We start from the raw sequence: 56,944 nt of genomic DNA on the forward strand, positions 1-56,944 counted from the left end.
GTCTCCCGCAGCGTCGAACCGTCGATGTCGCGAACCAGCGGTGTTGCCGACTCGATCGCGTCGGACAGTTCGTAGGGCAGCTCCACCCGCTCCGGCGGAATCGGTGCCGAGCCGAGCTCGCCGTCACCGTGCGAGGTGAGCATCACGTAGTGACCGCCGATCGGTGTCAACAACTTCACCGTGACGGTCGACGCATCGCCGACGAAAACATCGGAGCGAACGCTGAATTCGACGTCGACATGCGCACCGGCCAGCTCGACCGAGCGCACCGACCCGACCGCGATACCGGCGATCCTCACTTCGTCGCCCGGCTTCACCCCGGCTGCCGAGCCGAACTCCGCGGTGTAGGTCCGCTCGCCGAACGGAATCGTGTACAACGCCGCCGCGATCAGGAGCAGGACCAGAGAGGCCGCGACACCGACCGCGCCCCAGAAGAAGTGGGCTTTGTTCTCCGATTGCTCGTCACGAACGCCCTTGCGTAGTACGCGGCTCATCGGCACACCACCAAATTCTGTCCGCCGAGCACGATCTGCCCGATCCCAGGGATGTCCTGCTGTCCGCGACTGCAAGAGTACGTCTGTGCGCCCGGCTCCGGAATGCTCGCATTGAGTCCGGTCAGCAATCCCGGCGCGAGTGCCAACATCTCGGTCACCTGTTCGGTCTGCGGAAGCATTCGACGCAGTGCCCCGTCGACCGGCGCGTAGCTGTTGTCGTACGCCCGCTCGAGACCCTCCATCAGTCCCACGAACGGTCGCAGCCCGTAATTGGCCTGATCCAGCGACGCGAGCACGCCGTCCATCTGGGTGCTGAGCTTGGAGACCAGACCGTGCAGTTGCTCGAGAAGGTCTGCGACCGAGGCGGATTGGCCGCCGATCGAGTCCGAGATCTGGCCGAGGTTCTCGATCAGCAGCCCGATGATCGATTCACGCTGTACTGCGAATTGGGTGATGCGATCCACGTCGCGCAGGACCGGACCGAGTCCGGACCCATCACCCTGAACCATCCGGAGAATGTTCTCGGTGAACTGATTGAGCTGTGCGGTGTCGAGGGTGTCGAAGATCGGCTCGAAACCGTTGAACAGCTTCGAGATGTCGAAGGACGGAATCGTTCGATCCTTGGAGATGGTTGCCCCGACCGCCAACGGGGCTCCGGTCGCCGAATCCTTCTGCACGAGTTCGACGTACCGCTGCCCCAGAAGATTTTGATACCGAACCGCAGCCTGGGTGTTGGCGAAAATCGGCCGTCGGTCTTCGATCTCGAACTCGACCCGCGCGAGGGCACCGTCGAGTTCGACCGACGACACCTTGCCGATCTGCACCCCGGACATGCGCACGTCGTCGCCCACGTACAAGCCCGACACGTCGTCGAACTCCGCGCCGTAGGACGACAGCGGTCCGCCGACCGGGGTGCGAAGAGCAGCGACGATGATCACCGCACACACCGCGGTCACCGTGAAGAAGACGAGCAGTTTGACCGCGGGGCCCGCTACCTTCTTCATCCGTTCGCCTCCTCTAGTGCGGCAACGGCTCCGGCCAGATTGGGCATGGTTTCGACTATCAGGTCGAGTTGCAGCTGAGGCTTCCCGTCGACGACGGGAAATGCGTCGGAGATACCGTCGAGCACCTGCGGCACTCGGTCGTAGCTGGGTGCCAATGTGCCGATCGACGCGGTGATGGGCACCAGCAGGTCCAGCACGGTGGACAGCAGCTTGGACAGGTTCGGATTGTTCGCCTTCAGCAAGTCGCCCACCGGAATCATCAGCTGATCGCTCAGACCGTCGTTGGCGGCGATGGTTCGCGCTCGGTCGGCGGGTGCCTCGACGTACACGCTCTTGTCCACCACTCCCACCACCAGATCGAGCAAGGGCGGAACCAGGTTGCCGATTCCTTCGCCCAGTTCGGCACCGCGATGCAGCTTCCAGGCCAGCGGGTCGATCTGGTTGTTCGCCATCATCTGAGCAGTCTCGAAGTACGGCTTCAGGTTTCGACTCACCTCGACGGAAGTGTTCGCGATGAGGTCCAAGAGGTGGTCCACCTGCTCGGTGTCGAGAACCTCGGTGAGGTCGGCGACTCGCCGGAAGACTCCGGTCACCGTTGCGCCTCGCAGGTCTTTCGACACTTCGAGGGTCGAGTTGTCGGCCAGGGGTGCACCCGTGCCGTCGGAGACCAGTTCTATTGCAGTGGAACCGAATACGTTGGACGACGAGAATTGAGCCTGCATGGTGTCGGTGAGCTCGCCCGCCTGGCTCGGATCGATCTCCAGTTGCAGCCGCTGCCGTCCGAAACCGACGGTCTCGATGTCGTCGACCGTGCCGATGGACAGACCACGGAACTTCACCTCCGAACCGGGCGTCAGACCGTCCCCGACCGATGCTGCGTCGAGTGTCAGCTCGAAGGGCGAATCGAAGGCCCCGCGTGCGTAGGCGGTGAGGCCGCCCGCGAACACTGCCATGGCAACGGCCACCGCCAGCCCGCGCAGGCGTAGCGTGGCCGGCCCGGCCGATCGTCCCGTCAGATCGTCGAAAACCGCCATCTCTACCCCGAAATCCTTATGCCCGAGTCGAATCCCCACAGGACGAGCGTCATGATCATGTCCAGTACCACCACGGCAACGAGGCTGGCCCTGATGGCGCGGCCCGAGGCGCGCCCGACTCCCTCCGGGCCGCCCGAGGCGTAGTAACCCTGATAGCCGTGGATCAGGATGATCGTCACGACGAACACCGCGGCCTTCAGGAGCGAGAACAGCACGTCGACCGGCTGCAGAAAGGCACTGAAGTAGTGGTCGTAGGTGCCCGAGGACTGTCCGCCGACAACGCGAACCACCACGGCACACGACAGGTAGCTCAGAATGAGGGTCAGCAGGTAGAGCGGCACGATCGTGACGATTCCCGCGATCACCCTGGTGGTCACGACGAAGGGCATCGACTGAATCCCTTGAGCTTCGAGGGCGTCGATCTCTTCCGAGATGCGCATCGCCCCGATCTCGGCCGTCATCCGACAGCCCGCCTGCGTCGCGAATCCGATGGCCGCGATCATCGGGGCCAGCTCGCGGGTGCTCGCGTACGCGGAGATGAATCCGGTCAACGGCTCCATTCCCACCATGCCGAGGGAGTTGAATCCTTCGATCCCGACGGACGCACCCACCGCAACCCCCAGCACGACCAGGACCGACACGGTTCCGCCACCGACGATCAATCTTCCACTGCCCCAGGTGATGTCGCTGAGGATGAGCAGCATCTGACGCCGATAGGAGCGGACGGTATGGGGTATCGCGGCGAGAACCTTGACGCAGAACGTCAGTTGATGGCCCAGCATTTCGAGTACGTCGAACGGCCTGCGCCCGAGGTATCTCGCACCACGGGTGAGGTGAGCGGTGCCGTGCACGGTGTACCGCGAGGGAGTTGCCATCTCAGCCCAACTTCTGCGGCATGAACATCGCAACCAACTGCGTGATCACGACGTTGACGGTGAATGCGGACACCACACCGAGCACGACGGACGCGTTGACCGCGTTGGCTACCCCGCGCGGTCCGTGGGCGGCGGACAACCCTCGCTGGCAGGCCACGATGATGACGATGACCCCGAATATCTCGGTCTTCACCAGGGCGACGACCAGATCCGTCACCGAGGCGAAGGACGCGAACGAGCTGATGTAGCTACCGGGCGTCCCACTCTGAAAACCGACGTTGATCGCATAGCCCGCGGCCAGTCCCATGAAGATGATGAGGATGCACAAAAACGGTGCCACCAGGAGGATGGCGGCCAGCCGTGGTGTGACCAGCCGGCGAACCGGGTCGATTCCCATGGTCGACATCGCGTCGATCTCGTCCCGGATGGTGCGCGCACCCAGATCGTCTGCCACTGCTGCGCCTGCTGCACCGCCCAACAGCAGTGCCGCGACGATCGGTGCGCCCTGGCGGATTACCCCGAGGCCACCCGCGGCTCCGGCGATGGACGTCGCACCGATCTGATCGGTGAGACTGCCGACCTGAACGGACACGATGACGCCGAACGGAATGGATACCAGTATTGCCGGCACCACCGTGACGGTGACGACGAACCAGGCCTGATCGATGGTGTCGCGCCAGGGATGTCGCAGTGTGAGGATGTCGCGGACGAGGTGGACGAAGGCCAGTACGCCCAGCTCCAGAGTTCGCCCGAAAGTCCGGAATCCACCGGCAACTCCGTCGCTGACGCGTGCGAGCGTCGATGTCGGCGACGACAATTCCCCACCCCCCGGCTTCCTGTTCAGCGCGACTCCCCCGCGCAGGAACGGAAATTACCAGCCGACCGTCGACCAAGTGACGTTTCTTCACTTACCGAGCTATGACAAGTCACAGACTTCGCCAGGCCGCGTGAAGGTTCAGAGAAGCGACCGGGCCGAGGGGCACCGACGACAACGGCGGCGACCACCGAAGTGGTCGCCGCCGTTGGTTCTCGAGGTGAAGATCAGAAGTTGATCATGTGCCCTGCGAGGCCGTGGATCGCTTCCTGCAGTGCCTCCGACAGCGTCGGGTGCGTGTGGACGTTGCGGGCCAGTTCGTTGACCGTGAGGTCCCACTTCTGGGCCAGGGTCAGCTCGGGCAGCAGCTCGGAGACGTCCGGTCCGATGAGGTGTCCGCCGAGCAGTTCGCCGTGCTCGGTGTCGGCGATGAGCTTGACGAAGCCGGTGGCGTCGCCCAGTCCGTGTGCCTTGCCGTTGGCGGCGAACGGGAAGTTCGCGACCTTGATGTCGGAACCGCGGGCCTGCGCCTCTTCGCGGGCCTGGTCCTCGGTGAGTCCGAAGCTCGCGACCTGCGGCTGACAGAACGTCGCACGCGGCATCATGCGGTAGTCGTCGATCGGCAATGTCTCTGCGCCGCCGATGGTTTCGGCCGCGACGACAGCCTGCGCCTCGGCCACGTGGGCGAGCTGGAGCTTGGCCGTGACGTCGCCGATGGCGTAGATGTGCGGGACGTTGGTCTGCATGGTGTTCGTGATGCCGATGGCACCGCGATCGGTGAGCTCCACGCCGGTCTTCTCGAGGCCGAATCCTTCGACGCGGGGCGCGAATCCGACGGACTGCATCACCTTGTCGACGGTGAAGGTCTCGCTCTCACCGGACTTGTTGTGCTTGATCGCGACGGTGACCTTGGAGCCGTCGTCGTCGATGCTCTGCACGCCCGCGCCGGTGATGACCTTGACGCCGAGCTTCTTGTACTGCTTCTCGATTTCCTTCGAGACGTCCTTGTCCTCGTTGGGCAGCGCGCGATCGAGGAACTCGACGATGGTGACGTCGACGCCGTAGTTCTTGAGCACGTACCCGAACTCCATGCCGATCGCACCGGCACCGACGATGAGGATCGAACCCGGCAGATCCTTGGTCATGATCTGCTCTTCGTACGTGACGACGTTCTTGCTCAGTTCGGTTCCCGGGAGCAGCTTGGTGGTGCTGCCGGTCGCGATGATCGCGTTGTCGAACGTGATCGTCTCGGTGCCACCCTTGGTCAGCTCGACCTCGATGGTGTTGGCATCGGTGAACGTGCCCTTGCCGTCGTACTCGGGGATCTTGTTCTTCTTCATCAGGAAGTGAATGCCCTTGACGCGGCCGTCGGCGACCTTGCGGCTGCGATCGAACGCTGCGCCGAAGTCGAAGGACGCTTCACCCGAAATACCGAACAGCTTCGCCTCTTTGGTGAAGAGGTGCGCCAGCTCGGCGTTACGGAGAAGTGCCTTCGAGGGGATGCAGCCCACGTTCAGGCACACACCGCCCCAGTACTTCTTCTCGATGATGGCAGTGCTGAGTCCGAGTTGTGCCGCGCGGATAGCAGCGACGTACCCACCGGGACCGGCTCCGAGGACAACGACGTCATAGTGTGAGGTCACGAGTCCCCAGCGTAGTCGTGACCTCCGACGCTGTCTCGACCTGGTCTTCGTTACCAGCCGGTAGCCACGCGAGCGCCGACCGACCCGACGGCGCATCTGCTGCTAGAACTGTGGAATGGCAATCTCGGACGACCCGTACCTCTGGCTCGAAGACGTCACCGGCGAGGAGGCCCTCGATTGGGTTCGCACCCGCAACGGAGTGACCGTCGAGGAACTGGCCGGAGACGAGTTCGATGCCACCGAGTCCCGCATCCGCGAGGTACTCGACACCGACGCCCGCATTCCGTACGCCCGTCGTCGTGGGCAGTTCCTGTACAACTTCTGGCGCGACGCCGAACACGTCCGCGGCCTGTGGCGTCGAACGACGATGGACGAGTACCGAACCGAGAATCCGGTGTGGGACGTGCTGCTCGATCTCGATGCGCTGGCCGGCAGCGAGGACGAGAACTGGGTGTGGGGTGGCGCGCAGGTGCTGCGTCCCGACCAACGACTGGCACTGGTGACGCTCTCCCGCGGCGGGGCCGACGCGACGGTGGTCCGTGAGTTCGATCTCGACTCCCGCACCTTTCGCGCCCCGGAGGACGGCGGATTCGCCCTACCGGAGGCCAAGACCGACATCGGTTGGATCGACGCCGACACCGTCTTCGTCGGAACGGATTTCGGGCCCGGTTCACTGACCGAATCGGGCTATCCGCGTATCACCAAGCGGTGGCATCGCGGCACCCCGCTCGCCGACGCCGAGACCGTGTACGAGGGTGCAGCACAGGACATCTCGATCTCCGCCTGGCACGACCGGACCCCCGGCTTCGAGCGCGACTTCGTCCAGCGTGCCACCGACTTCTACAACTCCGAGACCTACGTGCTGGACGGTTCGGCCCTCACCCGGATCCTGACGCCGACGGACGCGTCGACCTCGGTCCACGAGAACTGGTTGCTGATCCGCACGATGACGCCGTGGACGGTCCGCGACCGAACCTATCCGGCCGGCGCGCTGCTCGCTGCGGATTTCGACGAGTTCGTCTCCGGCACAATCGCTCTCACGGTTCTCTTCGCCCCGGACGCGCACACGTCACTGCACCAGTACGCGTGGACCGAGAATCACCTGCTGCTGGTGACGCTGCAGGACGTACGGACGAAATTGCACGTGCTGACCCCCGGCGCGAAGGAGTGGGACGTCAGCACGATCGACGGGCTGTCGGACCTGACGTCCACCGAGATCGTCGGCACCGACGCCGAGGAGAACGGTGACGAGTACTTCCTCTCGTCGTCCGGCTACCTGACACCGGCGACACTGCTGGTCGGCACGGTGGGCGGCGAGCTCGAAGTCCTCAAACAGGCTCCGGCGTTCTTCGACGCCGACGGCCTGACGGTGGAGCAGTTCTTCGCCCGGTCCGACGACGGTACCGACATCCCGTACTTCGTCGTCCGACGCGCGGATTCCGGACCCGGACCGACATTGCTCTACGGTTACGGCGGCTTCGAGATCTCGATGACGCCCGGCTACAGCGGTGCAACCGGACGCGCGTGGCTCGAACGTGGTGGCACCTACGTCGTTGCCAACATCCGCGGCGGCGGCGAGTACGGACCGTCGTGGCACACCCAGGTACTGCGCGCCGGACGCCATCTGGTGCACGAGGACTTCGCCGCTGTCGCACGCGACCTCGTCACCCGAGGCATCACCACCACCGAACAGTTGGCCGCTCAGGGCGGCAGCAACGGCGGCCTGTTGATGGGCATCATGGTGACGAAGTACCCGGAACTGTTCGGCGCGTTGGTATGTCAGGTCCCACTGCTGGACATGAAGCGGTACCACCTGCTGCTCACGGGCGCGTCCTGGGTGGCCGAGTACGGCAACCCCGACGACCCGGACGAGTGGGAGTTCATCTCGCAGTACTCCCCGTACCAGAACGTGGTCGCCGCATCCGAGCGTCGGTATCCGCCGATTCTGATCGCCACGTCCACCCGCGACGATCGCGTCCATCCGGGACACGCACGCAAGATGGCCGCTCGGTTGGCCGAACTCGGTCAGGACGTGAGCTACTACGAGAACATCGAAGGTGGGCACGGCGGGGCGTCGGACAATGCGCAGTTGGCGTTCAAGACGGCATTGACCTACGAATTTCTGTGGCGGCACCTCGCTCGCAGCTGATGCTCAGCCGGCGAGCGCGTCCTCGAACATCGGCCAGGAATCGTGCAGGTCGTCCTGCCAGTAGCCCCACGAGTGGGTGCCGCGCTCACGCAACTCGAAGTGGGCCGGGATGTCGAGCTGTTCGAGGGCCGTCTTCAGCCTTCGAGTGCAGTCTCCGGTCGCCACCTCGATGGCACCGCCCACAACCATCTGGTTGAGCAACACGAAGCCGGGCCCGTTGGGATTGGTGCCGTCGAGGGTGTCCGATGCCCCGGCCAGTCCGCTGCCGTTGGAGACGTACAGCGCTGTGCCACGCAGCTTTTCGGCGTTGACCACCGCATCGTTGCGTACCCAGTCCTGATGGTCGTCCGGCCCCCACATGTTCGTCACGTTCGCGCCGAGCGCCATGGACACGACGGTCTTGACGTATGCCCGCCCCAACGGGTCGGTGGTCGACGCGCATCCGCTGTAGGAACCGACGGCTCGATACAGCCCCTGGTGGTGAGCGGCGAGGTTCAGGACCGAGGTCGCAGCCATCGAGATACCTGCAATCGCGTTGCGGCCGTTGGTATCCAACAGATCGTCGACGAGCGGCGGCAGTTCGGCTGTGAGGAACGTTTCCCACTGATTGCGTCCGAGCCTCGGATCGTCGTGCTGCCAGTCCGTGTAGTAGGAGTAGGCCCCGCCGACGGGAGTCACCACGTTGACGTTCTTGTCGGCGAAGAACGACACGACGTCGGTCTGGGTGTACCAGTCCATTCCGTCGAGTCCGCCGCCCGCGCCGTTGAGCAGGTACAGAGTGGGGCTCGGAGTCGTCCGATCAGGAGATCGCAGGATCTTGAGTGGGATCGTTCGGTTCATCGCGGCGGAGTGGACGAACGCCGTCATGGCGGTGTCGTCGGCCACCTCGGTGCGCACCACGTACGACTCCGTCGGACCGGCCCCCGAGTCGGCCGGGGCCGCGGAGGCGTGTGGGTGCGCTACTGCCGCGACGCATGCCACCACGCACAGGACGACGACTCTGCGCAGCGCACGCGATCGGCGACACAGCTCCCCACCACCGATTCGACCTACCGAATCCCCCTGGCCGTTCATAGTCGTGCTCACTATCGTCGTCGAACAATTGCTGGTTCAAAAACTTCCTACACCAAAACGAACCGAAAGTAGGTAGAAATGACGAATAGCGTGTGAAACGACCAAAAGTTGGTTCGTGCGAATTACCTGTGCATCCACTCCGCAACGAGGTCGGCGACCGCCGTGGGGTTACGGATCCAACCGTTGTGCCCGAGCGGCTCGTCGACGTGTACCGAGGTGACATCGGCACGGGCGAGCTTGCGTACGAGGTTGTCCATCGAGCCGCGAGGCGCGAGGTCGTCGCCCTCGATGGTCACCGCCAGCACCGGCAGCGTCAGACGGCCCATCCGTTCCTCGTAGTCCATGTCGGCCCCAGCAGGCTCGATCGACCCACTGCGCGCGAACCGGGACCAATCGTCGATCAGAACCCGCGACTGCCGACCGAATCCGCCGATGCCGATGCGATCCCCCGGCCAGAACCCGGCGATGTTGCTGGTGATCGCCATCGCCGCCGCGCCCACGTACAGCGGTACACCGCGGGTCGTACCGAAACCGCGGTGATACGGCGAGCCCGACGCCACCAGGATCAATCCGCCGAGCCTGCCCCTGATGCGCGCGGCGTACATCGAGCCGAGCTGCCCACCCATGCTGTGCCCGAGCAAGTACGGCGTCGCCTCCGGGAACTGCTCGCGAACCACCTCGAAGATCGCCGGTAAGTCGACCGATACCAGCTCCTGGTACCCGTACCGACTCGCCGAACTCGGCTTGGGCACACTGTCTCCCTGGCCCCGCAGGTCACCGATCGCGGCGTGGAAACCGCGCGCGACGAGCGCCTCGGCGAACAGTCGGTAGTAACCACCGGGAATGCCGAGGCCGGGAAGAACGACGATGACGGGTGCATCGTCGCGGCCTTCACCGGGGAACAGTGAGACCGGCACCGTCGAACCGTCGGGCATCTGAATCGGAACCGTCTGCATCGGGCAACCCTATGCCGAGGACTCACCGGCCCGCCCCGACGCCCCTGGGGACCGAACCGCTACCGAATCATCGAGTCTTGCAGGACTTCTCGACCGATCCAACTACTTCGAACCACGAAAGCCGGGCCCGACGTCGCGTCGAGCCCGGCTCATGGTCGTGGGTCAGGTGGGCAGACCGGGGATCTCGATGGTGCCCGAGCCGCTACCTTCCGAGCTGCCCAGCGCGAGCAGCTGAAGCAAGATCGCGAGCAATTCCATGAATTCTCCTTGAAGAGAGTGGGATTCGATGCCGAACCGGCATCACGAATACCGCGCCGATGTCGCGGGTGGACCTTGCTGGAGGCTCCGACCGGGTGCTCACGAATCCGAGGCCGACGGTGCGGAACCGAGGTACGTCAGTCCGAAGAGGAACTGATACCGGAGAACAGCTGGAGGAGGATCGCGAAAAGGTCACCGAGTTCAGCGGACATGGAACTGCTCCTTCATCGAGGGGGGTATGCAGATCTGCTGTGACTTGTGTCACGCGATGATCTCTGCAAGAAGATTTCTACCTCAGAAGGTCACGCTCTGTACACGGAAATGACAGTAAAAGTCGAAAATCTTGGTGTGACATCACAAAACGGTGACGGTGCCGAGACGTCGCGGCCGCCCCCGACTGCGACCGCGACGCGCTACGGACGATTAAGCGGCGCTACCCGACGTCAGCACGCCGACGATCTGATCGACGATCGCGTCGACGATGCCGTCGTAGACGCCCGAAGCGATGTCGGAAATGAACTGTGCTGCTGAACCCATGAGAACTCCTGATGCTCGCGTGTACGTACAGCCGTAGGTAATACGACCTCCCTCGTTCTTACCGCACGCTAAGGTTTGGCGCAGCACCCGGTATCAACTCGAGACCCCGGAAAGATGGTGCCGCAACGGTTCACCGGAAATCTCACCGGTTATGCAGTGAAAACTATTCGCCGATCACGTCTTTCGCGCGGCCCACAAGCAACGGGTCTGTTTCCCCGACTATCTCGGGATCCTTGTTGGCGTAGTCGAACTTGTTGAGCACAAAACGCATCGCGTTGATGCGGGCGCGCTTCTTGTCGTTGCTCTTGACGATCGTCCACGGTGCGACATCGGTGTCGGTGGCGCGAAAATTCTCTTCCTTCGCCGCGGTGTACGCGTCCCACTTGTCCAGCGAGGCGAGGTCCATGGGCGAGAGCTTCCATTGCCGCACCGGGTCGACCTGCCGAATGGCGAAACGGGTGCGCTGCTCGTGCTGCGACACCGAGAACCAGAACTTGGTCAGACTGATGCCGTCGTCCACGAGCATCTGCTCGAACAGCGGTGCCTGGCGAACGAAGTGTGCGTGCTGCTCGTCGGTGCAGAAACCCATGACCCGCTCGACGCCCGCCCGGTTGTACCAGGACCGGTCGAACAGGACGATCTCCCCGGCCGCGGGCAGGTGTGCGATGTAACGCTGGAAGTACCACTCGGTCGACTCGCGCGCCGACGGCTTCTCCAGCGCAACCACCCGCGCACCGCGCGGGTTGAGGTGTTCCATGAATCGCTTGATCGTGCCGCCCTTACCGGCGGCGTCTCGGCCCTCGAAGACGATGACGTGCCGTCGACCGGTCTCCTTGGTCCACATCTGCAACTTCAGGAGTTCGATCTGGAGCAGACGCTTCTCGAGCTCGTACTCGACACGCGTCATGCGCTCGTCGTACGGGTAGTTCTCGCGCCAGGTGTCGACGACGTGGCCGTCGGGGACGGTCAGCAGTATCGGATCGTCGTCATCGGAGTCGTCGACGGCGAAGCCCGAGGTGTCGGCAAGATCTACCGCCTTGGTGATGTCGAGCAAGTCGCTCAGGTTCGTGCGTGGAGCCTCACCGTTGCGCAGATCATTGTCGGTCATGTGCCGAAAGTTAGTGCTCATCGGTGACCGACCGATGGCGATTCGGTGAACACCCGATGCATCCGGTTTCAGCGCCCCCGATACCGCTCCGCAAGGGGGACGGAACGGAATCGGTGGCGTCGAGTACCGACCGTAGCTACCGAGGAACAACCAGGTCCAGCGCTTGAGTCAGAAAAGTCGACGATCTTGTTCGAGCGCGACTTTCGGACCGTTCGATTGTCGGGGTCGATATGGGTGGAATCCCCGATGCGCCGAAAGGCGTTGATGACGCAGACTTTTCACCATGACATTCGAGAGCGGTTCCCCCAGAGAATTCACCCGGTCCAGTTCGCAGAAGATGATCGGAGGTGTATGCGGCGGCGTTGCCGAATATTTCGGCTGGGACGTCAACATCGTTCGACTCGCCACCGTTGCCGGCACGGTCCTGACCGGCGGCACCGTCGTGCTGATCTACCTCGCGGGGTTGATGTTGATGCCGCTCCGGGCGTGACCCGGCGACGGACACAGAAAAGGCCCCGCCGCCTCTGATCAGAGACGCGGGGCCGATCTGTACCGAATCTAGCTGGAGCCGAAGCTACCGGTGCTGTCTCCGAGGAGTCCCTCGAGCAAGCCGTCGAGCAGTCCGCCGGTGATGAGGTCGCCGAGGCCGCCTTCCTCGCCGCCACCGAGGATGGGCAGGAGATCGGTGATGAGGTCCAAGAACATGGGTAAAGGCCTTTCGAGAAACGTCGAGGGGGGTCTGACGGGTGATGTAAGAGCGTCAGAAACATATCGTCGGCAACTCGGTACAGTCCATCGTTTCGGACAAAAAGGACCCACCGACTGTTTCGGACCCCGAAACGCGACGCAGACTCAGCCCTCGGTATTCCCGGTGATCAACCAGCCACAGGGTGCGGCGAGCGCGTCCGCCTCGGCGGGTCCCATCGAACCGGGCTCGTAACTCTTCACCTCGGGCGGGTTGCTCAGCAAGGGAGCCGCGACATCCCACACGTGCGCCAGACCGTCCGGCCTGGTGAACAACGATCTGTCTCCGCTGAGCACATCGAGGATCAGGCGCGCGTATGGGCTGAGCGGCTCCGCGTCGGGCATCGACTTCAGCGGTAACGCCAGATGTCCCACCGACAGATCGAAATCCGGGCCCGGTTCCTTGACCGTCATGGCGATGTCGATGCTGCCGTCTCCGGACAGATCGAAGGACAGCACCGCCCCGTCCTCGGGCAGCTCGGTGAGCGGACTGTCGGCGGGCTTGCGGAACACCAACGACACCCGCTGCGCTCCGACACCCAGCATCTTTCCGGTGCGCAGCAGGAACGGCACTCCACGCCAGCGGTCGGTGTCGACCCACAGCTTGGCCGCCACGAACGTGTCGACCTCGGAGTTGTCGTCGACTCCCTCGACGTCGCGGTAACCGTCGTACTGACCGAGTACCACCTCGTCGGTGTCCAACGCCCGGAACTTCCCGATCACCGTCTCCCGAGCCGATTGCAGATCCTCGGCCTTCAGTGACGCCGGCGGTTCCATCGCCACCTCGGCCGCGACCTGGAACAGGTGCGTGACGAGCATGTCCAGCACGGCACCGGTCTCGTCGTAGAACTCGGCGCGGTCGTCGATGTCGAGGGTCTCGGGGACGTCGATCTGCACCTGCGCAATGTGCTCGGAGTTCCAGATGCCGCTGATCATGCCGTTCGCGAACCGCAGCACGTGCAGATTCTGGGTCGCTTCCTTGCCCAGGAAGTGGTCGATTCGGTAGACCTGCTCTTCCTCGACGACCTCGTGGACGGCTTTGTCGAGTTCCTCGAAATTGCTCTGAGAAGTGCCGAAGGGCTTCTCGTAGACCACCCTGGAACCCTCGGCGAGATCGTGTGCACCCAGGGCCTTCGTGTAATCGACGAAGGTGCTCGGAGGCAGAGCGATGTAGTGCACCAGCTGGGCGTCGTCGCCGATGTCCTTCTTCACCTCGGCGACGACCTCGGGCAACGTACCGGGATCGTCGACGGTGAAGCCGTTGCCCGCGAAGCGGATTCGCTCGGAGAATTCGGACCAATCGCCGTCGTCCACGTTCTCGGCGAACTCGTCGAGGACGCTGCGGACGTGATCGCGGAACTCGTCGTCGGAGGTGTCCTTGCGGCCGTTGCCGATCAGGACCCACTTCTCGGGCAGCAGGCCCTCGATATGGAGTTGGTAGAACGACGGCAGGACCATTCGCTTCGCGAGGTCTCCGGTTGCGCCGAACAGGACGAATACAGTGGGTTGCGAGGACGCCATGACCTCCACTATGCACCGACCCGGGCCGAGCATGGCTACAGTCGGTGTGATGACCAGATCACGGTTTCACGGTGAGATCTACGGGGTAGGCACGACGTCCGGCGTGCGGATCGTCGTCGGACATTGGACGCGGTCGCCGCTCGGGGAATTCACCGACGTCATGGTCCAGTTCGCGGACGGACAGCGCCTGCTGATCGCCCCCAACGAGGACGTACGCGAATTCGTCACCACCACATACACATTCGACTCCACCGAACTGGTTCCGGTGACCTTCGCAGCGGAGCCGAATGGATGGCGATCGGTGAAGGCCGGTGACCTGTCGGTCAGGATCCGCGTCGCCGGGCCGACCGTGCTCGGTCGCGCATTGAGCCTCGTCCCCGACGCGGTGTCGACGGCACCGTGGTTCTGCGCGATCAGTGACCCCATCGCCCGAGTCGTACTGCGCGGAGTGCGCACCCGCGGCAGCGCAGGCGGGGGCCGACGCGAGTACTACGGTGCCAGGCACCAACATCGCGTCACCGACGTCTCCGCGTCGTGGCAGGGCGAGGACCTCGGATCGCTCACCCCCGTCACACCCCCGGTGACATTCGGATTCGGCAGCACCCCGGCGGCACCGTCGGTCACGTCCATCACCACGACGATCGACAGTTAGACGGCTCGGTTTCAGACGACCGCTGCGCCGGATGCTCTCAGCTCGTCGAGGGCCGCGGCGGAGGTCTCGGGGGCAACCCCGGCGACGAGGTCGGTGAGGACGCGGACGTCGAATTTCTCGGCGACGGCATCCTTGGCCGAGGCCAGCACACAGTAGTCGGTCGCAAGCCCGACGACGTCGATGTCGGTGACCTCGTTGGCGGTGAGTATCTCGGCCAGGGGTGTCCCGTCCTCGGTGACGCCCTCGAACGCCGAGTACGACGGCTTGCCCTGCCCCTTGTAGACGTGCACGTCCACCGAACCGGTCGCGTAATCGGGGTGGTACTCGGCACCCACCGTGCCCGCCACGCAATGCACCGGCCACGTGGTGACGAAATCCGGTGCGGCATCGGTGGCGAAATGCCCGCCGTTGTCGCCCTCCGCGTCGTGCCAATCCCGCGAGGACACCACGAGGTCGTAGTCGTCGCCCTGGCGCGCCAGGTACGCACTGATCCTGCGCGCGACCTCCGCCCCGCCGGCCACCGCCAGCGCGCCGCCCTCGGTGAAATCGTTCTGCACATCCACAACCAACAGCGCACGAGTCATGGATCCCAGTATCCTCGACGGGTGCGCGTGTCGTCTCTGCTGACCTACCCAGTCAAGGGATGCGCAGGTGCAGCGTTGGATTCTGCCCACGTGAGCGCTACCGGCCTCGAGCACGATCGCGCATTCATGATCGTCGACGCCGACGGCGCATTCCGCAGTCAACGGAGCGACCCCGGCCTCGCGGTCGTTCGATGCTCGGTGACGGACGGGTCGCTGACGCTCGACCACGCATCGATCGGTTCGGTGACCGTGGCCGTCGACCGCGGCTCCGAGTCGCATGACATCACCATGTTCCGCGCGCCGATGCGGGGCATCGATCAGGGCGACGAGGTCGCGGGCTGGCTGACCGAGGTGATCGGAGAACCGTCGAGGCTCGTCGCCGCGCCGCGCGACCTCGGCCGGATCACCGACGGAATATCGCCCGGCTCAGCACAATTCGCCGACAGTGCGGCAGTCCACATCCTCTCGACCGCCACGCTCGCCGGGCTCAATTCCCGACTCGACGCCGCATTGCCAATGAATCGATTTCGTCCCAATATCGTCGTCGACGGCTGGGACGAACCGCATCGGGAAGACGAGGTGCGGGAAGTGACCATCGGATCCACGCGTCTCGCGTACACCAAGCTGGCGATCCGGTGCGCCGTCACCACCGTCGAGCAGACAACCGGTGAGCGCACCGGGCCCGAGCCGCTGCGCACCCTGGGTGACTACCGCCGCGGCCGACAGAAGGGCGTTGCCTTCGGGTCGAAATTCTCCGTGCTGCAGAACGGCACGGTGACCGTCGGCGACGAACTACGCGTCGAGAGTTGGGGCGAGTCGGAGCTGTAGCTCGAACAGCATGTGATTTTCCCAGCCGTTGCGCGCATCGAAACCTGTTGTCCCGTACGCACAGTCACCGTTCTCCGGCCGGTTCCCAGCGCAGCGTTCGTGCCGCGGTACCGAATGAAAGCTAGAGTAACGGTATAGCGCGGGTGTGGTGCGCTGAGTGACCACTATTCTGCTCCGCACACGGTTTCCGCCTACGAGAAGGAATTGTGGACAACCACGTCAGTGGCGTCCGACGCAATCAGCGCCGCCAACTGGATGCGTGCCTGCCCCGCCCGCAGTTCCCGGGAGAACACCGCACCCGCATCGACCAGATCGTGTCCACCCCCGCCGCCGCCGTACGTCGGCGAGGTCTCACCGAACGGCACCCGCGTCGTGACGACCACGTGCACCCCAGCAGCCACTGCTTCTTTCACCGCATGCACCACGCCGGCGTTGGTGTTGCCCGAGCCGAGAGCCTGAAGCACGATGCCCGGCGCCCCCGCCTGACGGCACGCATCGATCTGCAGGCCGTCGGCACCGGGATACAGCGCGACGATGTCCACGCGGATCCCGGCAATGGGCTTCCACGGCAGGGGTTTCGGTCGCGACAATGCGGCGGAGCGGAACGCGTCGAGCTCGGTGGTGTGTTTCTTGATCGCACCGCGCGCCGGCAGCAAGCGCCCACCGAAGGCGATCAGTACACCGCGCTCGGACTGCGCTGCTGCCACTGCCGCGGCAATGTTGCCGGGGCCGTCCGGATCGGCATGATCGGCAGTGCGCTGAGCGCCGGTGAACACCACCGGACGCTCGTCGTCGTGGAACAGATCGACGTACAACGCCGACTCCTCCATGGTGTCCGTCCCGTGCAGCACCACCACTCCGACGCATCCGTCCTCGGCGAGCGCGTCCGCCACCGCCGTACGAATGGTGTCGAGATCCGCGAAGTCCAACGCCGAGCTGTCCTTCGACATCACTTCACGCACCGCGACACCGTCGACATCCACCCCGACACCGGCGACCGGACGAGAGACCCCGTGCTCGTCGCGACTACTGGCAATGGTGCCGCCGGTAGTCAACAATGCGACATGGTCAGTTCTGTCGGGTCGTTCCTGCAGGCTCCACTCCTCAGTCACTGCGCGCCGCCACCTCTCGAATTCGTTTGCGGCACAGGAACCAACCACCGACGAGCATCGGCGCGATGAGCAGGATCGACGCCACCGTCCAGGTACCGACCGGTTTGTCGAAGGCCATCAGCACGAGTACACACGCCAAGAAGCCTAGCGTTGCGTATCCGGTGTACGGGGCACCGAACAATCGGAACGCAGGTCGAGTGACCGCACCGGTCTTGGACAGCGACCAGAACTTCAGCTGACACGCCACGATGACGGCCCAGGCGCTGATGATGCCGAGAGCGGCGAGGTTGAGCACGATCTCGAATGCCTGCGCCGGGACCACCGCGTTGAGCACGACGCCGAGCAGCGTCACCACCGACGTCAGTGCGATTCCGCCGTACGGCACACCCGATTTGTTCATCCGCGCAGCGAATGCGGGAGCCGAACCGGCGATCGCCATCGAGTGCAGGATGCGTCCGGTGGAGTAGAGGCCGGCGTTGAGCGAGGACAGTGCTGCAGTGAGGACCACGAGGTTCATGATCGCGTCGGCACCCTCGACGTCGATGGCTCCGAAGAACGTCACGAACGGACTCTCACCGGCCTGATAACTGGTGTACGGCAACAACAACGAGAGCAGCAGCACCGAGCCGACGTAGAACACGACGATACGGATGATGACGGTGTTGATCGCCTTGGGGATGACCTTCTCGGGGTTCTGCGTCTCCCCGGCAGCGGTACCGACCAGCTCGATCGAGGCGTACGCGAACACCACGCCCTGGATCACCACGATCGCAGGCAACAGCCCGTTGGGGATCAGTCCACCGTTGTCGGTCAGCACGCTCAACCCCGGCTCCTGCCCGTCGATGGGCGTTCCGAAGATGACGAAGTAGGTACCGATCAACAGGAACGTCACCAGTGCAACGACTTTGATGAGCGCGAACCAGAACTCGAGCTCACCGAACACCTTCACCGACACCAGGTTCAGACCGAGAACGAGCAGCAGTCCCCCGAGTGCGAACACCCACTGGTCGATGTCGCCGAGCGGGGCCCAGTACTTCTTGAAGAAGTTCATGTACAACGCCACGGCCGTCACGTCGACGACCGCCGTCATCGCCCAGTTCATCCAGTACAGCCAGCCGGCCGCGAAAGCGACCTTCTCCCCGAAGAATTCGCGCGAGTACGAGACGAACGAGCCCGAGGTCGGCCGGTGCATCACCAGTTCGCCCAGAGCGCGCAGGATCAGGAAGGCGAAGAATCCGCACAGCGCATACACCAGAACCAGCGCCGGACCTGCGTCGCGGAGGCGGCCACCGGCTCCCATGAACAGCCCGGTCCCGATGGCACCGCCGATGGCGATCATCTGAATCTGACGTGGTGCCAGCTCTTTTCGATAACCGGGGTCTTCCTCGGTGAAGGCCTTGCGGGTATCGACACTCCTGTTCTCGGTGCTCATCGCGTCACCTCGTCGACGTCTCGGGAGCATCTGCATGCTCGACCGGTGCCACTCGCAGGTTGGCGAGGTGCTCGGGACTCAGGAGCCGATCGAGCTCGTCCCGGGCCAGCAGCCCCTTCTCGAGTACGAGGTCGACCACATTGCGCCCACTGACCAACGCTTCCTGGGCAATCGCAGTCGATTCGACGTATCCGAGATACGGGCTCAGCGCGGTGATCAGGCCGATGGAGTTCTCGACGCGCTCACGCAGCAGATCGACGTTTGCGGTGATGCCGTCCACACAGCGATGCGCGACGGTGCGGCATGCGGCACTCAGATGCGCCATACCGTCGGACAGGGATTTGACGATGATCGGCTCGAACGCGTTGAGCTGCAACTGCCCGGCCTCGGCCGCCATCGTGATCGTGACGTCGTGGCCGATCACCTCGTAGGCAACCTGATTGAGCACCTCGGGGATGACGGGGTTGACCTTGCCGGGCATGATCGACGAACCCGCCTGCATCGGAGGCAGATTGATCTCGTTCAAGCCCGCCCGCGGACCGGAGGACAGCAACCGCAGATCGTTGCAGATCTTCGACAGTTTCACCGCGACCCGCTTGAGCACACCGGACAGGTGCACGAACTGACCGACGTCCTGCGTTGCCTCGATCAGGTCCGTTGCCGTCACCAGCGGCAGACCGGTGATGGTCCGCAGATGTGCGACCGCCGATTCGGTGTAGCCGGCGGGGGCGTTGAGTCCGGTGCCGATGGCGGTGGCACCGAGGTTGATCTCGTGCACCAGCAATGCTGCTTCTTCGAGCCGCGAGCAGTCCTCGTCGATCATGATCGCGTAGGTGCCGAACTCCTGACCGAGAGTCATCGGCACCGCGTCCTGCAGCTGCGTGCGGCCCATCTTGACGACGGTGGCGAACTCGCTTGCTTTGCGGCCGAACGAATCTCGCAGCACCTTCATCGAGGCGATGAGCTCGTGGACCGCGAAGATGGTTGCGATGTTCACCGACGTCGGGTAGACGTCGTTGGTGGACTGCGACGCGTTCACGTGTTCGTTGGGGTGCAGCATGCTGTACTCGCCGTGGGCGTGCCCGAGGATTTCCAGCGCACGGTTGGCGATGACCTCGTTGGCGTTCATGTTGGTCGAGGTGCCCGCACCGCCCTGGATGACGTCGACGACGAACTCCTCGTGCCACTGGCCGTCGAGGATTTCCTGGCACGCCGTGCGAATCGCTTCCCCGCGGGTGGCGTCGAGAATTCCGAGATCCTGGTTGGCCGACGCAGCTGCCCATTTCACCGCTGCGAGTCCGCGAACGAGGTGCGCATTGGTGGAGATCGGACGCCCGGTGATGGGGAAGTTCTCGAGAGCGCGCAGGGTGTGGATCCCCCAGTACGCAGTCGTCGGGATGTCGCGTTCGCCGAGAAGATCCTTCTCGATGCGGGTATCGGCCACGGTTGCGCTCCTTGATGGGGTGTCCAGCTGTCCGGCTGTCTGACAGGTAGAGTGTGGCGCAGAACACCTCATCGGTCAACCCCAGGCTAGGATTGCGTCATGAACCTGTCGGACAGCTGGGCAGTCAGTGCGCCCACGAATGCCCGAATGAGCGCAGCCGAGGCGGTGTTCGCCGACCTCCGCTCGGCGATCGCGTCGGGCGATCTACCCGTCGGGCAGAAGTTGCCTTCCGAGGCCGCGCTCGCCACCCGGCACAGCGTCAGCCGCTCGGTCATCCGTGAGGCGCTACGTTCCTGCCATGCCCTCGGCCTGACCGAAACCAAAACGGGCCTGGGCACTTTCGTCGTTCGTGACCGCGTCGGAAATGACCTCGACATCGGCAACTACGCGGCCCGCGAGCTCATGGAGGCCCGCCCTCACGTGGAGATTCCCGCTGCCGGCTGGGCCGCGGAGCGTCGCACCGACGAGGAGTTGACGGTGCTCGCCGGGCTGGCCGACGAAATGCGGTCCGAGGACGACCACGAGGCCTGGGTACTGCTCGACGCGCAGTTCCATACGGCGATCGCGCGAGCGAGCAAGAACCGCGTATTCGAGGCGATCATCGTCGATATTCGGGATGCGTTGACGCGACAGTCGGAGACCCTCAACCTCGTCGCACATCGGCAGCAGCAATCCAACGTCGAACACGACGCGATCGTCGACGGCATCAGATCCGGCGAATACGACGCGGCAGCCCGCGCCATGACCGTGCATCTCGATGCGGTCCGGGGTGCAGTGGAGTCGCTCGCCGATCGGCCGGATCAGTAGTACGACTGGGCCGGGAGTGGAGCCTGCGGAACGACCCCTACTAGGCCGGGAGTGGAGCCTGCGGAACGACCCCTACTAGGCCGGGAGTGGAGCCTGCGGAACGACCCCTACTAGGCTGCTGCCGTGACGAAGGTATTGAACTCTCTCCCGGTCGGTGAACGAATCGGCATTGCATTCTCCGGCGGTCTCGACACCTCGGTGGCCGTGGCTTGGATGCGCGAGCACGGCGCAGTGCCGTACGCCTACACCGCCGACATCGGTCAGTACGACGAACCGGATCTGTCCGATGTGCCCGAGCGCGGCCTGGCCTACGGGGCCGAGCAAGCGCGGCTCATCGACTGCCGCGAGCCTCTCGTCGAGGAGGGCCTGGCTGCACTGACCTGCGGGGCATTCCATATTCGTTCTTCGCTGCAGACGTACTTCAACACCACCCCGCTCGGCCGCGCGGTCACCGGCACGATGCTGGTCCGCGCCATGCAGGAAGACGGCGTCTCGATCTGGGGCGACGGATCGACGTACAAGGGCAACGACATCGAGCGGTTCTACCGCTACGGCCTGCTCGCCAATCCGCAGCTGCGGATCTACAAGCCCTGGCTCGACGAGGCATTCGTCGCCGAGCTCGGCGGCCGGCACGAGATGTCGCAGTGGCTCAGCCAGCGCACGCTCCCCTACCGCGACTCCGCCGAGAAGGCGTACTCCACCGACGCCAACATCTGGGGTGCCACCCACGAGGCCAAGAGCCTCGAATACCTCGACACCTCGCTCGAGATCGTCAACCCCATCATGGGCGTGAAGTTCTGGGACCCCGAGGTGGAGATCGCCGCCGAGGAGGTCACCGTCGAGTTCGAGCGCGGCCGCCCGGTCCGCATCAACGGCAAGACCTTCGACAGCGCTGTCGACCTCGTCATGGAGGCCAACTCCATCGGCGGTCGCCATGGTCTCGGCATGAGCGACCAGATCGAGAACCGCATCATCGAAGCCAAGAGTCGCGGCATCTACGAGGCCCCCGGCATGGCGCTGCTGCACATCACCTACGAGCGACTCGTCAACGCCGTCCACAACGAGGACACCGTCGCGTCGTACCACAACGAGGGCCGTCGACTCGGACGCCTGCTGTACGAGGGACGCTGGTTCGATCCGCAGGCACTGATGCTCCGTGAGGGCCTGCAGCGGTGGGTCGGCAACGTCGTCAGCGGCAGCGTGACACTGCGACTGCGCCGCGGCCAGGACTTCTCCATCGTCGACACCCAGGGCAGCAACTTCAGCTACCACCCCGAGAAGCTGTCGATGGAACGCAGCCAGGGCCAGGCATTCTTCCCCGGCGACCGCATCGGCCAGCTCACCATGCGCAACCTCGACATCGCCGATTCACGCAGCAAACTCGAGCAATACGCCGCGCAGAATCAACTCACCGCCTGGGGCGACCTGATCGGCGAACTGCCCGCAGGCGGAGCCGACGCCATCGCAGCAAGCGGCCCCGACAGCTCCGTCGACTCCTCGGCACTCGACCACGCCGCCATCGAGTCCGGTACCGACTAGAACTGCTTGCGCAACTGGGTCGTTCCGCAGGCTCCACTCCTGCCCGAACTCGCAGTCATGCACGGATTTCCGCCGATTTCCGTACATAACTGCGAGTTCGGCGGTGTCAGTCTTCTGCAGGCTCGACCAAGCCCTGATGCTCGTCCCGCTCCGCCCAATCGAGTAACTCGTCGATGGCAAATACTGCGTCGTCGATCCCCGCGTGCAGGTCGCCCAACACGGCGAATCTGGCCGGCACCGTGAACATCGTGAACTCGCGCGGGTCGACGCTCGCGACCTCGTCCCAGGAAATCGGCGTCGAGACCGTCGCCTGCTGATTTCCGCGCACCGAATACGCGCTGGCGATGGTGTGATCACGGGCATTCTGGTTGTAGTCGACGAACAGTTTCGACGGGTCGCGGTCCTTGCGCCACCACGTCGTGGTCACGTCCTCGGGTGCGCGACGCTCGACCTCACGCGCGAAAGCCAGTGCTGCCCTTCGCAAGTCCTTGAATCCGTAGGCCGGGTCGATGCGCACGTAGATGTGCAGCCCGTGACCGCCGGAGGTCTTGGGCCAGCCGACGGCTCCGAGGTCTTCCAATACCTCCTGAACGACCCCGGCGACGCGTCGCACTCGGTCGAAGGGGCAGTCGGGCATCGGGTCGAGGTCGATGCGCCACTCGTCGGGCATCTCCACGTCGGCGCGGCGGCTGTTCCACGGATGGAATTCGACGGTCGACATCTGCACCGCCCAGGCCACGTGCGCCAACTCCGTCACGCACAGCTCGTCGGCGGTGCGGTTGTAGCGAGGGAAGGTCACCTGCACTGTCTCGAGCCACGGCGGCGCTCCGTTGGGCACGCGTTTCTGGTGCACCTTGTCGCCGGCCAGACCCTTGGGGAAGCGATGCATCATGCACGGCCGCTCCCGCAGTGCCCGCACGATGCCGTCGCCGACGCTCAGGTAGTAGTTCACCAAATCCAGCTTGGTGGCACCGCTCTCGGGGAAATACACCCGATCCGGGTTGGAGATTCGTACGATGCGGTCGCCGACCGGCAACTCGATCGACGGTGAGCTACTGGCCATGAGATCGAGCGTAGGCGATCACGAACGCAGCGTGATGCCGTATCGGTCTCGCTTGCGGTAGATGGTCGCTCGGCTCATGCCGAGTTCCTCGGCCGCGTCGTTCATCGTGATGCCGGGTTGCGAGAGCACGCGAATCATCTCGTCCCGCTCGAAGGTCTCGATGCGGGTGAGTCGATGGGTGGTGTGCGACAGCACCTCCGGCGGCAGATGTTCGATGCCGATGACGTCTGCGCGGATCGCGGCCCGATGCATGACCGTCGCCAGTTCCGCGACGTTTCCCGGCCAGGCGTACTCCCGCAGTGCCCGCTCGGCGGCGGTGGTCAGCGTGACGGCCCGGCCGCGTACCCGGCCCGCGAGGTGCAGGGCGAGCGGCGCGATGTCGTCGGGTCGATGTCGCAGAGCGGGCAATTCCACGACTGTGCGCAGCAATCCGGCGAGTGCATGCGGAACGTCGTCGTAGTTCGATGCCGTGACGGTCACCGGCACACCTGCCCCTGCACGACGAAGCAGTTCCGCCAACGTGTCCGCCGCACGGGCGGGCAGCCTGTCGACGTCGCGGATGACCACGGCGGTATCGGGTTTCGGCAATTCGGGGGTCCACAGGTCGAGCCAGGCCTCGACGTCACGGGCAGCGGGCGCACCGGCGCTGAGGATGCGGCCGCGGGGCCGAGATGTCCGCAGCGCTCGGGCCAGGACGGTAGCTCGTCCTGATCCCGCCTCGCCGACCATCAGCACCGAACCGTGATCGGCCAGCGCCGATGTCGCCGAGCCCAGTGCACTGCGCCAGGCCGGCGAGAGGTCGTCGACAATGCCGGATCCTGCTCCGCTGTGCGCGGTCTCGACTCGGAAGACCTCACCGCGCGGTGCGGGCCTGGGCTGCTGGCCCTGCGACCGTGCCAGCATCATCGCCGAGGTGTTTCCGGCCGCCGACTGTGCAAGGGCCAGAAGCAGATCCGAGGACGACTGCGACCACGTCGTGAGATTCACACACCCCTCCACCCGGCCGGTCAGTGGATCGAGAACGGGAGCGGCGGCGCACGTGTACCCGGCCAACGAGAGCGAGTAGTGTTCGTCCGCCTTCACCACGGCAGGTACCCGATCCGCCAGCGCGAGTGCGAGTCCGTTGGTGCCGGTCTGATCCTCGGCGTAGGAGAACCCGGGTGCCAGGTGCACGCGATCCAGCGCGGCCAGCAACTCGCGGTCCGCGCTGACGCGATCCAGTACGAGACCGTCGGCGTCGGTCAGCATCATCGATACCGGCTCGTTCGCCAGCGTGTCGCGCAGACCGTCGAGCACCTCCCGGCCGCAGCGATAGAACAGGGATTCACCGTCGTACGTTCCGGAGAAGACGGGAGCAACCTCGTCGAGCGAGACCCCGTACCGCTGGCTGCGATGCCACGACGCCAGAAGGCGGTGGGAGACGGCAGCGAGGGGCTCGGAGTGGAGTCGGGCTCGCACGAGACCCTCCGGTTCAGCCATGTGACCCACGTTACATTCGCATGTCGCAATCTCACCCCGCCGATCGTCTCGAATTGAGACGTCGCGGGGCCCTCGAGGCGGCCCCACAGCCCTACCGTCGTGCACAGATCAACGTGACCCACGTCACGCACTGCAATTCGGGAGGCCCACCGCATGTACACGAAAAACGGCGAGAACTACTTCATCGTCGACGCCCACATCGCCCTGTGGGATGCGCGCGCGGAGAACCAGCGCAACATCCACGGCAAGCAGTTCATCGACTGCTTCTACGACTACCACCGCAACCTGTCCCCCGAATCCGAGCTGTGGAGCTACGAGGAGTACCTCTACCAGGGCGGTGAGCGGCTGATGCACGACCTGTTCGAGATCGGCTACGTCGATCACGCCATCTTCCAGCCGGCCCACCTCGGCGAGTTCTATCACCGCGGCTTCGGCCAGACCGACGAAGCATCGGCGCTTGCGGCCGCACACCCGGACAAGCTGACCTACAACCACCACTTCGATCCTCGCAACGGCGAGCGTGGCCTCGACCAGCTACGCGCGGACGCAGAACGATTCGGGCTGAAAGGCGTCAAGCTCTACACAGCCGAGTGGAACGGCGATTCCCGCGGCTACAAGCTCGACGACGACTGGACGCGGCGCTACCTCGAAGTGTGCCGCGAGGTCGGCATCAAGAACATCCACGTGCACAAGGGCCCAACCATCCGCCCGCTCGACAGAGACGCGTTCGACGTCGCGGACGTCGACCACGTGGCCACCGATTTCACGGACCTGAACTTCGTCGTCGAGCACTGCGGACTGCCGCGACTCGAAGACTTCTGCTGGATCGCCACCCAGGAACCGAACGTGTATGCCGGACTTGCCGTGGCCATTCCGTTCATGCACACGCGCCCGAAGTACTTCGGGCAGATCATGGGCGAGCTGCTGTACTGGCTGGGCGAGGACCGCATCTTCTTCTCCTCCGACTACGCGCTGTGGACGCCCAAGTGGTTGGTCGAAGGATTCGTCGATTTCCAGATCCACGAGTCCCTCGACGAATACGCGCCCATCACGATCGAGCAGAAGAAGAAGGTGCTCGGGCTCAACGCCGCGAAGATGTACGACATCCCGGTGCCCGCCGAGCTGCAGCTGCCCGACGCCGACGAAACCGAGACCGGACCGCGTCAACCCGAACGCGCCGACCTCGCGGGGGTGTGACGTGTCGGTAGTTGCAACCCTGTCGAGGCACGACGAGGCGTTCGCCGCTCTCGGACTCGTCCTCGATCCCGAATTGGACGAGCCCATCACCGATCTCGGGTTCGTCCGATCCCTCGAGGTCGACGACGGCGTCGTGCATGTTCATCTCCGGCTGCCGACGTCGTTCTGTTCACCGAACTTCGCGTATCTGATGGCGGGAGACTCCAAGGACGTGCTGACGGCGTTGCCATGGACCGAGCGAGTGCTGGTCGAGCTCGACGATCACCACGACTCGGACAAGATCAACGCCGGCCTTGCCGCCGACGCCGGCTACCGCGGCACTTTCGGACACGAAGCCGAGGAGAACCTCGACGAGCTACGAGCGACGTTCCGCCGCAAAGCGTACGTAGCTGCGATGGAACGCTCGCTCAAAGCATGGTTGCGGGCGAATCCCGATGCGACCGAGAACGATCTGTCGACGGTCGTGCTCGGGGATCTTGCGGACGACCGAACGTCGAACGCATTGCTCCGCCGCCGTGAGGCACTCGGACTTCGCACGGATCCGGCCGCCTCGGCTCTGGTCGATCACGCCGGCCGCCCGCACACCGGGGACCTGACGATGGTGATGCGGCGAGCCCGCGCCACCCGCGTGTCGATCGACGGCAACGCGCACTTCTGCCGCGGACTGCTACAGACCCGCTACCCCGGTGCCGAGGAACAGCAAGTCCCACGCGCAGAGGGCGCATTCATTCCCCTGACCACTGTCGCTGTCCCACAACGCACTACACAGGAGCATTCACGATGAGCACGATGCGCGCCGTCCAGGTTGTCGGCTACCACCGGAAGCTGGAGATGACCGAAGTCCCGATTCCCGAAGTGCAGGGTCCCCTCGACGTGATCGTCAAGATCGGCGGAGCAGGCGTGTGCCGCACCGATCTGCACATTCTCGAAGGCCAGTGGGCCGAAAAGTCCGGTGTCACATTGCCGTACACGATCGGCCACGAGAACGCTGGATGGGTGCATGCGGTGGGATCGGCCGTCACCAACGTCACCGAGGGCGACAAGGTGATTCTGCATCCGCTGGTCACGTGTGGACTGTGCCGGGCCTGCCGGTCCGGTGACGACGTGCATTGTGAGACGAGCGATTTCCCCGGCATCGACACCAACGGTGGGTACGCGGATTATCTGCGGACCAACGCCAGGACAGTGGTGAAGATCGACGACTCGCTCGAGCCGTCCGCGGTGGCCGCACTCGCCGACGCCGGCCTGACCGCCTATCACGCGGCGGCGAAAGCGGCCCGACGGCTCACACCACGCGACAAGTGTGTCGTCATCGGCGCGGGCGGTCTGGGCCACATCGGCATTCAGGTTCTCGAGGCACTCTCCCCCGCCGAACTCATCGTCATCGACCGCAACGCCGACGCGGTCAAGCTTGCGCTGACCCTCGGTGCCGATCACGCGGTGGTCGCCGACGGCAGTCAGGTGGACCAGATCATGGAGCTCACCGGTGGGTTCGGTGCCGAGGTGGTGCTCGACTTCGTCGGCGAGGGTGGTTCCACCGCAGAAGGATTGGCGATGACCAGACGGGCCGGCGACTACCACGTCGTCGGATACGGCGAGAACATCGACGTCCCGACGATCGACCTGATCTCCGAGGAGAAGAACATCGTCGGCAACCTCGTCGGGTCGTACAACGACCTGTGCGATCTGATGTCGCTCGCCGCGCGAGGCGCGGTGAATCTGCATACGCAGACCTATGCGTTGGACGACTTCCAGAGCGCCATCGACGACCTCGACAACGGACGTGTTCGCGGACGCGCGATTCTCGTACCGTGAAAACGGGTAGTAGCAAGAACCATCACTTCGACCACGAGGAGCACCGTTGATCTTCATCACCGCCAAGTTCAAGATCAAGCCCGAGCACGCCGACAACTGGCCCGAGATCTCACGCGACTTCACCGAAGCGTGCCAGGCCGAGGAAGGGTGCCTCTGGTACTCGTGGTCGCGCACTCTCGACGACCCCACCGAGTACGTCCTGGTGGAGGCCTTCAAGGACCCCGATGCCGGTGCGACGCACGTGAATTCGGATCACTTCAAGCAGGCACAGAAGGATCTCCCGCCGTACCTGCAGGAGACGCCGAAGATCATCAGCCAGGAAGTGGACGGCACCGACTGGAACGAACTGGGCGAGCTCGCGGTCGACTAGTTCGAGCCGCGATCCCGGACCACCTGGCCCAGCGTCACGATGGCGTCGGCGAACTGCCCAGGTAGTTCCTGAGGCGGGTTGTGGCCACAATCGACCTGACGAACGTCGATCAGATCGTCGAAGTGCGCCGCGTGGTCCGGGCGGCCGTACAGCGAGGCGACGGTGTCCTCGGTCGGATCGATCACGACCGTGGGCACCGTGATCCTCGGTTGCTGTGTCAGCAACTCCTGGGTCGCTGCGTAGGCCGCGTCCCCCACCTCGATGCCGTAGCGGTGCCGGTAGGAATGCACGGAGACGTTCACGAAGTCGGGGTTGTCGAACGACGGTGCAGTGGCCGCGAATTCGGAGTCCCCGAACCGCCAGGTGGGCGACCAATCCGTCCACAGTGTCTGTGCGATCTCTGCGCGGTACTCCGCGAGCCCGGCCCGACCCCGCTCGGAGTGCAGGTAGTACTGGTACCAGAACCGCTTCTCCAGGTGCGGGGCCACCGGCGTGGACACCGCCGCGGCGATGTCCTGGATCAGATAGCCGGAGACGCTCACCAGGCCCGACACCAGCTCCGGCCACAGCGCGGCAACGACGCAGGCCGCTCGCCCACCCCAGTCGTAACCGGCGACGATGGGCTCGTTCAGCTCCAGGGCGAGGATCAGCTCGCGGAGATCATGGCCGATCGCAGCCTGCTCACCGGAGCGCATCGTGGCCGCGTCGACGAACTGGGTCGGTCCGAAACCGCGCAGGTACGGCACCACCACGTCGTAGCCGGAATCGGCGAGCAGCCTCGCGACGTCGTCGTAGCTGCGCGGGTCGTAGGGGAACCCGTGCAGCAGCACCACCGAACGACCGGACGGATCACCAAGGCGGTCGAAGGCGACGTCCAGCACCCCTGCGCGAATCATCATGGGTCCATGTTCGCATTGTCGGGCAGAGGGTCAGCTGCTCAGCACGTCCTGCATGCCGGGAGCGAGGACATCGGACAGGTTCGTCCATGGGACGGTGATCGTGATGAGGCCGATGCCATAGGACCCGACCTGGTAGTCCCCGAAGTGGATGTTCATCCCCTCCGGTGACGCCGTCCAGTTTCCGAAGTTGGCCACCGTCGGTTCGATGCCCGAGCGCTCGAAACTCTCGCCGGCCCGGGTGGTCGGAAGAATTCTCGCTGCCTGATCGGAGAGCCGAGCCAGACCTGCGTCGAGATCGGTGAACGCATCGTCGAGGGAGATCGGTTGCGCGGTGTCGGCGTCGATCGTCACGGTCGCAATCAGAGAATTGCCATGCGCTCCGGGCGGGACGGCGATCCAATCGGTGATCTGTTCGGCACTGATCACGCGGCTCCCCACGTGGGTCGTCCCCGTCGAGTAGCCGTCGCTGAGAGCGAACTCGTATCCGTAGTCGCGATCGATCTGATCCTGCAGCGCGGCTCGCATCGACTCGTTGAACTCCGCTGTGACGGCGGGATCCCCACCGCTGAGCTGTGGAATGGCCACGTCGTACGTCGCATTCCCGGTGGATCCGGCGACGCGGGTGCTGCCCAGAACATAGGGCTCGGCGGCGTCCGGCTCCGCGGTGGTCTCGGGCGCTGCTGTGGCTGTCGGCTCGGCGCTCGCCGTCGTAGCCGGTGCCGCGGTAGCAGGAGGTGCGGGTTCCGGCGTTGCAGTTCCCGAGGTGGAGCATCCCGCGAGGACCACGGTCACGGCCAACGCGACGGTCATCGAGCGAATACAAGCCATTACCCACACTAAACACAACGCGGCCGCTCACTCAACCACCGCACATCCGGCGACTCCGCTGCTAGCGTCGAACGTCCAGGTTTCCTGCCGTCCACGAATTGGAGGAGAGTTCGATGAGAACGAGGAACATCATCACCAATCTGCGGGTACCGAACGTGGACGCGGCCAAGTCGTTCTACACCGAGTTTCTCGGACTGCGTTCGGAGGAGTTCGACATGGGCTGGGTTGCGCGGCTGACGTCGCCCGATCGCCCGGTCAGCGTTCAGTTGGTGACGGGCGACCAGAGCGCACCGGAAGATTCGGTGATGTCGGTGCTCACCGACGATGTCGACGGCGCATACGCCGAAGCCCAGAAGTTGGGTTTCGAGATCGTGTATCCGTTGACCACCGAGCCGTGGGGCGTGCGCCGGTTCTTCGTTCGCGCTCCCGACGGCAACGTCATAAACATCGCGTATCACCGGGACTGACTGCATCGAATCGGGTGCAGCCGACCGCGCTGAGCGCGGCTGGTTGCACCCGATTCGAAGCTCCGCCGCACGAAAAAGCCCGGCACCTCGAAAGGTGCCGGGCTTCTTCAGTGCAACAAGGGACTCAGAAGTCCATGCCGCCCATGCCACCGGTCGGATCGCCGGCAGGCGCTCCGGCCTTCTCGGGCTTGTCGGCGACGACGGCCTCGGTGGTGAGGAACAGAGCCGCGATGGACGCTGCGTTCTGCAGTGCCGAGCGGGTGACCTTGACCGGGTCGTTGATGCCTGCAGCGAGCAGGTCCTCGTACTCGTTGGTCGCGGCGTTGAGGCCGTGGCCTGCGGGCAGGTTGGAGACCTTGTCCGCAACGACGCCGGGCTCGAGGCCGGCGTTGAATGCGATCTGCTTGAGCGGGGCGGACAGTGCGACGCGAACGATGTTCACGCCGGTTGCCTCGTCACCGTCGAGCTTGAGGTTGTCGAGTGCGGGCGCTGCCTGGAGCAGTGCCACGCCGCCACCGGCGACGATGCCTTCTTCGACGGCTGCCTTCGCGTTGCGCACGGCATCTTCGATGCGGTGCTTGCGCTCCTTGAGCTCGACCTCGGTAGCCGCTCCGGCCTTGATGACTGCAACGCCACCGGCCAGCTTGGCCAGGCGCTCCTGCAGCTTCTCGCGGTCGTAGTCGGAATCGGAGTTCTCGATCTCGGCGCGGATCTGGTTGACGCGACCGGCGATGGCGTCGGAATCTCCCGAGCCCTCGACGATGGTGGTCTCGTCCTTGGTGATGACGACCTTGCGTGCCTGACCGAGCAGCTCGAGTCCGGCGGTCTCCAGGGAGAGGCCGACCTCTTCGCTGATGACCTCGCCACCGGTGAGGATGGCGATGTCGGCGAGCTGCGCCTTGCGACGGTCACCGAATCCGGGAGCCTTGACGGCAACGGACTTGAAGGTGCCACGGATCTTGTTCACCACGAGGGTGGAGAGAGCTTCGCCCTCGACGTCCTCGGCGATGATGACGAGCGGCTTGCCGGACTGGATGACCTTCTCCAGCAGCGGCAGCAGGTCCTTGACGGTGCTGATCTTGGAGCTGACGAGCAGGATGTACGCGTCTTCGAGGACGGCTTCCTGGCGCTCTGCATCGGTGGCGAAGTACGCCGAGATGTAGCCCTTGTCGAAGCGCATGCCCTCGGTGAGCTCGAGCTGCAGGCCGAAGGTGTTGGACTCCTCGACCGTGATGACGCCTTCCTTGCCGACCTTGTCCATTGCCTCGGCGATGAGCTCGCCGATGGACGGGTCGCCTGCGGAGATGCCAGCGGTAGCAGCGATCTGCTCCTTGGTGTCGATCTCCTTGGCGGACGCGAGCAGGGCCTCGGTGACGGCTGCAACAGCCTTCTCGATGCCGCGCTTGAGGCCGAGCGGGTTCGCGCCGGCTGCGACGTTGCGCAGGCCTTCACGGACGAGTGCCTGAGCGAGAACGGTAGCGGTGGTGGTGCCGTCGCCTGCGACGTCGTCGGTCTTCTTGGCGACCTCCTTGACGAGCTCGGCGCCGATCTTCTCGTAGGGATCTTCGAGCTCGATCTCCTTGGCGATGGAAACACCATCGTTGGTGATCGTGGGAGCTCCCCACTTCTTCTCGAGTACGACGTTGCGACCCTTGGGGCCCAACGTCACCTTTACTGCGTCGGCGAGGGCATTGAGGCCTCGCTCGAGGCCACGGCGTGCCTCTTCGTCGAACGCGATGATCTTGGCCATTGCGAAGTGATCCTCCGGATTGGGGGTGACACATTGCTGGCCGAGCTCGGTGCCCGCGACGGACGACCAGGGGTGTCGTTGATTCCCCGGCCTCACCGTGTCCCGACCTGGCACTCACGTGTCGAGAGTGCCAACTGCATTTCTAGCACTCGACCATGGCGAGTGCAAGGTCGACCATTCATGCACGCCGAGGGGCGAACCACCGCCACCCGCATGCCCGACGCCACCGCGCGGCGACAGCCGCGAGCGGATGCTCACCTTCGCGAGGGTCCTTCACGCACTGTTCACATCCGTACGCGTTGTTAACATCCGAATACTGTGCATCGAACCATCGGCGCTAATACCGTTGAGCGACAACAGCTTCGACGCCAAAAAAAATTCGGACAAAACCCTACAAAAACGACAAGAAGGATCGAAACATGTCCGATACGGTCGACACCTCGTACGACAACTCGGCGATGGACCACGAGGAGGAGGGCTACCACAAGGGCCTGAAACCTCGGCAGTTGCAGATGATCGCGATCGGCGGCGCGATCGGCACCGGCCTGTTCCTCGGCGCGGGTGGACGCCTCGCCAGCGCCGGACCCGGCCTGTTCCTTGCCTACGCGCTCTGCGGAATTTTCGTATTCTTCATCCTGCGGGCCCTCGGCGAGCTGGTGTTGCACCGTCCGTCGTCGGGCAGCTTCGTCTCGTACGCGCGCGAGTTCTTCGGCGAGAAGGCAGCTTTCGTCGCGGGCTGGATGTACTTCCTGAACTGGGCGATGACGGCCATCGTGGACGTCACCGCCATTGCGACGTACATGCACTACTGGGGCAGTTTCGAGGTGATTCCGCAGTGGGTCATCGCGTTGATCGCGCTGGTCATCGTCATGAGCCTGAACCTCGTGTCGGTCAAGTGGTTCGGTGAGATGGAATTCTGGGCCGCCATCATCAAGGTCATCGCGTTGGTGACGTTCCTGATCGTGGGCGTGGTGTTCCTCGCGGGCCGAATCCCCGTCGGCACCCAGATGCCGGGCATCAGTCTCATCACCGACAACGGCGGCTTGTTCCCATCCGGCGCATGGCCGCTGGTCATCGTCATCTCAGGTATCGTGTTCGCCTATGCAGCAGTCGAATTGGTGGGTACCGCAGCCGGTGAGACCGAGAACCCGGAGAAGATCATGCCGCGGGCGATCAACTCGGTCATCGCCCGTATCGCACTGTTCTACGTCGGCTCGCTGGTGCTGCTCGCCCTGCTGATGCCGTACACCGCGTACCAGTCCGGGACGTCGCCGTTCGTGACGTTCTTCTCGAGCATCGGCCTCGGCGGCGCGGGCACCATCATGAACATCGTCGTGCTCACCGCGGCACTGTCGAGCCTCAATGCCGGCCTGTACTCCACGGGCCGCATCCTGCGGTCGATGGCGATGAACGGCAGTGCGCCGGAGTTCACCAAGAAGATGACCAAGGGCGGCGTTCCGTTCGGCGGCATTCTGCTCACCTGCTTCATCACGCTGTTCGGTGTCGCGCTCAACGCCATCGCCCCCGGCGAGGCCTTCGAGATCGTGCTGAACATGTCGGCACTGGGCATCATCGCCAGCTGGGCCACCATCGTGCTGTGCCAGATCCAGCTGTTCCGCTGGTCCCAGAAGGGCATCGTGGAGCGGCCCAAGTTCCGGCTGTTCGGAGCGCCGTACACCAGCTACGCGACCCTGGTGTTCCTGTTCGAAGTGCTGGTGCTGATGGCCTTCGACGCCCCGATCGGCAGCTGGACCATCGCCACTCTGGTAGTCATCGTCCCCGCACTGATCGGTGGCTGGTTCCTGGTGCGCACCAAGGTGCTCGCGGTGGCAGAGGAACGCCTCGGCTACACCGGCCAATACCCGGTGGTGGCCAACCGCCCGACCGAACCGGAGGAGTAGCCGATTCGCGTGACGGGGCCCGAAGACCGATGCCCCGTCACGCGTTCAGGAAAACTTGAGCCACCGCGACCTCGTGAACGGCGAGCGTCGCGGCGGCGGTTCCGGAACTCCTGCTTCCACTGCAGCCGCGACGGCGTCGCTGAGCTCTACGCAGGTTCGGAAACGGTCCGATGGATCCTTCGCCAACGCCCTCGCAACCACCGCGTCGAGCCCCCGCGGCAACGACCGTCGACGACGGGTCACCGACGGCGGCTCGGCCGTGAGATGCGCGGCGGTGATGGCCAACGGCGTGGCCAGTGGATACGGAGTGCGGCCGGTCGCCAGTTCGACGAGCGTCGCCCCCAGGCCGTAGACGTCGGTCTGCGCGCTCAGCACTCCCCCGCGAAGCAGTTCCGGTGCCGCGTACGGGATGGATGCCATCACCGTCCCGCCTGCCACCAGCGGCGTGAAATCATCCAGCAGGCGCGCAATTCCCCAGTCCGACAACAATACCTGCTCGTATCCGTCGAATCGCTCGGTGGAGATGAGAATGTTGGCGGGCTTGACGTCCCGATGCACGACGCCCTGCGAGTGGGCGTAGTCGAGTCCCTTGGCCACCTCGGCGACGATGCGCGCCACCCGAGAGACGTCGAGGGCGATCTGTCCGCGGGCGACGAGCCGCGCAGCACTGTAGCCGTCCACGTAGTGCATGGACATCCACAGCTGGTGCTCGAACTCACCGTGCTCGTGCACCGACACGATGTTCGGGTGCACCAACTGTGCGGCGACGGCCGCTTCCATCCGAAACTTGTTGCGCAACCTCGGAGATCGCGACGCATCCCGGTCCAGAATCTTGAGGGCCTCGTACCGATCGTGGCCCCGTCCGAGAACCAGATACACCTCGCTCATACCGCCGACCCCGAGGCGGCGCTGGACCCGGAATCCGGCGAACTCCGAACCCGGCTGCAATCGACCGGTCACCGAATCACCTGTTGCACAACATTTTTCACGCCGCGAAATACGAGGGGTGACACAATCGGACACGTCCGCAGCATCGGCAGAACTGTAGTCCGTTCGACTGTTCGAGGCGACTCGACAGAGTGCGCACCCACGCCCGTTTCCCAGTTCGGCCGCCCTCGCACGTTTCGCCACCTGGGCCGATGTCGTTTATGGTGATTACCGGTACTTGACCGAAACAAGAGAAAAAGAACGGCAAGCCGATAGTGGTCAGCCGATTACGGTGACTCGAGTTGTAAGGAAGTCAAGTTAAGTGAAAGCAATAAAAGAAGCCTGGGGTGGCCTGCTCAAGCCGGTTTTCATCCCCGCATCGATCATCATCTTCGTGATGATCGCCTTCTCCGTGGTCTATGCGAGCACGGCGGCGGATTCGTTCGAGACGCTCAACGAAGCCATCACCGCAGGCGTCGGCTGGTGGTACATCCTGGCCGCGACCGGCTTCGTGCTGTTCGCCCTGTACTGCGGCCTGAGCCGAGTGGGCAACATCCGCCTCGGCCGCGACGACGAGAAGCCCGAGTTCGGCGTCCTGTCCTGGTTCGCCATGCTGTTCAGCGCCGGCATGGGCATCGGCCTGGTGTTCTACGGCGTCGCCGAGCCGCTCTCGCACTACGTGACGCCACCCGAGGCGGGCGGCGTTCCCGGTAGCACCGACCCCGCTGCTCGCCAGGCGATGGAGCTCACCCTCTTCCACTGGGGCCTGCACGCCTGGGCCATCTACGTCGTCGTCGGACTCGGCATGGCGTACATGACCTACCGCAAGGGTCGCCCGCTGACCGTCCGCTGGCTGCTCGAGCCGCTGCTCGGCCGCAAGCGCATCGAAGGTCCGATCGGCCACGCCATCGACACCGTCGCAATCGTGGGCACCCTGTTCGGTGTCGCGACCTCGCTCGGCTTCGGCGTTCAGCAGATCTCGGCCGGCCTCGACTACCTCGGTTGGGTCGAGACCACCAACTTGTTCGTGATCGTGCTCATCGCCGTGATCACCGGTATCGCCACCTTCTCGGTGGTCAGTGGAGTTTCCAAGGGACTCAAGTGGCTCTCGAACATCAACATGGGGCTGGCGGCTTCGCTCGCCCTGTTCGTGCTGCTCCTGGGACCGACACTGTTCCTGATGCAGTCCTGGGTGCAGAACCTCGGCGGCTACGTCCAGGCTCTGCCCGAACTGGCGCTGCGCACCTCGCCGTTCTCCGACGACGGCTGGGCCGGCGGCTGGACCATCTTCTACTGGGGCTGGTGGATGAGCTGGGCACCGTTCGTCGGCATGTTCATCGCGCGTATCTCCCGTGGCCGCACCATCCGTGAATTCGTGTTCGGCGTGCTGCTGGCTCCGACCATCGTCGGGTCGCTGTGGTTCACCATCTTCGGTGACACCGGCATCCTGCGGCAGCGCAACGAGGGAGACCTGCTCGACGCCGAAGGGGCAGTGAACACCAACACCAGCCTGTTCCAGGTGCTCGACGGCCTCCCGATCGCCGCGATCACCAGTGTCATCGCAATCGCGGTCATCGTGTTCTTCTTCGTGACGTCCTCGGACTCGGGCTCGCTGGTGATCGACATTCTCTCGACGGGTGGCCAACTGGAAACCCCGAAGATCACCCGCGTCTACTGGGCCGTGCTGCAGGGCATCGCCGCAGCGGTGCTGCTGCTCGTCGGCGGGACCAGCTCTCTGACGGCGTTGCAGACGATGTCGATTGCGACGGCCGTGCCGTTCTCCGTGGTGTTGGCGCTGGCGTGTGTGTCGATGCTCAAGGCGTTCCGCTACGACGTCGCCACCACTCCGCGGTACGTGCGGGTGACCACCACCTCGGAGGTCACCGGGGACGACACGGACGCCCCCGCTCGGCCGACTCCACGCAAGAAGGCGACGTCGGGTATCTCGAGCACGTTCTCCGGCCTGACGCCGTCGCAGGAGGGGTTGACCTCGGCTGATTCCGGCGGAACCGTCGTACTCGCAGTGCACGAGGTCTCCACCGAGCAGCTCGAAGTCCATCCCGAGACGGGAGCCGTCGAGTACTCGAGCGACAACGCTCCGGTCGACCCCCTGGGTGGAGAGGTCTTCGACACTCAGGAGTTCGCCGAATCGGCCGAGGGGCAGAACCAGAACAACCCCAGCTGAGCCGTTTCCACCACTCTCTGACCCTCGCGAACTTTCGCGGGGGTCAGAGGTTTTTCGAAGCCCAGTCGGTGAGAGCCTCCAGCGACGGCAGCAGCGCCTCTCCCGACGGCGTCAGGCTGTATTCCACCGAGATGGGCGGACCCTCCGTGACGGCCCGTGCCACCAGCCCTGCTCTGCCGAGCTCACCGAGGCGCTCGGACAGCACCGAGTCACTGATCCCGCTGACGGCGCGGCGGAGGTCCGAGAATCCCATCGGCCCGTTCATCAGAGTCGCCAGCAGCAGGCCGTTCCATCTCTTGCCGAGAAAGCCGAATGCTTTGGTCAGCGCTCCATCACAGGCACGAGGGTCGTGAGGCTGCTCGTTCGAGACCATGCCTCCACCCTACCGAGGTGCTAGAGTCCGCCTTGCTACTTCGCAATTACTAGTGGCCTCAGAAATGAAAGCAGGGCACATGTTCATCGCAACCCTCGTCGTCTCGGTTCTGCTCGCTGTCGCACTCACGTTCTCCGCGATCGGAAAACTGACGAAGAATCCCTCCGTCGTCCCGATGCTCGAGCAGGTCGGGGTTCCCGCCGACAAGATCCCGTGGCTCGCCTACCTCGAGATCCTCGGTGCCGTCGGCCTCCTGGTCGGCTTGGTTGTCTGGCCGATCGGCGTCGCTGCCGCCGTCGGCGTCATCCTCTACTTCGTCGGAGCCGTCGTCGCGCACCTGCGCGCCGGGGACAAAGACTTCGCACCCGCCGCCGGACTGGCCGTGTTCTCCGTCGTCGCGCTGGTTCTACGGGTGCTCAGCGCCTGACCAGTCGTAATCCATCCGGCCCGCGGTGGCGAGAGCATGATCGGCTCCCGACCACCGCGCGACCAGATGCAGCGCCAGATCCAGACCGGCACTGATACCAGCCGACGTCGCCAGGTCGCCGTGATCGATGTACCGAACACCCTCGTGAACGACGAGCGCGGGCCACCGTTCGCGCAGAAGTTCCAAGTCCTCCCAGTGCGTGGTGACCGGACGACCGTCGAGCAGTCCCGCAGCCGCGAGCACGAACGCACCGGTGCACACCGACGCGACCAACTCGGCGGTGGGCCGAAGACCCTGCAGCCACTGCAGAACGCTGCCGTTCGCCTCGACTGCGTCCACGACGCCACCGGGAACCAGGACGAGGTCGTAGGGCCGTGGGTCGTCGATCGTGGTGTCGACGCCGATCCTCATTCCGCCCCGAGCAACAGCTGCCTTGTCGTCGATCCCGACGAGCGTCACCTCGAACGGCGCTGCGCTGCCTGCACGTTCGGCCACCCGGTTGGCCACCGAGAACACCTCGAACGGTCCGCACGCGTCGAGTACCTCGACATCGTCGAACAACAGAATGGCAATGCTTCTGGTCATTTTCTTCCTCAACTGCTCGTGGTGGAGACGATGACGGGCACCATGACCGCGGCCATCACTGCGGCATTGACGTCCGAGACGGCCTTGCGCACAGCCGCGCCGGCCCACTCCCCCTCGGCGATCTCCTTCGCGCGCCGCTTCAGCAGCTTCTTGTCCGCATCCTCGATCACCTTGTGTGTCAGATCCACCGCCGAGATCAACGAGATCAACGCAGCCGTGTGCGGCGACGGCGTCGTCCCGTCCACCAGTGCGCTGCGTAGCGCGTCTCGCAGCACCTTCTCACGCGAGGTGTCCTGGGCAGGCCACGTCGTCGTCGGGAACAACCCCCACACCTTGTCCTTCTTCTCCGTGACGCAACCCTGTGCGACGAGTCGCGCAGCCAGTTCCTTCGCCAGATTCTTCTGCGACTTCTCGATCACCTTCTGCGGCTTCATCGGCCGCGACGCCGACGCGACCAGATCGAACACTCGACGCAAAAACTCATCTTCCGGCCTCGAGCCTGCGACGACCACGTGATCCTTCTTGATCTGCTCGTCCGGGCCGGTGATGCGCAGCGACCCGGTCATGGCGAGCTCGACGACCAGCGCACCTGCCAGTACCCGTGGCAACTTCGTGCTGTCGGCGAGCGGCTTGCCCGAGTCGTCGTCGAGCAACAGCAACAGCAGGTCCTCCGCGATCAAGGTCATGACGCGAGGCTACTCAGAATGTACGGGTAGTTGTATGCCAGCAGTTGTTCGAGAATCGCTATGTCCACATCGGCGAGCTTGTTCACGTACAGGCAACCCGCTCCTCGCTTGTGCTTTCCCAGCCGTTCGAGCAAGCTCTCCGACTCCGGGGCGTACGTGGCGCCGTACACCGACAGATTCGCCTTGCGTGGGGAGAACCCGACGACGAAATACTCTCCCCGGCGGCCACTGCCCGTCGTGTATCGATAGCTTCCGAAACCCACCATCGTCGGACCCCACATCACCGCCGGTTGCCCGGTGACGCGGCCCATGATCTCGGCGAGCGCGAACCCGTCCGCACGGCGAACCGGGTGCTCCACAGCCGCCAGGAAATCCTCGGCCGATACGTCGGTGGGTCGCGTCAGATTCTCGTTCAATTGATCAGGGCCTGCCAGTTCGACGGCACCCGCTCGCGCGGACCGGGAACCGTCTGATCGAGTGGACGATGTTGCGGCGGAGCCAGTTCCGGCCCGTCGTACATCTGCTCGTCCTCGTAGTTGTAGAACCATTCCTCGCCGGGCTCGTAGCTTCGCACGAACTGGTGCCGGGTGGACTCTGCATGTTTGCTGGCATGCTGCGACGGCGAGGAATCGCAACATCCGATGTGCCCGCACTGCGCGCACCGCCGCAGATGTACCCACCACCCCTGCGTCTGCGTGCACTCCACACAACCCGGTCCCGACGGCGGAATCTTCGGGTCGATGCCTTCGATGGTCATGGTTCCTCCTCGATTGCAGGGTCGACGGGCAACCGCACGACGAATCGTGTGTCACCGGGTTCGGACACCAACCGCAGCTCACCCTGATGCTTGTTCACCACGATGCGCCACGAGATGTCCAGGCCGAGCCCCGTGCCCTCGCCGACCGGCTTGGTGGTGAAGAAAGGCTCGAAAATGCGCGACCGAATCTCCTGCGGCACACCGGGTCCGGTGTCGCAGATCTCGATCTGGACCTGATCCTCGTCCAACGACGTCCGCACCGTCAGCACCCCCTTCTCCTCGGGGGTAGCCGCCATCGCCTGCACGGCATTGTCGATCAGATTGGTCCACACCTGGTTGAGTTCGGCTGCGTAGGCCGGGATCGGCGGCACCGCGGGGTCGTAGTCCTTGACCACCGTGATGTCGTCACCGATCTTGCGGCCCAACATGATCAGGGTGCTGTCCAGCAGTTCGCGCACATCCACCGTTCGATACGGCGCACGATCCATCTGCGAATACTGCTTCGCGGCACCGACGAGCGTGGAGATGCGCGTGGTCGAATCCGAGATCTCGTTCATCAACAACTCGGTTTCGACGGTGTAGTTGAGCCACCGAATTGCGCCCTCGAGCAACGCTGGATCGTCGACCGTCGCGGAAACCCGATCGAGCCACGGCACGTCGAGACCGGCCGAGACGAACGTCGGAGCCAGATCCCAACCGTCACCGATACCCTTGTCCTCGAACCACTCTCCCAGTTCGTCCTCGCGGTCCGACGCCTCCATCGCGGTCAGCTTCGGCGCTTTGGCGACCAGTTCCACGGCCTCGTTCTGCAGTCCGACCAGATGCGCCAAGCTGCCGCGATCGAGAGTGCCGCCGGCGATCATCGCCAACTTCTGCCGCATGTGCGCCACCCGATTTCGCAACGCCGACGTCGCCCGCACCGCGGCCGCCGCCGGATTGTTCAGTTCGTGCGTCAGCCCGGCCGACAGAGAACCCAACGCCAACAGGCGTTCTCGTTGTTCCACTATCTGCTTGGTGTTCTGATTGCCGAAGAACAATCCCTCGAGCAGATGCAACGCCATCGGGAACCACTCCCGCACGATGGACGCGAAGCACTCGGCGTCGAGCACGAAGAACCGGGAGGGCTCGGTCACCCGCATCGAACCCTGGTACGTCTGCGGCACCCGATCGCCCAGGTACGCCTGCCACGCACCCGCGTACACCCCGCGTTGCGAGGTGCGGTTGACCACCAGGTCCTCGCCACCGGAAAGCTTCGAGAGGACGACGGCCCCCTCCATCAGAACGTAGAAGCACGTCGCCGGATCACCTTCCGCATACACCGGCCCCGGCTCGATCGTTTCGATGCGCCCGTCTCGGCACAGCTCCGCCAGCTGCGCGTCGGTGAGCTGCTCGAACAGGAAAAGCGTCCGTAACTCTTCCGGATCACAAGCGGGTGTGTTCTGCGTCTGCTCGGTCATGGGTTCGCCAGATATCTGTGCACCAACATCACGGCCATCGCTCCCTCTCCCACCGCCGACGCGACGCGTTTGGCCGAGTCGGATCGCACGTCACCGGCAGCGAACACACCCGGCACACTCGTTTCGAGGTGGTGTGGGAGACGGGCGGGCGTCCACCCGGCAGGCCCGCGCCCGTCGACGACGAGATCCGGCCCGGTGACCACGAATCCATGCTCGTCCCGCACGAGGACCCCGTCGAGCCACTCGGTGCGCGGTGCCGCGCCGATGAACAGGAACAGGTACTGCGCGTCGACCGTCGTCGTCTCCTCGGTCGCTCGGTTGTGCAGCGTGATCGACTCGAGGTGACCGTCTCCCGATACGCCGACGACCTCGGTGCACGGCCGCACGCTGATCTTCGGGTTCTCCTCGATCTGCTTGATCAGGTAGTACGACATCGACGCTTCGAGCGAGGTGGCCCGGATCAGAATGGTGACCGACTTGGCCCCGCGCGAGAGATACACCGCTGCCTGACCGGCCGAGTTCGCCCCTCCCACGATGTAGACGTCTTGCTCGGCGCAGCGCGCGGCCTCCGTCATCGCCGATCCGTAGAACACGCCGCGTCCGGTGAAGTCGTCGATTCCGGGTGCGTCCAAACGCCTGTAGGCGACACCGGTGGACAGGATGATCGTCTGCGCGCTGATGCTGCGGCCATCGGCGAATCGCACTGTTCGCGCGGCACCGTTGGCTTCGAGGCCGACGACGTCCTGGGTGGTGACCACCTCGGCACCGAACTTCAGTGCCTGACGACGAGCCCGCTCGGCGAGCTGAGCTCCCGAGACCCCGTCGGGAAAACCCAGGTAGTTCTCGATCCGTGAACTCTGTCCGGCCTGACCGCCCGTCGCGGTCCGCTCGATCAGGGTGGTCCGCAGGCCTTCGGACGCGCCGTACAGCGCGGCTCCGAGTCCGGCCGGACCGCCCCCGATGACGACCAGATCGTAGAACTCCTCCGACGGCGAGACAGTCAAACCGAGCCGATCACCGAGTTCGGCATCGGACGGCTCGATCAACGCGGCACCCTCGGTGGTGATGACCACCGGCAACCGTCCGTCGTCCACACCTGCCGCGGCCAACAGCCGCGCCCCCTCGGCCTCGTCGGACATGTACCAGCGATACGGCAGCTGGTTGCGAGCGAGGAACTCGCGGATCTCCGACGAACGCGCCGACCAGCGGTGGCCGACGATCTTGGTGTCCTCGACGGCTCGGTGGTCGTACGCACACCAGGCCTCGAGCTGGGCGTCGAGCACGGGGTAGAGCTTTTCCTCGGGCGGATCCCACGGCTTGAGCAGGTAGTAGTCGAGATCGACGACGTTGATCGCGTCGATCGCGGCGTCGGTGTCCGCGTATGCGGTGAGAAGAATGCGACGGGCCGTCGGAAAGATGTCCATGGCCTGCTCGAGGAAATCCATGCCGCTCATCTGCGGCATGCGGTAGTCGGCCAACAGAATGGCGACGGGAGTACCGCGCAGCGCGAGTTCTTTCAACGCGTCGAGAGCGCCTGCACCGGACTCCGCCCGCACGATGCGGTACTGCTCCCCGTAGCGCCGACGCAGGTCGCGGGCGATCGATCTCGACACTCCTGGGTCGTCGTCGACGCTGAGAATGACCGGTTTCATGACCCTCCAGAACTGGTGCTCATCAACGACATGAGCATGCCACCGCGTCACCCCGAATGGGAGGCAAGCGGGCCTGGAAAGAGCGGGGTCAGATTCGGCCGCGTCGAATCAGGTCGAGTTCCTGCGGGGTGAGGAGGCGTTCGAGCTTCTCGGCGGGCCACGTACGTGGGCTCCCGCTCATCCTGGCGGTTTTCAACAGGGGGAGATCACTGCTGGTACGACGCATTATCGACTGTAATTTCACGGTGGATCACTCCGAACAATTTCTTCGTTGGTCCCGACACTCCGCTTGCTACATCGATCAGTGTCCGCCCGGTGTTAACGCCTCGGTGGGATCTCGTGCGGCGTTTCGCAGCTCGAGACAGTTTCCTACGCCTACGGTCGGGGTAAACGGCTGCCCAAATCAACTGATCGGGGAACGTTCGTGAACACGTCGGGAAATTCTGTGGCCAGTTCCGTGCAGAACAACGGAGCATTCGAGAAAGCAGCGCGAGCCGGTCACTTCGTCAGCGGAGTGCTGCACATTCTGATCGGATACATCGCCGTCCGGTTGGCCTTCGGCCAGGCCGGCAACGCAGACCAGTCCGGTGCACTCGCCGAGCTGGCCGAGAAGCCCGGCGGAAAGATCGCGCTCTGGGTGGCAGTGGTGGCTTTCGTGGCGCTGGCGCTGTGGCGCATCGTCGAAGCGATCGTCGGCAAGAAATCCGACGCCGGCGCCGGGAGTGCCATGGACCGTCTCAAAGCAGGCGCGCTGGCCGTCGTCTACATCGCGTTCGCCTTCTCGACCTACGGCTTCGCGACCGGCTCGGGCAAGTCCAGCGGACAACAGAACGCCGGCTGGTCCGCGCGACTGATGGAATCCGGCGGCGGCAAGCTCGTGCTCATCGCCGTCGCGCTGGTCGTCATCGGAGTCGGCGGATACCACGTCTACAAGGGCGTTTCGAAGAACTTCCTCGACGATCTCGAAGGACACCAGAGCGGGGCCGTCGTCAAACTCGGCATCGCCGGTTACGCCGCCAAGGGCGCGGCACTCGTCGGAGCCGGACTCCTCGTCGTGGTGGCAGTTCTGCAGTCCGATCCGTCCAAGGCCACCGGCATCGACGGTGCTCTCAAGACTCTCGGCTCGCAGCCGTACGGTCAGGTCCTGCTGATCCTCGCCGGCGTGGGCATCGCGCTCTACGGGCTCTATGCCTTCGTGTTGGCTCGCTTCGCTCGCATGTGAGCGAAACTTCGTAGCCTGCTACGAGTTTCCGTTCACCTGCGCGGGGTCGCTTCATCACCGTGGATCGAACAACTCGTCGACGCTGACCTCGAACAGCCGGGCCAGGCGGAACGCGAGAGAGAGCCGCGGGTCGAAGTGGCCCTTCTCGATCGAGATGATCGTCTGCCTGCTGACGCCGACCGCGTCGGCGCACTGCTGTTGTGACAAACCGGCAGCAGTGCGCAGCCGGTGCACGTGGTTTGAAGTCACCGCTGCGTACGCGAGACGACCAGGTACCGCACGGCCACGTCCGCCATGGCCAACACCAGAAACGCGACTACCGGAACCAACTCCGTGTCGAGTATCGCCGAGGCAGCCGACGCGAGGCCGAGTGCGATCATCAGGTCGAAGAAGGCACCGGACGACGCGTGCTGCAACCACTGGAACTCGACGGAATCCTCCGGATTCTCCGGCATCTTCGGTGATCGTTGCGGAACCAATGTCCACATCGCTCCGACGAGGGCAGGGGCCACCGCCGCGGCGAACACCAGACCTACCTGCCACCCGCCGTCTTCTCTCGCCGATGCGGCGACGATCCCGACACCGGCGGCGAGGGCAATTCCGAGAACTACTGCGGGGACTCGTGACAGTGCGACCCTCATCACAACCTCCCGTGCGTGTACGAGTTCTTTGACATATCTCACCCCCACTCGATTCCGATGTCAAACTTCTCTTACATTCCTCTTCGTCCCGTTTCGCTATGAGCTCGGACACACATATGCTGTGACCGATTTGTCGTAACGTTCAGTCACACGTACCTGGAGGCCCACGTTGAGCAAGACTCTCGAAGCCACGATCGACATCGCCGCGAGCCCCGAGACCGTCTGGTCGATCGTCTCCGACCTGCAACGCATGGGCGAGTGGAGCCCGCAGTGCAAGAAGATGAAGGTCTTCGGCGGACCGGTCGGCAAGGGCACCAAGACGCTCAACGTCAACCGCAAGGGGATGCTCGTCTGGCCGACCACCGCCAAGGTCGTCACCTTCGAACCCAACCGCGAACTCGCGTTCCGCGTCGTGGAGAACAAGACGATCTGGTCCTACACGCTCACTCCCACCGCGACCGGAACGACCGTCGTCGAGAAGCGGGAGGCACCGACGGGCACCACGGCAGTGTCGTCACTGCTGGTCAAGCGCATCCTCGGGGGCATCGACGAGTTCGACGTCGAACTCGTCGAGGGCATGAACAAGACCCTGCGTCGAATCAAGGCCGAGAGCGAGAAGTCCAGCCAGAAATAACTTTTCTCAGGAAGGTTTCAGGTTTGTTTCCCGCGGGCATCCGTCGTTTCGGTAGCAAGATCATGAAGACGGATGCTCAGATGGGCATCATCCTGAACATCGTCGTCGGCATCATCGGCGGCCTCCTGGGCGGATTCCTGCTCAGCACGTTCCTCGACGTCGAGGGCGGCGGAATCATCTTCAGCTTCATCACCTGCCTGCTCGGCGCGTGCATCCTGCTGTTCCTGGTCAAGCTCGTGACGGGCCGCAGCCGCGTCTGATCTCACTCGCACCTCTCGACTGCCGGGGCCCTCACGTACGCTGTGATGGCTCCGGCAGTCGCGTGTTGACGCACGATTCGCTCGCAGCACCACGACCTGCCGACACCTGTCCGACAAAAGTTAGAGGAGACCGTGGCACGCCGTCCCGCCCCGATGTGTCAACCGCCCCGCACCGGAGCGGCTCACATCGTCGACTTGGTCCGTGAAACGATTCCACCGCTACACCCCGCAGGGCTGCCGTTCGTCGGCGGTCCGCTGGCCGTCGCCGTTCTCGGTCGACGCTCCAAGTGGGTCCGCAACGCCGGCCTCGTTGCCGCCGGAGCCTGCGCCACCTTCTTCCGCCACCCGTCGCGAGTGCCGCCGAATCGCCCCGGCGTCGTCGTCGCTCCCGCCGACGGCCTGGTCACACTCGTCGACACTGCCGTTCCTCCGGCCGAGCTCGCTCTCGGCTCCGAGCCGGTCCCGCGCGTCAGCATCTTCCTCTCCGTCCTCGACGTCCACGTACAGCGTGTTCCCGTCGGCGGAAAAGTCGTGGAAGTGGTGCACCGTCGCGGCCAGTTCAAATCCGCCGACCTCGCCGAGGCCAGCGAGGTCAACGAGCGCAACAGCATGCACATCAGAACCGCTTCCGGTCAGGATGTCGCCGTCGTGCAGATCGCCGGCCTCATTGCGCGACGCATCATCAACAACGCCAAGGTCGGCGACACCTTGTCGATCGGCGACACCTACGGACTGATCCGATTCGGATCCCGCGTGGACACCTACTTCCCGGCGGGCACCACCCTGCTGGTCGAACGCGGCCAGCGGGCCGTCGGTGCCGAAACAGTGCTCGCCGAGCTTTCGCAGTAGAAACCGACATGATCACCAGACGCGCCAAGCCACCTGCTGCCATTCGTCTGCTCCCGTCCGTCGTCACGATTCTCGCGCTGTGCTCCGGCCTGTCCGCGGTCAAGTTCGCCCTCGACGGCCAGCTCGGCACCGCACTCGCCATGATCGGTGCCGCTGCGATCCTCGACGCGTTGGACGGTCGCATCGCCCGACTGCTCGACGCCACCAGCAAGATCGGTGCCGAACTGGACTCGCTGTCCGACGCCATCTCGTTCGGTGTAGCCCCTGCGCTGGTGCTGTACGTGACACTGCTCGAGGGCAGCAGCGGCGGCTGGATCGTGGCGCTGGTCTACGCGGTGAGCATCGTGCTCCGCCTCGCGCGCTTCAACACTCTGCTCGACGAGGACGACACTCCTGCCTACGCGCGCGAGTACTTCACCGGTGTTCCCGCACCGGCCGGGGCGCTCATCGCCATGGCACCGATCGCGGGTTTCGAGCAGTTCGGCGACGGCTGGTGGGCCTCGTTCTACGTCGTCGCCGGATGGGCGATCCTCACCGCCGGTCTCATCGTCAGCCGCATCCCCACGCTCGCGCTCAAGACGGTCTCGGTGCCGCCGCGACTGGCCGCGATCCTGCTGGTGCTCGTCGCACTGCTCGCAGCCGCGCTCATCACGTTCCCGCTGATCCTGCTGATGGGCCTGGTGTTGGCCTACCTGGTGCACATCCCGTTCGCAGTGCGCTCGCAGCGGTGGACCGCCGCGCGCCCGTACACCTGGGACGCCAAGCCGGCCGAGCGTCGCGCCGAGCGTCGGGCCATCCGCCGGGCGCCGGGTAACAACCGGCGGTCGCAGGCTCGTCTGGGACTGCGTCGGCCTCGCAGCTGATCCGCGCGGAGCCGACCCGTTAGTGTGGCTGTGGTGACCGAATCTCGCTCGACGACGCCTGAGCTCGTTCTCACTGCCCGCCTCAACACCTCGGCGGCCGATGCCCGACGCGGCGTCGTGCGCCTGCATCCGGAAGTCCTTGCGGCTCTGGGCCTGCGGGAATGGGATGCGGTGTCGCTCATCGGTTCTCGTCGCACAGCCGCCGTCGTCGCCGTGGCTCCGGAGGGATCACCTCAGGGCACCGCGTTGCTGGACGACGTGACGCTCTCCAACACCGGCCTTCGCGAAAATGCCTCTGTCGCAGTCGGACCCGTCACCGTCTACGGGGCCAAGGCCGTCACTGTGACCGGCTCCGCGCTCGCCACCGGTTCCATCTCCGACGCCACCCTGCGACAAGCGTTGCTCGGCAAGGTGCTGACGGTGGGCGACACCGTCTCACTCCTCCCCCGCGATCTCGGCCCCGGAACCTCGACGACATCTGCGACTCAGGCGCTGTCGAGGACATTCGGGGTCGCGTGGACCACCGAGCTGTTGACGGTCTCGGCCGTCGACCCGTCGGGTGGGCCGGTGAGTGTGCAACCCAATTCGGCGGTCGGGTGGGGCTCCGGCACCGTCGCTGCATCGGCATCCGCACCTGTGACAGCGCCACCGAAAGCCACGGCACCGAGGGTGAGCGCGGCCGATCTGGTGGGAGTGAGCGCGCAGGCGGCCAAGCTGACCGAGTGGCTGCGGCTGGCGTTGGACGAGTCGGAGTTGTTGGCGACGCTCGGCGCATCGCCGCATCTGGGGGTGTTGATCACCGGACCGGGCGGGGTCGGCAAGGCGACGTTGGCGTGCGCGGTCGTCGGTGAACGCGCATGCGTCGTGCTGGACGGACCGTCGATCGGTGCGCTCGAGGCGTCGGCCCGGGTCGATCGCGTCACCGCGGCAGTGGACGAACTCGCCGGCTCCGGGGTTCTGCTCATCACCGACATCGACGCGTTGTTGCCCTCCGAGCCCGAACCGGCGTCCACGTTCGTCCTCGAAGTACTGCGCCGGGCCGTCGACACTCCGGGTCTCGCCCTGATCGCGACGACGGCCCATCCGGAGGCGACCGATCCCAGACTGCGCGGTCAGGACCTGTGCGATCGTGAACTCACCCTGACCCTGCCCGACGCGGCAGGCCGCAAGGGATTGCTGGAGCATCTGCTCCGAAAAGTTCCGCAGGGCGACGTCGACCTGGGCGAAATCGCCTCACGGACACCGGGTTTCGTGGTCGCCGATCTGGCCGCCCTGACGCGGGAGGCGGCGCTGCGGGCGGCGGCGCGCGCATCGAACGATTCGGCCGCGGCCTCGTTGACGCAGGACGATCTGGTGGGCGCTCTGCAGGTGATTCGCCCGCTGTCGCGTTCGGGAAGCGAAGAACTGGCGATCGGCAGTCTCACGCTCGACGACGTCGGCGACATGGTGGAGACCAAGCAGGCACTCACAGAGGCGGTACTGTGGCCGCTACGCCATCCGGATTCGTTCGCGCGCTTGGGAATCGAACCGCCGCGGGGAGTTCTGCTGTACGGTCCGCCCGGCTGCGGCAAAACGTTCCTCGTGCGCGCACTGGCCAGCTCCGGGCAGCTCAGCGTGCACTCGGTCAAAGGCGCGGAGCTGATGGACAAATGGGTCGGCTCCTCGGAAAAGGCTGTCCGAGAACTCTTTCAACGCGCCCGAGATTCCGCTCCCTCGCTGATCTTCCTGGACGAGGTGGATGCGCTCGTGCCCCGACGCGGCCAGAGTTCGGATTCCGGCGTCGGCGATCGAGTCGTCGCGGCGCTGCTGACCGAACTCGACGGCGTCGAACCGTTGCGTGACGTCGTCGTACTCGGGGCAACCAACCGACCCGATCTGATCGATCCCGCACTGCTGCGGCCGGGCCGACTCGAGCGGCTCGTCTTCGTGCCGCCGCCGGATTCCGATGCCCGCGTGGACATCCTGAGGGCGTCGGGCAAATCCATCCCGCTCGCCGAGGACGTGGATCTGGAGTCGTTGGCGCGCGATCTCGACGGCTACTCCGCGGCCGACTGCGCGGCGTTGCTGCGCGAGGCCGCGTTGACGGCGATGCGTCGGTCGATGGATGCGGCCGACGTCACCGCCGCCGATGTCGCCGCCGCTCGGGCGACGGTCAGACCGTCACTCGATCCCGAGCAGGTGGCGCATCTGCGGGCCTACGGGAGTGCCTAGCGGCAGTGGTGCGGTTAAGTGCCCTCTGGGGCGCTCAACCGCACCACTGCGCAGCACTCACTTCCAGCGGCCGAGGATTTCCTCTGCCCGCTTGGCCAGTTCCATCTGGAAGATCGGGCCGAAGCTGATGCGACCCACGCCCAGGGAGGCGAAGTGCGACAGGTCGCCCTCGGCCGGGTTGGCGATGGCATTGATCGGCAGCGGGAGTTCCTCGGCGAGACGCTTGTAGTCCGCGTCGTTGTGGAAGCCGACGGGGTAGAGCGAGTCGGCACCGGCTGCGGCGCACAGCTTCAGCCGGGCGATGGCGCGGTCGACGCGGTCGCTCTCGTCGCCGATCGCCTTGACGAACAGGTCGGTGCGGGCGTTGATGACCACGTGGACGTCGGTGGCGTCGGATGCTGCGCGCAGTGCTCCGACGAAGTCGGCATGTTCCTGCGCTTCGCGGAGGCGTCCGCCTTCGCTGTGCACGGTGTCCTCGATGTTGAGGCCGACGGCTCCGGCAGAGATCAGTCCGTCGATGAGTCGCTTGGGGTCCTCGCCGTAGCCGGATTCGATGTCGACCGACAGGGGTGCGTCCACGGCGGCGGAGATCTGCGAGATGCGGGTGAGCAGTTCGTCGAAGGTGATGCCCTCGTTGTCCGGCTTGCCGATGGAGTCCGAGACGGGGTGGCTTCCGACGGTCAGCGCGGTGAACCCGGCGGAGACGGCGAGGTTGGCAGACCAGGCGTCCCACACCGTCGGCAATACGACCGGGTTGCCCGGCTGGTGCAGCTCGAGCAGGGTGGTGGCTTTCTGGGACAGGTTCGTCATGAGACTCCTTCGCGGTGACCGACAGAGAACGTACGTTCTCTCTACGACCAACATACGCGCTTCAGTCGATCAAATCGAGCGCTTTCATCCGGTCGAACACCATCAGCGATCCCGGAGCGACGTCCGGCATGGCGGCGTACTCGTCTCGGGTGAAGTACCTGATCTCTGCGATCTCGCTGGTCGGCGTCGGCTCGGTCGCCAGATCGGCGAGGAAACACGTGATCTCGAGCGGGGTTCCTGCCGGGTGCCCCCAGGCCTCACATTCGAACACCCCGAGGAGCCGGGCGTCCGTCACCGCTGCATCGAGCTCTTCCCTGATCTCGCGATGCAGTGCTTGCTCGGGCGTCTCGCCCGGGTCGATCTTTCCACCCGCCATGTAGAACGCGGATTTTCCGGCCGATCGGGTCTGGATCATTCGACGATCTCGGACGTACGCCAGCCCGGCGGTCCGAATGAGCCTCGGATCGGTCACCGACGCGCTCCCCTCACTCACGGACCCGCACCGTTCTGTACCGCCTGGCACGCCGCCTACCTCGCAAAGTAAAGTGGACAACGACAACTCGCGGCTGCCGCTCGGCAACCGGTTCATTATTTCTCAAAGCTTCACATCGAACTTCACACGGACTTCGCACACCCTACTCATCGCCGCCCTACGACCACCGCTCGGTTTCATCGCCGATGCGACCGAGACGACGGAGTGATTTTTGCTCGCCATTCTTCTTGCGCACGCCGCCGCCGCGCTGCTCGCGCCACTGTTCGTCCGCTGGTGGGGTCGCAATGCCTTTTTCCCGCTCGCGCTCGTACCCCTGCTCAGCCTGATCTGGGTGTTCGGCAACTGGGGAACCGAACAGAAACTGAACATCGAATGGGTCCCTGGCCTGTCGATGAACATCGACATGCGGTTCGACTCCCTCGCGGCCATCATGTCGCTGCTGGTCCTCGGCATCGGCGCACTGATTCTGCTCTACTGTGCGCGCTACTTCGAGGACGACGAGCCCCGGCTCGGGCTGTTCGCCGCCGAAATGGTCGCCTTCTCCGGTGCGATGTTCGGCCTCATCACCAGCGACAACATGCTGGTGCTCTACATCTTCTGGGAAGTCACCACCGTCCTGTCGTTCCTGCTCGTCGGCCACTACGCCGAGCGAGCGTCGAGCAGACGAGCGGCCACCCAGGCACTGCTCGTCACCACCGCGGGCGGCCTGGCGATGTTGGTCGGCATCATCATCCTCGGCCAGGTGTCCGGCACCTACAACCTCTCGGAGCTGGTCGCGAACGCGCCGGGCGGCTGGTTGCCCGGTGTCGCGATCGTGCTGGTCCTCATCGGCGCACTGAGCAAGTCGGCCATCGTGCCACTGCACTTCTGGCTCCCCGGAGCCATGGCCGCCCCGACACCGGTCAGCGGCTATCTTCACGCCGCTGCCATGGTCAAAGCGGGCATCTACCTGGTCGCGCGCCTGGCCCCGGGGTTCGCCGATTCCGGCCCGTGGCGAGCCACGGTGATCAGCCTCGGACTGCTGTCGATGATCCTGGCGGGGTGGCGAGCTCTACGCGCATTCGACCTCAAGCTGATACTCGCGTTCGGCACCGTCAGCCAGCTCGGCTTCCTGATGGTGTTGGTCGGCATCGGCTCGGAGAAGGCGATGCTCGCCGGCCTGACGATGGTGATCGCCCACGCGATGTTCAAAGCGGCGCTGTTCATGGTCGTCGGCATCATCGATCACACCACCGGCACCCGCGACATCCGCAAACTGGCCCACCTGGGCAAGAAGGCTCCCTGGCTCGCCGCGATAGCCGCGCTGGCCGCGGCCAGCATGGCCGGACTTCCGCCGATGCTCGGGTTCGTCGGCAAGGAGACGGCGTTGTCGGCCGTGATCAGCACCCCGACGCTCGATCCCACGGTCGCGGCCTTCGTCGTCGCAGGCCTGGTGATCGGCTCGATACTCACGGTCACCTACAGCATTCGGTTCGTCTGGGGCGCGTTCGCGCGCAAGCAGCTCAAGCGGGCGAGTCCGTCGGTCAAGGCGATGCACGCGCCGGCAGCCCTGTTCCTCGCCGCACCCGCCTTCCTGGCGGTGCTCGGTCTGGTCGCCGGATTCGCGTCCTCCATCGTCGATCGCATCGTCAGCCCGTACGCTCGCACGCTGCCGTCGTACGGCCAGGAGCCCTACCACCTGGCCCTCTGGCACGGTTTCAACCTTCCGCTCGCGCTGACCGTCGTCGTCGTCACCGGTGGTGTCGGACTGTTCGTCGCCCACCGCGTCGTCAACCGGCTCAAGTTCGAGCATCCCCCGCTCGGCAACGCAGACCGCATCTACGACAACGTGCTCAAGTCCATGGACACCCTGTCGATTCGCCTCACCGGCACCACGCAGCGCGGTTCACTCCCCCTCACTCAGGGCACCATCCTGTTGACACTGGTGCTGCTACCGATGATCGTGCTGCTCGTCGGCCAGGACACGGGCTTGGACTACACGCTGTGGAACACCCCATTGCAGCTGGTCATCGGGGTGATCATGATCGCGGGTGGCCTCGGAGCCACGGTGATGCGCAACCGTCTGGCCAGCGTCATCCTCGTCGGGCTCACCGGCTACGGCTGCGGCGTCATCTTCGCCATTCACGGTGCACCGGACCTGGCACTGACTCAGTTCCTGGTCGAGACCCTCACCCTCGTCGTGTTCGTGTTGGTGCTGCGCAAGCTGCCGGCCGAGGTCGACGACCGCGGCTCGGCCGGATCGCGCGGCCCCCGTGCCGTGTTGGCCGTCGCCGTCGGAGCGACCGTCAGTGTGCTGGGCGCATTCGCGATGAACGCCCGAAACACGGCCCCGGTGTCACTACTCCTACCGGACGCCGCATACGACCTGGGCGACGGCAAGAACGTCATCAACGTGATCCTCGTCGATATCCGCGCCTGGGACACCCTCGGCGAGATCTGCGTTCTGCTCGTCGCGGCAACGGGCGTGGCCAGCCTGGTCTTCCGCAACCGCCGGTTCGGCAGCGCTCCGCGGGTGTCCGACGCCCCCGCATCGTCCTCGGATGCGAACTACGCGGCGGAGACGACGTGGCTGCTCGGTGGTGATCTGATCGATCCGCGTCATCGCTCGTTGATTCTCGAGGTCACGACACGGTTGATCTTCCCGACGATCATGGTGCTCTCGATCTACTTCTTCTTCTCCGGCCACAACGCTCCGGGTGGTGGTTTCGCCGGTGGTCTCACTGCCGGCTTGGCGCTGGTGTTGCGGTACCTCGCAGGTGGGCGCTACGAACTCGGCGAGGCGGTGCCGATCGATGCCGGAAAGATCCTCGGTCTCGGGTTGATCTTCGCGGCAGGCACGGCAGTGGCGTCGATGTTCCTCGGAGCGCCGGCGCTGTCCTCGGCCACGTTGGAGGTGACGTTGCCGATCCTCGGCGACATCAAGTTGGTCACCGCACTGTTCTTCGACCTCGGTGTGTACCTCATCGTGGTCGGGTTGGTACTCGACGTGCTCCGTAGTCTCGGTGCCCGTCTCGACGCACAGGTGGAAATGCAGAGCCAAGGCCGAGTGAGCGCCCAATGACCGCAGATCTCGGAATGCTGATCATCACCGGTGTCCTCGTCGCATCGGGTGTCTACCTGCTGCTCGAACGCAGCATCACCAAGATGCTGCTCGGGTTGCTGTTGTTCGGTAACGGCGTCAACCTGCTGTTGCTCACCGTCGGCGGCCCTGCGGGAGCCCCGCCCATCGTGGGCCGCGACAACGCGGTGAACCAGCAGATGGCGGATCCCCTGGCCCAGGCGGTGATTCTGACGGCAATCGTCATCACGATGGGAATCGCGGCGTTCGTGCTGGCCCTGGCGTACCGGTCCTTCACCCTCAACACCAAGGACGACGTCGAGAACGACCCCGAGGACACCAAGGTCTCCCGGCGTCGCTCGATGGCCGAGGCCCCCGACCGCGACCGCTCGGACGACCCGGTGACCGGCGAGCCGAGCTTCGGCGGCGACGCGTTCGACTCCAAGGGCAATCCGATTCCGCTCGAGGAGATCAGAAACCTCGAAGACCTCGAGTGCTACGAGGATCTGCACGACGGGGATTTCGACAACGACGACGACGACCCGCAGGTGCGTGGGCTCGACGGCATCGACACAGCCGAGAAGGACGACAGCAGGCCCGAGAAGAAGGGAGACGACCGATGACGATCTCCCCAGGTGTGATCGACGTCCTGACTCCGCTGCCGGTGCTGATTCCGATGCTCGCAGCAGCGATGACTCTGGTGCTGGGTCGACGTCCCCGCGCTCAGCGTTTCATCACCATCGTCGCGCTGACCGCGGTGGTCGCGGTGTCGTCGATGATGCTCTACCTCGCCGATCGCGACGGCACCAGCGCGCTGCAGGTCGGCGGTTGGGACTCACCCCTCGGCATCTCCCTCGTGGTGGACCGCCTGTCGGCGATGATGCTCGTCGTCTCGTCCATCGTGCTGCTGGCCGTCATGGTCTACTCGATCGGCCAGGGCATCCGCGACGGTAGCGAGAATCAGCCCGTCTCGATCTTCCTGCCGACCTACCTCGCGTTGACCGCAGGTGTCTGCAACGCGTTCCTCGCAGGCGACCTGTTCAATCTGTTCGTCGGCTTCGAGGTCTTGCTCGCGGCCTCGTTCGTGCTGCTGACACTCGGCGCGAGTGCCGACCGCGTGCGCGCGGGCGTGTCGTACGTGATGGTGTCGATGGTGTCCTCGCTGATCTTCCTGATCGGCATCGCGCTGGTCTACGGCGCAACCGGGACGCTGAACCTGGCCCACATCGCGGTACGCATGGACGACATCACCCCCGGAACCCGAACCGCGATCTTCGCGGTCCTGCTGGTCGCGTTCGGCATCAAGGCCGCGGTGTTCCCGCTCTCGACGTGGCTGCCCGACTCGTATCCCACCGCCCCGGCACCGGTCACCGCCGTGTTCGCCGGCCTGCTGACGAAAGTCGGTGTGTACGCGATCATCCGCGCGCACACCCTGTTGTTCCCCGACGGCTCACTCGACAACGTACTGATGGTCTGCGGCCTGCTGACGATGCTCGTCGGCATCCTCGGCTCCATCGCACAGAGCGACATCAAGCGACTGTTGTCGTTCACCCTCGTCAGCCATATCGGCTACATGATCTTCGGCGTCGCGCTGTCGACGCAATCGGGCCTGTCCGGCTCGATCTACTACGTCGCCCACCACATTCTGGTGCAGACGACACTGTTCCTCGTCGTCGGTCTCATCGAGCGTCAGGCCGGTTCGTCGTCGCTTCGACGCCTCGGCGGTCTGGCTGCGGCCAGCCCGGTGCTGGCGATCGTGTTCCTGGTGCCGGCCCTCAATCTCGGTGGCATTCCGCCGTTCTCGGGCTTCATCGGCAAGGTCGCACTGCTGCAGGCCGGTAGCGAGCAGGGCAGCGTGTTGGCCTGGCTGCTCGTCGCCGGTGGCACCGTCACCAGCCTCTTGACGCTGTACGTCGTCGCCCGTGTCTGGACCAAGGCGTTCTGGCGCGCTCGCGCCGACGCTCCCGAGGGCGACCTGGCGGACAACAGCCCGTCCGCTCTTCTCGACGACTCGTCCGACATCCAGTTCGGTGACCGCGAGGACGTGGGCCGGATGCCCGCCTTCATGTTGCTTCCGACCATCGGGCTCGTCGCCGTCGGCTTGGCCATGACGGTGTTCGCCGGCCCCATCATCGACATCAGCGATCGCGCCGCGGCAGATCTTCGCGATCGGTCGGTGTACATCGATGCGGTACGCGGAGCGGAATTCGTCGGAGATCAGGCCGTCGAGCAGGCGCGCGGAGACGAGGAAGGCACTCGATGAAGATGAACCGTTCGCTTCTGCTACGCCTGTGGACTCTCGCGTGGTTGACCGCCATCTGGGTTCTGTTGTGGGGCAACGTCTCTGCAGCGAACATCCTCGGCGGTATCGCGGTGGGGCTGCTCATCATGGTGCTGCTGCCGTTGCCTCGCGTTCCGGTCGAGGGCCGCATCCACGTGTTCTCACTCGTCAAGCTGGCCGTCGTATTCCTGTACT

Annotated in this window: 56 protein-coding genes (2 of these 56 running past the window's edge); 24 read left to right on the top strand and 32 right to left on the bottom strand. The window is 64.7% G+C overall.

Annotation, left to right across the window (positions count from 1 at the left end; genetic code table 11):
- The 6 genes from QM590_RS12355 to lpdA all read right to left on the bottom strand — a co-directional run.
- On the bottom strand, positions 1–494 hold the 5' end (the start) of the coding sequence (locus QM590_RS12355) for an MlaD family protein (protein WP_269595100.1). It extends 517 nt beyond the left edge of the window; the window shows 494 of its 1,011 coding nt (coding positions 1–494); it begins with the start codon at positions 492–494; its stop codon lies beyond the left edge, outside the window.
- Positions 491–1,498: an MlaD family protein gene (locus QM590_RS12360; protein WP_269595099.1), complete on the bottom strand. Its 1,008-nt coding sequence runs from the start codon at positions 1,496–1,498 to the stop codon at positions 491–493. The genes QM590_RS12355 and QM590_RS12360 overlap by 4 nt, the downstream gene beginning before the upstream one ends.
- Positions 1,495–2,532: an MlaD family protein gene (locus QM590_RS12365; protein WP_269595098.1), complete on the bottom strand. Its 1,038-nt coding sequence runs from the start codon at positions 2,530–2,532 to the stop codon at positions 1,495–1,497. Before QM590_RS12365 ends, QM590_RS12360 begins: the two co-directional genes overlap by 4 nt.
- Positions 2,533–2,534: 2 nt before the next feature.
- A complete protein-coding gene (locus QM590_RS12370; protein WP_269595149.1) occupies positions 2,535–3,314 on the bottom strand; it encodes an ABC transporter permease in 780 nt (259 codons plus the stop codon).
- A gap of 94 nt (positions 3,315–3,408) precedes the next feature.
- Positions 3,409–4,224: an MlaE family ABC transporter permease gene (locus tag QM590_RS12375; protein ID WP_269595097.1), complete on the bottom strand. Its 816-nt coding sequence runs from the start codon at positions 4,222–4,224 to the stop codon at positions 3,409–3,411.
- Between the two features lie 224 nt (positions 4,225–4,448).
- A complete protein-coding gene (lpdA, locus tag QM590_RS12380; protein ID WP_037186801.1) occupies positions 4,449–5,864 on the bottom strand; it encodes a dihydrolipoyl dehydrogenase in 1,416 nt (471 codons plus the stop codon).
- 115 nt (positions 5,865–5,979) lie between these two features.
- Here lpdA and QM590_RS12385 point away from each other — a divergent pair, with 115 nt between their 5' ends.
- A complete protein-coding gene (locus QM590_RS12385) occupies positions 5,980–8,013 on the top strand; it encodes a prolyl oligopeptidase family serine peptidase (protein ID WP_269595096.1) in 2,034 nt (677 codons plus the stop codon).
- A 3-nt stretch (positions 8,014–8,016) separates the two neighbouring features.
- On the opposite strand, the gene QM590_RS12390 is transcribed toward QM590_RS12385, so the two are convergent.
- The 3 genes from QM590_RS12390 to ppk2 form a co-directional block, all read right to left on the bottom strand.
- Entirely contained in the window at positions 8,017–9,087 is a 1,071-nt protein-coding gene (locus tag QM590_RS12390; RefSeq protein WP_269595095.1) for an alpha/beta hydrolase, read from the bottom strand.
- Between the two features lie 122 nt (positions 9,088–9,209).
- Positions 9,210–10,043, bottom strand: coding sequence for an alpha/beta hydrolase family protein (locus tag QM590_RS12395; protein ID WP_094668700.1), 834 nt, complete (start codon positions 10,041–10,043; stop codon positions 9,210–9,212).
- A gap of 958 nt (positions 10,044–11,001) precedes the next feature.
- Positions 11,002–11,946 carry a polyphosphate kinase 2 gene (gene ppk2, locus QM590_RS12400; RefSeq protein WP_269595094.1) on the bottom strand — a complete coding sequence of 315 codons (945 nt, stop codon included), beginning with the start codon at positions 11,944–11,946 and terminating at the stop codon, positions 11,002–11,004.
- Positions 11,947–12,229: 283 nt separating this feature from the next.
- Here ppk2 and QM590_RS12405 point away from each other — a divergent pair, with 283 nt between their 5' ends.
- Complete coding sequence (locus QM590_RS12405; protein WP_269595093.1) at positions 12,230–12,436, top strand: PspC domain-containing protein; 207 nt, start codon at positions 12,230–12,232, stop codon at positions 12,434–12,436.
- Between the two features lie 68 nt (positions 12,437–12,504).
- On the opposite strand, the gene QM590_RS12410 is transcribed toward QM590_RS12405, so the two are convergent.
- Both QM590_RS12410 and QM590_RS12415 read right to left on the bottom strand, forming a co-directional pair.
- Entirely contained in the window at positions 12,505–12,651 is a 147-nt protein-coding gene (locus tag QM590_RS12410; RefSeq protein WP_156516122.1) for a hypothetical protein, read from the bottom strand.
- A gap of 147 nt (positions 12,652–12,798) precedes the next feature.
- Positions 12,799–14,211 (bottom strand): glucose-6-phosphate dehydrogenase, encoded by a 1,413-nt coding sequence (locus QM590_RS12415; RefSeq protein WP_269595092.1) that lies wholly within the window; start codon positions 14,209–14,211, stop codon positions 12,799–12,801.
- Positions 14,212–14,260: 49 nt separating this feature from the next.
- Here QM590_RS12415 and QM590_RS12420 point away from each other — a divergent pair, with 49 nt between their 5' ends.
- Entirely contained in the window at positions 14,261–14,863 is a 603-nt protein-coding gene (locus QM590_RS12420; RefSeq protein ID WP_269595091.1) for a hypothetical protein, read from the top strand.
- Positions 14,864–14,874: 11 nt separating this feature from the next.
- On the opposite strand, the gene QM590_RS12425 is transcribed toward QM590_RS12420, so the two are convergent.
- Positions 14,875–15,447, bottom strand: coding sequence for an isochorismatase family protein (locus QM590_RS12425; RefSeq protein ID WP_269595090.1), 573 nt, complete (start codon positions 15,445–15,447; stop codon positions 14,875–14,877).
- Between the two features lie 21 nt (positions 15,448–15,468).
- On the opposite strand from QM590_RS12425, the gene QM590_RS12430 reads away from it, so the two are divergent.
- A complete protein-coding gene (locus QM590_RS12430) occupies positions 15,469–16,275 on the top strand; it encodes an MOSC domain-containing protein (RefSeq protein ID WP_269595089.1) in 807 nt (268 codons plus the stop codon).
- 191 nt (positions 16,276–16,466) lie between these two features.
- Here QM590_RS12430 and QM590_RS12435 read toward each other — a convergent pair whose 3' ends face one another.
- The 3 genes from QM590_RS12435 to aspA are packed head-to-tail and all read right to left on the bottom strand — an operon-like array spanning position 16,467 to position 20,263.
- Positions 16,467–17,387 carry an asparaginase gene (locus QM590_RS12435; RefSeq protein ID WP_269595088.1) on the bottom strand — a complete coding sequence of 307 codons (921 nt, stop codon included), beginning with the start codon at positions 17,385–17,387 and terminating at the stop codon, positions 16,467–16,469.
- Positions 17,380–18,819, bottom strand: coding sequence for an amino acid permease (locus QM590_RS12440; protein WP_269595087.1), 1,440 nt, complete (start codon positions 18,817–18,819; stop codon positions 17,380–17,382). The genes QM590_RS12435 and QM590_RS12440 overlap by 8 nt, the downstream gene beginning before the upstream one ends.
- 4 nt (positions 18,820–18,823) lie before the next feature.
- Positions 18,824–20,263, bottom strand: a complete 1,440-nt coding sequence (aspA, locus tag QM590_RS12445; protein ID WP_269595086.1) for an aspartate ammonia-lyase — start codon at positions 20,261–20,263, stop codon at positions 18,824–18,826.
- A 99-nt stretch (positions 20,264–20,362) separates the two neighbouring features.
- Between aspA and QM590_RS12450 the strand changes: the two genes are divergently transcribed.
- Together QM590_RS12450 and argG are read left to right on the top strand one after the other, a co-directional pair.
- Positions 20,363–21,070, top strand: coding sequence for a FadR/GntR family transcriptional regulator (locus tag QM590_RS12450; protein ID WP_068048192.1), 708 nt, complete (start codon positions 20,363–20,365; stop codon positions 21,068–21,070).
- Positions 21,071–21,193: 123 nt separating this feature from the next.
- Positions 21,194–22,609 (top strand): argininosuccinate synthase, encoded by a 1,416-nt coding sequence (gene argG / locus QM590_RS12455; RefSeq protein WP_269595085.1) that lies wholly within the window; start codon positions 21,194–21,196, stop codon positions 22,607–22,609.
- 106 nt (positions 22,610–22,715) lie between these two features.
- On the opposite strand, the gene ligD is transcribed toward argG, so the two are convergent.
- Both ligD and QM590_RS12465 read right to left on the bottom strand, forming a co-directional pair.
- Positions 22,716–23,672, bottom strand: coding sequence for a non-homologous end-joining DNA ligase (gene ligD / locus QM590_RS12460; RefSeq protein WP_269595084.1), 957 nt, complete (start codon positions 23,670–23,672; stop codon positions 22,716–22,718).
- Between the two features lie 18 nt (positions 23,673–23,690).
- Complete coding sequence (locus QM590_RS12465; RefSeq protein ID WP_269595083.1) at positions 23,691–25,151, bottom strand: AAA-type ATPase lid domain-containing protein; 1,461 nt, start codon at positions 25,149–25,151, stop codon at positions 23,691–23,693.
- Between the two features lie 153 nt (positions 25,152–25,304).
- Between QM590_RS12465 and QM590_RS12470 the strand changes: the two genes are divergently transcribed.
- The 4 genes from QM590_RS12470 to QM590_RS12485 are packed head-to-tail and all read left to right on the top strand — an operon-like array spanning position 25,305 to position 28,533.
- Positions 25,305–26,348 carry an amidohydrolase family protein gene (locus tag QM590_RS12470; RefSeq protein WP_269595082.1) on the top strand — a complete coding sequence of 348 codons (1,044 nt, stop codon included), beginning with the start codon at positions 25,305–25,307 and terminating at the stop codon, positions 26,346–26,348.
- A gap of 1 nt (position 26,349) precedes the next feature.
- Positions 26,350–27,132: an iron-sulfur cluster assembly protein gene (locus QM590_RS12475; RefSeq protein WP_262498440.1), complete on the top strand. Its 783-nt coding sequence runs from the start codon at positions 26,350–26,352 to the stop codon at positions 27,130–27,132.
- A gap of 5 nt (positions 27,133–27,137) precedes the next feature.
- The gene (locus tag QM590_RS12480; protein ID WP_094641432.1) at positions 27,138–28,163 is read left to right on the top strand and encodes an NAD(P)-dependent alcohol dehydrogenase; all 1,026 of its coding nucleotides are present in this window, start codon (positions 27,138–27,140) and stop codon (positions 28,161–28,163) included.
- A gap of 46 nt (positions 28,164–28,209) precedes the next feature.
- Positions 28,210–28,533 carry a putative quinol monooxygenase gene (locus tag QM590_RS12485; protein WP_269595081.1) on the top strand — a complete coding sequence of 108 codons (324 nt, stop codon included), beginning with the start codon at positions 28,210–28,212 and terminating at the stop codon, positions 28,531–28,533.
- Here the strand turns inward: QM590_RS12485 and QM590_RS12490 are convergent.
- Positions 28,530–29,432, bottom strand: coding sequence for an alpha/beta fold hydrolase (locus tag QM590_RS12490; RefSeq protein WP_269595080.1), 903 nt, complete (start codon positions 29,430–29,432; stop codon positions 28,530–28,532). The two genes, QM590_RS12485 and QM590_RS12490, sit on opposite strands and share 4 nt — an antisense overlap.
- Before the next feature lie 30 nt (positions 29,433–29,462).
- Entirely contained in the window at positions 29,463–30,242 is a 780-nt protein-coding gene (locus tag QM590_RS12495; RefSeq protein WP_269595079.1) for an RsiV family protein, read from the bottom strand.
- A gap of 131 nt (positions 30,243–30,373) precedes the next feature.
- Between QM590_RS12495 and QM590_RS12500 the strand changes: the two genes are divergently transcribed.
- On the top strand, positions 30,374–30,727 hold the full coding sequence (locus tag QM590_RS12500) for a VOC family protein (RefSeq protein ID WP_094641430.1): 354 nt from the start codon (positions 30,374–30,376) through the stop codon (positions 30,725–30,727).
- A 124-nt stretch (positions 30,728–30,851) separates the two neighbouring features.
- Here QM590_RS12500 and groL read toward each other — a convergent pair whose 3' ends face one another.
- The gene (gene groL / locus QM590_RS12505; protein ID WP_094641012.1) at positions 30,852–32,477 is read right to left on the bottom strand and encodes a chaperonin GroEL; all 1,626 of its coding nucleotides are present in this window, start codon (positions 32,475–32,477) and stop codon (positions 30,852–30,854) included.
- Between the two features lie 419 nt (positions 32,478–32,896).
- Between groL and QM590_RS12510 the strand changes: the two genes are divergently transcribed.
- The gene (locus QM590_RS12510; protein ID WP_269595078.1) at positions 32,897–34,378 is read left to right on the top strand and encodes an amino acid permease; all 1,482 of its coding nucleotides are present in this window, start codon (positions 32,897–32,899) and stop codon (positions 34,376–34,378) included.
- A 45-nt stretch (positions 34,379–34,423) separates the two neighbouring features.
- Here the strand turns inward: QM590_RS12510 and QM590_RS12515 are convergent, their stop codons facing one another.
- The gene (locus tag QM590_RS12515; protein ID WP_269595077.1) at positions 34,424–35,338 is read right to left on the bottom strand and encodes a serine/threonine-protein kinase; all 915 of its coding nucleotides are present in this window, start codon (positions 35,336–35,338) and stop codon (positions 34,424–34,426) included.
- A gap of 289 nt (positions 35,339–35,627) precedes the next feature.
- On the opposite strand from QM590_RS12515, the gene QM590_RS12520 reads away from it, so the two are divergent.
- Entirely contained in the window at positions 35,628–37,490 is a 1,863-nt protein-coding gene (locus QM590_RS12520) for a BCCT family transporter (protein ID WP_269595076.1), read from the top strand.
- Positions 37,491–37,533: 43 nt separating this feature from the next.
- On the opposite strand, the gene QM590_RS12525 is transcribed toward QM590_RS12520, so the two are convergent.
- Positions 37,534–37,863: a winged helix-turn-helix transcriptional regulator gene (locus QM590_RS12525; protein ID WP_269595075.1), complete on the bottom strand. Its 330-nt coding sequence runs from the start codon at positions 37,861–37,863 to the stop codon at positions 37,534–37,536.
- A 79-nt stretch (positions 37,864–37,942) separates the two neighbouring features.
- Here QM590_RS12525 and QM590_RS12530 point away from each other — a divergent pair, with 79 nt between their 5' ends.
- Positions 37,943–38,290, top strand: coding sequence for a DoxX family protein (locus tag QM590_RS12530; protein WP_094641008.1), 348 nt, complete (start codon positions 37,943–37,945; stop codon positions 38,288–38,290).
- Here QM590_RS12530 and QM590_RS12535 read toward each other — a convergent pair.
- Genes QM590_RS12535 through QM590_RS12560 form a run of 6 tightly spaced genes read right to left on the bottom strand, consistent with a single transcriptional unit; the run spans position 38,270 to position 43,427 of the window.
- On the bottom strand, positions 38,270–38,875 hold the full coding sequence (locus QM590_RS12535; RefSeq protein WP_269595074.1) for a DJ-1/PfpI family protein: 606 nt from the start codon (positions 38,873–38,875) through the stop codon (positions 38,270–38,272). The genes QM590_RS12530 and QM590_RS12535 overlap by 21 nt on opposite strands.
- Positions 38,876–38,883: 8 nt before the next feature.
- Entirely contained in the window at positions 38,884–39,561 is a 678-nt protein-coding gene (locus QM590_RS12540) for a GOLPH3/VPS74 family protein (protein ID WP_269595073.1), read from the bottom strand.
- Positions 39,558–39,977: a DUF1801 domain-containing protein gene (locus QM590_RS12545; RefSeq protein ID WP_269595072.1), complete on the bottom strand. Its 420-nt coding sequence runs from the start codon at positions 39,975–39,977 to the stop codon at positions 39,558–39,560. The genes QM590_RS12540 and QM590_RS12545 overlap by 4 nt, the downstream gene beginning before the upstream one ends.
- Entirely contained in the window at positions 39,974–40,318 is a 345-nt protein-coding gene (locus tag QM590_RS12550) for a UBP-type zinc finger domain-containing protein (RefSeq protein ID WP_094641005.1), read from the bottom strand. The genes QM590_RS12545 and QM590_RS12550 overlap by 4 nt, the downstream gene beginning before the upstream one ends.
- Positions 40,315–41,775 carry an ATP-binding protein gene (locus QM590_RS12555; RefSeq protein ID WP_269595071.1) on the bottom strand — a complete coding sequence of 487 codons (1,461 nt, stop codon included), beginning with the start codon at positions 41,773–41,775 and terminating at the stop codon, positions 40,315–40,317. The genes QM590_RS12550 and QM590_RS12555 overlap by 4 nt, the downstream gene beginning before the upstream one ends.
- Entirely contained in the window at positions 41,772–43,427 is a 1,656-nt protein-coding gene (locus QM590_RS12560) for an NAD(P)/FAD-dependent oxidoreductase (protein WP_269595070.1), read from the bottom strand. The genes QM590_RS12555 and QM590_RS12560 overlap by 4 nt, the downstream gene beginning before the upstream one ends.
- A gap of 424 nt (positions 43,428–43,851) precedes the next feature.
- On the opposite strand from QM590_RS12560, the gene QM590_RS12565 reads away from it, so the two are divergent.
- Complete coding sequence (locus tag QM590_RS12565) at positions 43,852–44,649, top strand: DUF1206 domain-containing protein (protein WP_149406577.1); 798 nt, start codon at positions 43,852–43,854, stop codon at positions 44,647–44,649.
- Between the two features lie 54 nt (positions 44,650–44,703).
- Here QM590_RS12565 and QM590_RS12570 read toward each other — a convergent pair whose 3' ends face one another.
- The gene (locus QM590_RS12570) at positions 44,704–44,898 is read right to left on the bottom strand and encodes a helix-turn-helix transcriptional regulator (protein ID WP_068048135.1); all 195 of its coding nucleotides are present in this window, start codon (positions 44,896–44,898) and stop codon (positions 44,704–44,706) included.
- Positions 44,895–45,290, bottom strand: coding sequence for a hypothetical protein (locus tag QM590_RS12575; protein WP_269595069.1), 396 nt, complete (start codon positions 45,288–45,290; stop codon positions 44,895–44,897). Before QM590_RS12575 ends, QM590_RS12570 begins: the two co-directional genes overlap by 4 nt.
- Positions 45,291–45,459: 169 nt before the next feature.
- Here QM590_RS12575 and QM590_RS12580 point away from each other — a divergent pair, with 169 nt between their 5' ends.
- The 5 genes from QM590_RS12580 to QM590_RS12600 all read left to right on the top strand — a co-directional run bounded on the left by QM590_RS12580 (position 45,460) and on the right by QM590_RS12600 (position 50,107).
- Positions 45,460–45,924 (top strand): SRPBCC family protein, encoded by a 465-nt coding sequence (locus tag QM590_RS12580; RefSeq protein WP_068048129.1) that lies wholly within the window; start codon positions 45,460–45,462, stop codon positions 45,922–45,924.
- Entirely contained in the window at positions 45,921–46,184 is a 264-nt protein-coding gene (locus tag QM590_RS12585) for a GlsB/YeaQ/YmgE family stress response membrane protein (protein ID WP_269595148.1), read from the top strand. Before QM590_RS12580 ends, QM590_RS12585 begins: the two co-directional genes overlap by 4 nt.
- Positions 46,185–46,316: 132 nt before the next feature.
- Positions 46,317–47,033: a phosphatidylserine decarboxylase gene (locus QM590_RS12590; protein ID WP_269595068.1), complete on the top strand. Its 717-nt coding sequence runs from the start codon at positions 46,317–46,319 to the stop codon at positions 47,031–47,033.
- Between the two features lie 8 nt (positions 47,034–47,041).
- Positions 47,042–47,896 carry a CDP-diacylglycerol--serine O-phosphatidyltransferase gene (gene pssA, locus QM590_RS12595; RefSeq protein ID WP_037186737.1) on the top strand — a complete coding sequence of 285 codons (855 nt, stop codon included), beginning with the start codon at positions 47,042–47,044 and terminating at the stop codon, positions 47,894–47,896.
- Positions 47,897–47,929: 33 nt separating this feature from the next.
- Positions 47,930–50,107 carry an AAA family ATPase gene (locus QM590_RS12600; protein WP_269595067.1) on the top strand — a complete coding sequence of 726 codons (2,178 nt, stop codon included), beginning with the start codon at positions 47,930–47,932 and terminating at the stop codon, positions 50,105–50,107.
- Positions 50,108–50,164: 57 nt separating this feature from the next.
- Here QM590_RS12600 and QM590_RS12605 read toward each other — a convergent pair whose 3' ends face one another.
- Both QM590_RS12605 and QM590_RS12610 read right to left on the bottom strand, forming a co-directional pair.
- Positions 50,165–50,917 (bottom strand): isocitrate lyase/PEP mutase family protein, encoded by a 753-nt coding sequence (locus QM590_RS12605; RefSeq protein ID WP_269595066.1) that lies wholly within the window; start codon positions 50,915–50,917, stop codon positions 50,165–50,167.
- Between the two features lie 61 nt (positions 50,918–50,978).
- Entirely contained in the window at positions 50,979–51,389 is a 411-nt protein-coding gene (locus QM590_RS12610; RefSeq protein WP_197477955.1) for an NUDIX hydrolase, read from the bottom strand.
- 232 nt (positions 51,390–51,621) lie between these two features.
- Here QM590_RS12610 and QM590_RS12615 point away from each other — a divergent pair, with 232 nt between their 5' ends.
- The 4 genes in view from QM590_RS12615 to QM590_RS12630 are tightly spaced (at most 2 nt apart) and all read left to right on the top strand, a layout consistent with a single transcriptional unit that may run on beyond the window.
- Entirely contained in the window at positions 51,622–54,471 is a 2,850-nt protein-coding gene (locus QM590_RS12615; protein WP_269595065.1) for a Na+/H+ antiporter subunit A, read from the top strand.
- Positions 54,468–55,091, top strand: coding sequence for a Na(+)/H(+) antiporter subunit C (locus QM590_RS12620; RefSeq protein WP_269595064.1), 624 nt, complete (start codon positions 54,468–54,470; stop codon positions 55,089–55,091). Before QM590_RS12615 ends, QM590_RS12620 begins: the two co-directional genes overlap by 4 nt.
- A complete protein-coding gene (locus QM590_RS12625; RefSeq protein WP_269595063.1) occupies positions 55,088–56,731 on the top strand; it encodes a Na+/H+ antiporter subunit D in 1,644 nt (547 codons plus the stop codon). Before QM590_RS12620 ends, QM590_RS12625 begins: the two co-directional genes overlap by 4 nt.
- Before the next feature lie 2 nt (positions 56,732–56,733).
- Positions 56,734–56,944: the 5' end (the start) of a Na+/H+ antiporter subunit E gene (locus QM590_RS12630; protein ID WP_411741330.1), read on the top strand. It continues 431 nt past the right edge of the window; only the first 211 of its 642 coding nucleotides appear in the window; the start codon lies at positions 56,734–56,736; the stop codon falls past the right edge of the window.

Source organism: Rhodococcus sp. IEGM 1372 (assembly GCF_030056835.1).
GTDB lineage: Bacteria > Actinomycetota > Actinomycetes > Mycobacteriales > Mycobacteriaceae > Rhodococcoides.

Excerpts from the sequence above, each read along its gene's own strand:
- QM590_RS12360 (WP_269595099.1), bottom strand. The coding sequence starts at position 1,498 with ATGAAGAAGGTAGCGGGCCCCGCGGTCAAACTGCTCGTCTTCTTCACG.
- QM590_RS12365 (WP_269595098.1), bottom strand. The coding sequence starts at position 2,532 with ATGGCGGTTTTCGACGATCTGACGGGACGATCGGCCGGGCCGGCCACG.
- QM590_RS12370 (WP_269595149.1), bottom strand. The coding sequence starts at position 3,314 with ATGCTGGGCCATCAACTGACGTTCTGCGTCAAGGTTCTCGCCGCGATA.
- QM590_RS12385 (WP_269595096.1), top strand. The coding sequence starts at position 5,980 with ATGGCAATCTCGGACGACCCGTACCTCTGGCTCGAAGACGTCACCGGC.
- QM590_RS12390 (WP_269595095.1), bottom strand. The coding sequence starts at position 9,087 with ATGAACGGCCAGGGGGATTCGGTAGGTCGAATCGGTGGTGGGGAGCTG.
- QM590_RS12395 (WP_094668700.1), bottom strand. The coding sequence starts at position 10,043 with ATGCAGACGGTTCCGATTCAGATGCCCGACGGTTCGACGGTGCCGGTC.
- ppk2 (WP_269595094.1), bottom strand. The coding sequence starts at position 11,946 with ATGACCGACAATGATCTGCGCAACGGTGAGGCTCCACGCACGAACCTG.
- QM590_RS12405 (WP_269595093.1), top strand. The coding sequence starts at position 12,230 with ATGACATTCGAGAGCGGTTCCCCCAGAGAATTCACCCGGTCCAGTTCG.
- QM590_RS12410 (WP_156516122.1), bottom strand. The coding sequence starts at position 12,651 with ATGTTCTTGGACCTCATCACCGATCTCCTGCCCATCCTCGGTGGCGGC.
- QM590_RS12415 (WP_269595092.1), bottom strand. The coding sequence starts at position 14,211 with ATGGCGTCCTCGCAACCCACTGTATTCGTCCTGTTCGGCGCAACCGGA.
- QM590_RS12420 (WP_269595091.1), top strand. The coding sequence starts at position 14,261 with ATGACCAGATCACGGTTTCACGGTGAGATCTACGGGGTAGGCACGACG.
- QM590_RS12425 (WP_269595090.1), bottom strand. The coding sequence starts at position 15,447 with ATGACTCGTGCGCTGTTGGTTGTGGATGTGCAGAACGATTTCACCGAG.
- QM590_RS12440 (WP_269595087.1), bottom strand. The coding sequence starts at position 18,819 with ATGAGCACCGAGAACAGGAGTGTCGATACCCGCAAGGCCTTCACCGAG.
- QM590_RS12450 (WP_068048192.1), top strand. The coding sequence starts at position 20,363 with ATGAACCTGTCGGACAGCTGGGCAGTCAGTGCGCCCACGAATGCCCGA.
- ligD (WP_269595084.1), bottom strand. The coding sequence starts at position 23,672 with ATGGCCAGTAGCTCACCGTCGATCGAGTTGCCGGTCGGCGACCGCATC.
- QM590_RS12465 (WP_269595083.1), bottom strand. The coding sequence starts at position 25,151 with ATGGCTGAACCGGAGGGTCTCGTGCGAGCCCGACTCCACTCCGAGCCC.
- QM590_RS12470 (WP_269595082.1), top strand. The coding sequence starts at position 25,305 with ATGTACACGAAAAACGGCGAGAACTACTTCATCGTCGACGCCCACATC.
- QM590_RS12480 (WP_094641432.1), top strand. The coding sequence starts at position 27,138 with ATGCGCGCCGTCCAGGTTGTCGGCTACCACCGGAAGCTGGAGATGACC.
- QM590_RS12490 (WP_269595080.1), bottom strand. The coding sequence starts at position 29,432 with ATGATGATTCGCGCAGGGGTGCTGGACGTCGCCTTCGACCGCCTTGGT.
- QM590_RS12495 (WP_269595079.1), bottom strand. The coding sequence starts at position 30,242 with ATGACCGTCGCGTTGGCCGTGACCGTGGTCCTCGCGGGATGCTCCACC.
- QM590_RS12500 (WP_094641430.1), top strand. The coding sequence starts at position 30,374 with ATGAGAACGAGGAACATCATCACCAATCTGCGGGTACCGAACGTGGAC.
- groL (WP_094641012.1), bottom strand. The coding sequence starts at position 32,477 with ATGGCCAAGATCATCGCGTTCGACGAAGAGGCACGCCGTGGCCTCGAG.
- QM590_RS12510 (WP_269595078.1), top strand. The coding sequence starts at position 32,897 with ATGTCCGATACGGTCGACACCTCGTACGACAACTCGGCGATGGACCAC.
- QM590_RS12525 (WP_269595075.1), bottom strand. The coding sequence starts at position 37,863 with ATGGTCTCGAACGAGCAGCCTCACGACCCTCGTGCCTGTGATGGAGCG.
- QM590_RS12530 (WP_094641008.1), top strand. The coding sequence starts at position 37,943 with ATGTTCATCGCAACCCTCGTCGTCTCGGTTCTGCTCGCTGTCGCACTC.
- QM590_RS12535 (WP_269595074.1), bottom strand. The coding sequence starts at position 38,875 with ATGACCAGAAGCATTGCCATTCTGTTGTTCGACGATGTCGAGGTACTC.
- QM590_RS12540 (WP_269595073.1), bottom strand. The coding sequence starts at position 39,561 with ATGACCTTGATCGCGGAGGACCTGCTGTTGCTGTTGCTCGACGACGAC.
- QM590_RS12550 (WP_094641005.1), bottom strand. The coding sequence starts at position 40,318 with ATGACCATCGAAGGCATCGACCCGAAGATTCCGCCGTCGGGACCGGGT.
- QM590_RS12555 (WP_269595071.1), bottom strand. The coding sequence starts at position 41,775 with ATGACCGAGCAGACGCAGAACACACCCGCTTGTGATCCGGAAGAGTTA.
- QM590_RS12560 (WP_269595070.1), bottom strand. The coding sequence starts at position 43,427 with ATGAAACCGGTCATTCTCAGCGTCGACGACGACCCAGGAGTGTCGAGA.
- QM590_RS12575 (WP_269595069.1), bottom strand. The coding sequence starts at position 45,290 with ATGAGGGTCGCACTGTCACGAGTCCCCGCAGTAGTTCTCGGAATTGCC.
- pssA (WP_037186737.1), top strand. The coding sequence starts at position 47,042 with ATGATCACCAGACGCGCCAAGCCACCTGCTGCCATTCGTCTGCTCCCG.
- QM590_RS12605 (WP_269595066.1), bottom strand. The coding sequence starts at position 50,917 with ATGACGAACCTGTCCCAGAAAGCCACCACCCTGCTCGAGCTGCACCAG.
- QM590_RS12620 (WP_269595064.1), top strand. The coding sequence starts at position 54,468 with ATGACCGCAGATCTCGGAATGCTGATCATCACCGGTGTCCTCGTCGCA.
- QM590_RS12625 (WP_269595063.1), top strand. The coding sequence starts at position 55,088 with ATGACGATCTCCCCAGGTGTGATCGACGTCCTGACTCCGCTGCCGGTG.